Raw genomic sequence first — 57671 nt, 5'->3', positions numbered from 1 at the left:
GAAATTGCTTCGATCGAGGCCTCACCCACCAGCGGGCGACTGCGCATCTACGCGCCCGACCACGCACGCCGGGCTGCATCCACCGGCATACCCGGGCACCGTATTTGGATCAAAGACTCCGATGGCTATGATGGCGGCTCCTTCGAAATCGTCCGTGTCAATAGCTCCAGCTCCACCAATCCGGATGGCTGGTTTGAAATTGAAGGCGAGTTTACGGCCGACAGCACCGGCACCTGGTATTGCCTCAATGAAACCGTCGTCGACTATCAACTGGAAGGCAGCGAGAACGGCAGCGACTGGACTCTCCTCGCAGACATCGACGAAAACTACGAATACAACCGGCAACACAAATTTGAGCCCACGGCGATGCGTTATGTCCGCCTGAAGATCGAGCGCGCTAATCGCATGGATCTCCCGGAATTCGAGCACATCTCCAAGGTCTACGAGTTTAAGGTGCTGGAAACCGTTGAAGCAGTCGATCCGCCGAGCGCCCCCACTTCCCTGCTGGCAACCAATGTAACTTCTGGCGGCGTAGATCTGCAATGGTCAGCCGCAACGGGCGTCGTGAATGATTACCTGATTTACTGGAGCCAGGACAGCACACAACCAGACACGCCTCAAGCCAGTATCAGTGGTTCTGAAACAACCTATACCGCCACTGGGTTATCCTCGAACACGACTTATAATTTCTGGGTCAGCGCGAACAATTCCGGCGGTGAGTCATCTGCAGCGACCACTTCCGCGACTACCTTGGAACTGTTGCCTCCGGCAGCTCCAACGAGCTTAAACGCCAGCGGCATCAGCGCCAACGGGCTCACCCTATCCTGGATCGACGAGGCCGACAACGAGACCGCTTACCATATATTCTGGAGCGAAACCGATACGCAGCCCGGTAGCCCGTCCGCTACCATCGATGCGGATTCAAGCAGTGTTTTTGTCTCCGACTTGAATGCCGAAACGACCTATTACTTTTGGGTCGAAGCCGTTAATTCCGAAGGCGCATCCGCCGCTGCGAGCACCAGCGCAACCACGCTCGAACCCAGCGGAAGCCTCGGTGTTGATTTGCTCTCACATTGGAAGTTCGATGAAACAACTGGTAGCACGGCGTACGACACCGCTGGCTTGAATGACGGTGCCTTGAACGGCGACATCACCCGCCTCGATGATGGCATTTCCGAACACGCCCTCACTTTTGACGGAACCGATGACTGGGTCGAGGCGCCGCATAAAGAAGCATACTCGACAACAGCATTAAGCATCTCCATGTGGGTGAGACCGTCGGCAATAGATTCTCAACCGCGAGGTCTCATTTCGAAGCGCTCCGGCACTGGCTCCTCTCAGCGAGCATTCAGTTTGTTTAGCTATGCTGCTGGCCGCCTCTACATCGATATCGGCGCTGACCGTGTTATGACGAATTACTTCCTCAACGAAGCCGATGCCTGGAAGCACATTGCCGTCGTGTTCGATGGCAATAGCGCGGCGGATAACGTGATCCTCTACATCGACGGAGCCGCTGTTTACACCGGCACGATTGCCGCGACAGCCATTCCCTCCATCAACGCACCAATCACCATCGGCATCCTCAACACCAACTATGGAGATTCCTTCAATGGCGATATCGATGAAGTGCGCATCTATGGTCGCGCGCTGCTAGCTAGCGAAGTTGAATACCTCTACGGCAATGAGCCGACCAATAACAGTGAGCTACCAGCGAGCTTTTCCGAATGGGCCGCAGATAAGTTAACCGACCTTTCGGTCGCCGATCAAAGTGCGGACGCCGACCCCGACGGCGACAGCATAACCAATCTGATGGAATACGCCTTGCAGATGGACCCGCTCCTTCCGGACATGACGGAACTGCCCAGCACCGAAATCGTGGAAGACGGTTTATCCAAGTATCTCCAGTTTCAATTCCGCTGTATTGCTGACGGCACTGGCTCCATTGCAAGCGGCTACACGGCTGGCGGATTGCAATACTTGGTGTTGGTTAGCCAAAGCCTGGCACCAGACAGTTGGACCACCGGCGAAACTCTACTCGAACAAATTGGAGAATCGACAATCAACGAAGACGGGAGCACGAACATCACAGTTCGGGTCATCGCGCCCATTGACGACGCAACGCCTTGCTTCGTCCGGCTACAGGTCAGCGAAGAATAAGCCAACCCATCAAACCATTCAAGAATGTGATCTACTATTGGCTGATGGGAACTTGGCATCTGATAAGCGCCCTCCAAGAGTCAGCGTTCAACACCTGAAAACGCGACTCATAGCAATGAACGAGAAAATTACTTCCTGGGATATCCACCAAACAAGCAACGACTGGAAAACCTATCTGGAGCAAAAGCCTTCAGTCTTGACCAGTGAACGATCGGGATTTTCCGGCGAATCGGTTTTCATCGATCCGAACCAAACCTTCCAGCCCATCCACGGCTTTGGCGGCGCCTTGACCGAAGCTGCGGCCGTGACTTTGGCCCAGCTTCCAGAGGGCGAACAGGATGCCATCCTCAAAGAATATTTCAGCCCTGACGGACATGGATACTCCCTGTGCCGCATCTCGCTGAACAGTTGCGATTTTTCACTCGGCAATTACGCCTGCGTGGAGGAAGCCGGCGACGTTGAACTCAAGTCGTTCAACCTGGACCGCGATAAGCAATTGGTCATACCATTCCTGAAAAAGGCTTACGAGTACAGCGGCGGTAAACTCAAGATCATGGCCTCCCCCTGGAGCCCTCCAGCGTGGATGAAAACGACTGGCCGCATGAACGAAGGCGGGAAGTTAAAAGCCGAGTATCGACAGGCATGGGCAAACTACTACGTGCGCTTCATTCAGGAGTATGCAGAGCTCGGTCTGCCCATCTGGGCGATCACCGTGCAAAACGAACCGGACGCTGTGCAAAGTTGGGACTCCTGCATCTACTCAGCAGAGGAGGAGCGCGATTTCGTCCGCGACCACCTTGGCCCAGCAATGGAGCAAGCCGGTCTAAGTGACGTCAAAATCATCATCTGGGATCACAACCGCGACCAAGTGGTCCACCGCGCCAGCATAGCCTACTCCGACCCCGAAGCAAGCCGCTACATTTGGGGAACCGGCTTCCACTGGTATATGCAGGACAAGTTCGACAACATTCGCCTCCACCATGACACCTGGCCGGACAAGCACCTCATATTCACCGAAGGCTGTCAGGAATACGGCACCCACTTTCGCTCCTATGATCCTGCCGAGCGCTACGCACGCTCGATCATTGCCGACCTCAACAACTGGACCGAAGGTTGGTTCGATTGGAACTTACTCTTGGACGAAACGGGCGGCCCGAACCACGTCAGTAATTTCTGCAGTGCGCCGATCATCATTGATACCCGAACTAAAGAAATCCATAGACAGTTTTCTTGGTATTACCTCGGCCACTTTTCTCGCTTCATTCAACCCGGCGCACAGCGTATTCTTTGCGCAACGACGCACGACGACCTAGAGGCAACTGCAGCCAAAAACCCCGATGGCAGTATCGCTGTCGTGGTGCTGAACCGCACCAGTCGCAAGCGCAGGCTCCAACTTTACACTGCTCAAACAGAGGCAGTGCTGGAGTTGCCGCCACGCTCCATCATTAGCTGCGTAAGCGTCGTCGAAAGGTAGTTTTCGACGCGCCGACTTAGGCGCAAAGTATTGTAATCGCGCAGCAGATACTGAGCGCGCCAAGTAGGCGTAGCCAGAGCACTCGCCCATGCAAGTCGCCTTCGCCAAATTGCGCAAAGCGCGACAAAGCATAGCCGATCACCACCACCCATAAACTGCGCGAAGCGTAGAGCACATTCATCTCCGCCACACGGGTCGAATAATAGATTGCAATGGCGAGCCCCAACGTTTGCAGGATGTTTAAAAGCGCAGCAGACCAAAGCATTGGCTTTGGCTCACGAAATAAATCTGTCAGTTTTTTGAATGGCGATCTCCGTCGATCTTCGACCAACGCACAGGCACCAGTCACCAGGAACAACATCGACAGGAAAGTGTACAGCCCCCAGTCATCGCGAAAATAAACGATCAACGTATCGACCAAAGCCAACAACGCTGTAGCGGCTAATGCCAGAACGATCACTGCAGCGCGAGATTGCCAGGATATTGTCAGGATATGTGCTTGCTTCTCACCGCCTCGGGTCAGCAGGAATATGCCAGTAAAGATCAGCCCTCCGGCCATCAACAGAGTCAACGTGATGCTGCGTCCAAGCATTAAAGCAGCGAGCAATGCAGCAAACAACACCTTACTGCCCAACACAGGCACCACCAACGATGCAGCTCCCTTGGCAATCGCCAGGTTTATGAAGCGCAACGCCAGATAAAATAGAGCACCCGCAAATATCGGTTGCCAGAGGCAGCGATATGGCAAGTTCCCGATTTGCCAAAGCACGACCGGAAGACCGCATAAACTGCTCAGTAAAATAAAAGAACGGCTTACTTCAGTTTGCTGTGCAGGGTCATGCATCAAGGCGTGCTTCAAGCATAGCGCGGACATTGCATGCAGCAGACCACTGAGCAGCGCCAGTCCACTATAAAACCCGATCATCGGTGGAGTCTGCTCTAGATCAAGGATACGCCCCTTGAACCAAGTCCATCAAACGCCGACCATAGTTCAGGAACACTTGATATTTATGCTCCCAAGCAGCTTCACAGTCAGTAACGTCGGCGTGGAAAACATCAGCAATATGCGGCTCGATCGAAACAATCCCATCGTATCCGCGCCGTGCCAAATCATTTAGAATACGCGCCACATCTGCGTCTCCGGCCCCTGGATAGGCATACTGCGTCGCCATGAAATGAAAGTTCGTTGGCAGTTCGCCATAGCAAACTGAATCCTTGATGTGCACATGGCGTACATAATCACGGACCTGCTCCCAAACCTTCCAGGCTTCTTGACGTGGATAGGGCGGCCCAAGCTGTGTCAGGTCCGGCGATAGCAAGGGATTTCCCGTATCAAAGATCAGTCCCAGACCCGGGATCGCTTCCAGTAGCTCAAGCGTCTGCGCGACACCGAGGCCTCCATAATTAAAGCAGTTCTCATGCAACGGCGTGATGCCTGCATCGAGAAAAAGTTGGCAAACGACCTTGAGGTTTTCGATACGTAGCTTCGCATTGAGTGACTCAAGACTCGTTGCATCGCCATCAATTTTGTAACTCATCAGGCGAACATAGGGCGCCTTCAATCGCTGCATTCGGGGAATTAAAACCTCTGCATCCTTTAAATCTTTTTGTAGATCCAAGGCCGCATCACGGGACCAGTTTGCGATACCTGAACCGACTCCACATACTTTGATTTCAGCCCCTTCAAGAACTCGACATACGTGCTCAAAATCCGCATCGCCCAGAGCAGTGATATCCTTTTGATTCACACTGCGCAGCTCAATGTGAGACCAGCCTAACTCGCGAATTGCCTGTATCTGTTTTTCGATAGGATCTCCCGCCTCATCTCCGATTCCAGCAAAATTATATGATGGTTTTTTCAAATAATTCATGGCTTGGTTCAAAATTTTCAAAGAGTTACTTTGAGGCCGTTTTCAGCCGACTCTCTTATTGCGTCGAGCACTATAGCAACCTCCAGAGCCTGCGCCGAATCCATCCGATACGCACTAGATCCATTCAGTTCATCAGCAATTGCATCATAGACGTCTTTCGCATCTCCGTAGGGATCGCCCTTGATGGAGTGGCGACTCGTTTCAATCTCAAAATTCTGCCGGTACTCGTCCTCGCGCTCAGCGCTGGGAGCTTTCAGCTTTCGGACTTCAGCTTCGCGAGCATCGCGTACACAGATTGCTCCTGATTTTCCCTGAAGCATCCAATTCGGGAATGCGATGGGCGACTGCGTCAATTCGACTTCAGCAAGAATGCCGTTCTCAAACTCCAACGTCGCCTTAAAGGCATCTTCCGTGTCGCCAGGATTCCAAAATTGCCGCAAATCCGCATTAACGGATTTCACCGGACTATCGGCTAAAACCATGACTTGGTCCAACAAATGCGGTCCCCAGTTTAGCAGATACCCACCACCATAGCGCTTCCAAATTTGCCAGTCATCCCGCAAAGAGCATGTCGTATGCATACGGCGAATTATCTGTAGCTCTCCGATAACTGCTTTCTCGTTTTTAAGGAATTCCAAATCGGCAGCCCAACGAACAGGAGCCCAAAAAAGAATGCGACGCTTCACTCGATCGGCTGTTTCGATCATTCGACCAATCTCATCTGCATTGATTCCCCATGGCTTGGTCACCAAGGTATGGTATCCTGCTTCAAGAGACTTCAGCGCAATATGACAGTGATCGTTACTGCGCACCATGACTAATACGAAGTCAAAATTTCCAGCCGCCAGCATCGCGTCAGCAGTCACGTACCCCAGACAGTCGAAATAAGAGCGGCCCGCCCTAAGGGCATCAGGATCAGTATCGCAGACTGCTGTGATAGTAAACCGTGGGTGCTTGATCAGACAAGGCGCATGCATCCCCATGAGATTGCGACCAACGCCAATAATTGCCATGCGGATAGGTTGGTCAGACTTCATGAATTCTACGTTTTGATTAACAGGATTCACGAACGAAGGGCACATTCGGCCATTGCCGGTTGAGTCACTTCGATACGGCAGCTCTGGCCAACCTCCATCAACGGGATCAGCCCACTTGAATCAGTGTGCAGCTCACCATCTATTTGGATTTGTCGCGACTCGTATTCGTCCCCCTGCTTAACCGTTATTTCATATTTGACGCCACGATAGGTTTTGCTCACATGGACTTCATCCCATTCCGCAGGCAATTGCGGATCGATAATCAGTCCTTCGTAGTCAGCACGCACCCCAACCAAGTACCTTACAACGACTTGATACATCCACGCGACACTGCCCGTCATCCAGGTAAATTCCATTTGGAATGCACGGTTTCGATGCTCCGGGCCAAAGTAACAATTCGCATAAATGTATGGTGGCGACTCCTCCTTGTAATGATTTTCAGAGTCATAGCCCGGCGTTATTCGCTTGAACAAATCATAGGCTCGCTCTGCCCGTCGATCCAGAAGCAGCGCCCAGATCATGAAGGCATTCACATGGGTGTAAATGGTGCCGTTCTCGCAAATGCCAGGCTCAAGATAACTGATGCGCCCAATGCGGTCATCTGGCTCCGTAAAAGTCGGGTCCAGCAAAAGGTATCCTAGCTCAGTCAAAAGATGATCATCACAGGATTTGAGCAGTTGCTCTGAACGTTGTTCATCCACGATGCCAGAAATTAATGCCCAGCTTTGCGCATTGGCGAAGATGCGCCCTTGCACATCGGCAGCAGAGCCAATTGCGCGACCATCATCATCAAAACAGCGAACATACCATTCACCGTCCCATGCCTCTTGATTGAGCGCTTTCTTCATTGACTCGTAACGTTCCATGTATGCCTGCTCTTTCCGCTCATTGCCAAGGTAGGCATAGAGTTCGGCAACATCCGTCAACGCACGTGCATAGGCCATGCTTAACCAAACACTTTCGCCGTGCCCTTGTTTGCCAACCCCTGTCAGAGAGTCATTCCAATCTCCATATTTGATCAGGCATAGCCCGTGCGCGCCCTTATTGGTTTCGAGAAAATCCAGCACGGCGTCGAAGTGCTCCCAAACAGAACCCTCCCCTTCATCATAAAAGGGTATAGTCTCGTCCATTAGCTTGAAATCGCCCGTCTCTTTCAAGTAAGCGGTGATCGTAAAAATCAGCCAAAGCGCGCTATCCGAATACGATTTTTCATCGATTGGATTCCATCCTCGTATGGCAAGTCCACTTCGATACTGGTAGCGCAAAGCGTCCATGATGATGCAACGTGTACGATCCGAATCAAAAGAGCTAACGCCAAAACCATGCTGAACAATGTCGCGATAACCCATCCAACCCCAACGACACCAAGTTGCGCCATAATGAGTCTGATGCTTAGCCCAATGATTGATTATTCTGTTTAGCTGTTCATCTGGCGTTTGGATACTCTCCTTCAGCAACGGTGCCGAGCGGGCTTCCAACATTTTAGCAAAATGTTCATCAGCGCGACCCAAGTATTTTTCTTTGAGCTCGGCAATGCCGCCAGAGGAATCAGTAACCCCAAGCAATGCATCAAAAGTCAGCTTCTCGCTCGGAGCAAGAGTTCGGTTTATCTGCCCGACCAATACCGTCGAATCTGACGAACCGGGCGTATTGCTACATTGCCCATTTACCACTGCTTGCGGACGATGCAAACCACCATAGACGCCAACAAATGCATCGCGCGTTCCATCAAAGTAATCGAAGGACAGTTCTGACGTGAGGAATCCAGTCTGGTACGAGTGCGGCGACACATGAGGGTGCTTCGTGGCCACCACTGCATTGTTGCCCGCATCAAAATAAGAGTTGCGGAAGATCATATCTCCGTAACTGTTGAACCCCCACTTGTAAGCAAAGCTTATCTGGTTATAGAAAAATATGGATACGTTACGTAGCCGATCTGACTCATTGCGCAAACTGACCGTCCACATTTCGACGGGGTCTTTTCCATCAGGGATAAAAATACGTAACCGTGAGGCAATGCCATGAGTCGAGCTGGTGATATCAGTATAGCCAATACCATGTTCGCACTCATAGCGATCGTAGGCATGACAAACCGGTTCCCAGTTCAAGTTCCAAAATTCACCAGTATCATTGTCGCGAATATAGATAAGTCGGCTCATCATCGCGTCACGTCCGAAGATATCGAAATCGCAGATACGCCCCTCTCCCGTCATCAGCTTGGTCGCTTCTTTGCCATCAACTTGGTAATCGAAATAACCAACGCCGGTCTGTTGCACACAGGCAAACGCCGCGTCATTCCAGAGAAAATTATCAAAAGCGCGCGGGGTATCCGGTCTCGTTGTAATAAAAGTATTATTGGAACTAAAATAGCCGTATGGCGAACGCATATTCATGGTAGGTTTCTGTGCTGTTTAGAATTGTAAATAAATAGCGATCTATCATCCGGATATCCGTTCGCGCAAGCCGCAGTGTAGATGCCTCCGCAGATACTGATATGATTATTACAGGCCTGACTTCCTGATGGCAGGCAGATTTAAAATGTGATCTACTATAGAGCGCTCTTTACTTGGCAGTCATCAGAACCAGAGGCTTAAATAATAGACACAACGAATACCTATGCATACCAAAAATTGCATTTCCGAATTCATGCGCCCCTTTATTACTAGAGACCTATTTCGATGCCTTCTTATTTTGCTAGGGCTCATTATGTATGGTTGCACGAATGACCGACACTCAGACCTCCCCCCAGAGAAACAGTTAGATCGTGGACTCGAGGCGCTCAGCATCTTCAACTTCAACGAAGCCCAAAAGTTTTTGTCCCTAGCCCAACCACAATATGAGGTGGGATCAACTAACTGGCCATTAGCCACCTATAGCCTAGCCCTTGCAACATGGCACAGCACACCGCCAAATGCAGAAAACGTAGCCAAAGCCAAAGCGTTGCTCCTTCAAGTCGTAGAGCAAGCGCCAAGCTCGGAATTTGCGGCAAGCGCCTTGGTCGATTTAGGCCGAATAGAAGAAGCATCCGACTACTTGGGCGACGTTGAAAACATCCCATCGGCGCGCGAATACTACCAACGTGTTCGAATGGATTTTCCACAATCCGAGATGTCCTTTCGCGCAACGTTGTTTCTCGCTCAAACCTACGCCCAAACATTTGACCCTGAACAAGTCGAAATCGGCATTGAATTGCTGGACCAACTCATGGCATCCAACCCGCCAGAGAAATGGAAAGGACTTGCGGCACAATATACCGCGCAACTTTATGCGTTCTACCTAGATCAACCTGAAAAGGCATACGACGCATATCGCATGGCCGTAGACTCAGGCCTACCCCGGCCGGCCGACATAGACGTATCCCTTTGGCAGTTTGGCCTTTTAGCAGAGAAGGCAGGGCACGAACTAGAAGCTGTGGAAATCTACAGCGAAATCTTACGCGAACATCCACGGAGCATCTACGGCACACTTGCATACCAACGAGCCATTGATATCGCCAAACGTCATCCCGATGAAAACATCCACGTACCCGAACAAGTTACCAGTGGCGTCGGTCGCACGGCTTTTAGCCACCCTAATGAAGGAGTTGTTAACGAGGAGCCAGACCAATGAGTGATAGAAAATTTAAGTTCAACACCAGTTGGATAGCCATAGGCATTCTGGTCAGTGCATTTGTCATCAGCGCCGTGCGTTTTGCCATTGTCTCACAAGAGCTTTCTTCCGCTGACAGCGAAGGAGAAGGTAAAATTAACATTCGCATCGCACACTGGCTGCTCGAACCCGGCGTCCGCGAAAGCCTCCAGGCGGCAATCGACGAATATGAATCTCTGCCCCATGTAAAAGCAGCCGACGTTCACGTACTGCAAGTGCCCATCTCCCAGCGATTCTTTGAGCAATTCATGAACGTCCACCTAATCAGCGGCACAGCGCCCGACATTGCGATTAAAGGTGGCACTACTCTGATTAAGGGTAATGCGCTAGCCAAGTTCTATGCGCCGATCAGTTCATACATCAATGAACCAAACCCATACAATGCGCTGGAGTACCAGGCACAAGGCCTCAACCCGGAGCTGTCCGAGTTTCTCGCAGAGGCTTCGTGGAAGAATACCTTCTTCGATGGACTTCAGGGTGGCTATGAGGAGTTACTCAGCGATTACTACGCCATACCGATTTCCACCTGGGGAGGTAGCCGTATCTTTTACAATGTCGATATGCTTCACGACGTTGTCGCGTTTACCTTGGAAGAGACTAAACTCAAACCGGAACCATCATGGCTTCATGAGGTATGGCGAACCTCAGAAAATCCAAACGGTTATTTAGCACGCGCAAGCGGCATCAGATGGCTGGAGGAAGATCGGCTTCCTGAGACCCTGGGGGAGTTTCTTTTTTATTGCCGGGCTGTTCAGGCATACGCCGCCGCCAATGGCTACGAGAACTTAGTCCCGATTGCTGGAAGCCGCTACTATGGAAACAATCTGATGAGGCAGTATCAGCACGACTTCCTCTCATCATATTGGGAGGAACTCGATTTTGAGCCAGGCTCGAAACTCCACGCCATGGAAACGATTTCAGGATATAGCGAGGGTCAGTGGGATTTTGATTCACCTGCACTAAAGGCTTACTTCGAGTTCATGAAAGAGCTAGTCCGGTATTACCCGAATGGATTTCTCGGTATGGATCGCGAACAGGCACAACGCCGCTTCGTTCTCGGACAGGCAGCAATGATGGGATCCGGCGCATGGGATGCTCAAAGCGTCTATTCCGGCGTAAAGAAAAGAGACGATCCCGCCGATCGATTCGAAGTAAAAATTTCCCTACGACCGCTACCCACCGACGATGAGCGTTGGGGCGAATTCCTGACATTCCGCATATCCGAGGCAGATGTAAAAGGACAAGTCCCATTCGCCATCAATAAACAAACGCCACACTTTGACTGGTGCCTGGACTTCCTGAAATTCCTAACATCCCATCGGATCAACGAAGCGTATAACGAGGAAGCTGGCAGGCTTCCGGTCATCATTGGTGCGGAGCCACCAGAAATCGTCCGCGCGTTTACTCCATCAGTACAAGGCATTCCCGAACACCTCGCGCTTGACTTGGGTAAAAGCGAACTGCCTGCCTCGATTAAAACAGTGTGGTCGGCAGCCCAAAAATCTTACGTATCCGGGGACATCGACTACGAAGAAGTGAAGGAGACAATGACCGAAGTGCTCGAGAACCCACAACTCGGTATTAAAAAGGCATGGATCGTTACTCTTCAAAGCGAGGTGGATAAATCGCGCGACAATAACCGTGCGATTTCAGTCGAACGCCTGAACGCCCTAAGGGGTTCGAGCCAGGCAGCCGACCGCGAGATCTCGCTGCTTTATCTAGGCCTAACTGAGGACGAAGGAGTCCACCTGAAACGTTGGTGGAACATCAATCATCCGGACGAGCCCTACCCATCTTACTAGCCCCGTAGCCACATACGAATCGATTCACTCACATGTCTCAAATCAACGAAAATTCGTCGATGCCTTCATCTCTCGATAACCGAAGACGGATGCGCACCAAGTTTATCCAAAAGGGTAAACTACTCCTGGCGCTGTATGGCTTGGTTCTTCCCACCTCGATATCATTATTGATTTTTAGCTACTATCCGAAAATTGACGTATTCCTAATGTCGTTTTTCCGCTGGCAGCCTCCGTCCGTACGCGAATTTATCGGACTGAGAAACTTTGTTGAGGCCTTTAGCGATCCGGTGTTCTGGCAGTCCTTTCAGCTAGTCGGCATCCTACTGGTAGCCAACCTCATCAAGTTGTGGCCTGGGATTTTGGCAGCCATAGCACTGAACAGAATAAAAAGCGATAGACTCAGATACTTCACTCAGGTTTGCTTTGTCGTGCCAATGATCATTCCATCAATGATCTTTCTACTCATTTGGAAGAGCTTCTATGATCCGGATTTTGGTTTGGTAAACCGGTTTCTCAATGCAAGTGGAGGCATGGAATTCTTAAACTGGATGGACACCGCCATGCCAGCGCTTTCCCTAAAGTTAGCCCCACTACAGACTCAATTCGTCGATCCAGTTTTCGGAAGCGTTGGTGGTTTGATTCTACTTGGTGCATTCATTTTTGCCGCCAGTCGCCGCAAAGAACTCGATAGAAACCGTTGGGGAGACTACGCCACACTCATGGCGGGTGCCTTAATCTTACCGCTTGCCCAGTTGATCAATCCTTCGCCAAACACACTATATGTGTTAAGCATTATTGGACTAGTCGTCGCATGGATGCTTTGGTGCGCCAAACGCATGGGTAGCGCTTGGATCGCCTGGCCATTTTTGCTCTTAGCAGGGGTCGCAGTCTTTCACGCGGAGCTCTGGCGACTACCTGTATGCTTACTGGCAACCTTAGTGCTAGTTGAAGTAATCCGCTCGCGAAAAGACGAGTATGAAGCCCGCCCCTACTTCCGCATCCTATCGCTCTTTCTAATTGGAACCGGAATATTTATCATCTTTCTCGGTAACATTTGGACTCAGCCAATCGAACAGTTTAAGGAAGGAACACCAGCTTGGCTTGGCAACAAAGACCTCGTCATTCCTGCAATACTATTTTGGGGCTTCCCGTGGGTGGGCACTGTCGGCGTCCTCATCTACCTGTCCGGCTTGCAAAACATCTCTCAGGATGTTTACGAGGCAGCCAGACTCGATGGCGTCAGCCCTATTGGCATGATCTTCAAGATCGAGTTGCCGTTGATCATGACGCAGGTGCGGATCAACCTCATCTTCATGACCATTGGCACACTGACGATGTATGAGATTTTCCTCATCCTCCTAGGCCCAGATGGTGGCCCAGGGGGCAAAGGGATGGTGCCTGGCTTGTATATGTTTAGCTCTGCATTCAGCGAAGGTCGCTTTGGCTACGCATGCGCCTTGGGCATGGTTCTTTTCGTGATCATTTTGCTCCTCACCATCGTCTACCAGAAATACGTCAAGGTAGATAAATAAACGACTTTTCAGACTCACTCATGCGTACACAAATTCAACATGCACTCGGCGAAGTTGTAAAGCTGGGGTATCTCGCGTTCATTCTTATCTTCGCGTTCTTCCCACTCTATGTCATGCTCGTCGTTAGTTTCAAAAGCAATGAGCAGTTCCTCGCAAATCCATGGTTCTTCGACAGTCTCGCGGATTGGCGCTGGGAAAACTGGGCAGTAGGCTGGAACAATGTTAGCGGCTATATTTGCAATTCGATTTTCGTCTCCTTCCTGGGAACCGGGATCACACTGATCATTGTGCTGATGTGCGCTTACGCCATAGCACGCTACAATTTCCCGGGGAAGAACATCATCTTCTACTTGGTGATGGCCACAATGTTTCTTCCCGGCACCGTAGCGGCACTCGTCACTCTCTTTGACTTACTGCGCAGGATGGGACTAGTGAACAGCCTTTGGGCACTGGTCCTGATGGCGTCAGTGAGTGGACAAGTCGCCGGAGTCTTCATTCTGCGAAATTTCATCGAAGACATCCCTAAAGAACTGTTTGAATCCGCTCAGTTAGACGGTGCCGGCCATCTACAGCAAATTCGACACATCATCCTGCCGCTGTCTGCGTCAATCATATCGGTGACCTGTATTATGGATTTTCTACATTCGTGGAATAACACCATCCTTCCCCTTCTGCTCTTACGTGATGACCAGCTACTGACGATTCCAGTGGGCTTGTTCCGTTTGGACGGCGAGTATGTAAAGCAATATGGACAACTGATGGCTGGCTACGCAATCAGTTCGGTCCCACTGCTGATTATCTTTGTTTTCTCGATGAAATTTTTCGTCAAAGGCCTCTCTGCCGGGGCTGTGAAAGGTTAACTAATTTTGTGAACGCATCAATTGCCCCTACCATCATGGAAATAAATCAAAAACGACAAGGGAGCCATCAACCGTCACCATCGGCTCAACCATCCGGCTATCATGGCATCTGGTTCGATCTCGGGCAACGCAACGAGTACGGCTCTAAATATTCGGGAGGGTTGGCAACATACACGATGAAGCACCGACCACTTGCCGTCTATTGCCGAAATGCCAACAAAACCTTTTTCGTTTATGGCGGAACACGGGCTCCAAATGAGCGCCATTTGCTCTGTATGATTGGTGCCTACGATCATGATTCTCGTCAATTGCTTACACCAAAAGTAGTCCACGATAAAGATGGCGTCGACGACCCCCATGACAACCCATCGATATCATTGGATGAATCTGGGCACATCTGGGTCTTCATATCAGGCCGTGGCGCTGGTGGACGGTTAGGTCAAATTTATCGCAGTACAATACCAGAGTCGATCGATGACTTTGAGCACATCCACACCTCAGAGTTCACCTATCCACAGCCCTGGTGGATCGAGGGAAAGGGATTCCTTCATCTTTACACCATGTATACCGGCCTGAGGGAACTTTACTTCAGTACCAGCCGTAATGGCCGCGAATGGACCCCACCAACAAAACTGGCTGGCATAGGCGGCCATTACCAAATCAGTGAACAGCGAGGCTCTCGGATCGCGACGGCGTTCAATCGCCACCCGGGCGGAGATTGTGATCTGCGCACCGATTTATACTACATCGAAAGCCACGACTTTGGTGCCACTTGGCAAACGGTGGATGGGAAGAATATTGAATTGCCGATTACCGCAGAGGACCACCCAAGCAGAATAAAAAACTTCAGTGCTGAAGGTCGGCTAGTTTATGTCAAAGACATTAATTTCGACCACTTGGGTAACCCAATCATCCTATGCCTAACGAGTGCGCATTGCCACGCCGGTCCCAAAGGTGACCCTCGACAATGGGAAATAGCACACTGGGATGGCGAAGAATGGCAGTTTAATCTCATTACCCAATCTTCTCATAACTATGACTCAGGCTCCCTCTATGTGGAGGGCCAACTATGGCGAGTGATCGGCCCTACCGAGGCCGGGCCACAGCATTGGGGACAAGGCGGAGAAATCGCCGTCTGGGAAAGCATATTCCCCGGAAATTCGTGGGTGAAAACAGCCCAATTGACTCAGAACAGTGTCCACAATCAGTCCTATGTGCGCCGACCATCAAACTCTAACGAAGACTTTTACGCCTTCTGGTGTAGCGGCAACACCGACTCGTTCAGTCAAGTTGACCTATATTTCACGGATCGCAACTTTCAAAATATCAGCAAAATGCCGTAGTCCATAGATTGCGCGAAAATTAACGCCCAAGCAGACAATCATTATCATATCGGTTAAAACGGTCCTCAATCAGATGATGGTTGCTCAATTATTCGCTGATAGCTAGCCTCGCGAAAAAGCTCTGCGCTGTAACCAGCAAAAGTCTATATACCCCCATGTTAATAAAGAAAAGCAGGCCACCCTCAAATAATACGCCCTCCTCATGCTCACACTCCAGTGGGTTTGCACTGGTTATCGCCCTATCTTTCATGGGGCTCATCGTTCTCCTTTTGCTCTCGATGGCTACCGTGGTTCGCATCGAAACCCAAACCGCCATAAACCATACGCAACTCACGAAAGCCCGGCAGAACGCACTATTTGGCTTCCAAGTCGCCTTGGGCAGTCTTCAGAAAGAGATGGGGCCCGACCAACGAGTGAGCGCACCGGCCTCAGTGTTTAAGAAGGAAAACGATAGCACTACCCTACAACTCGCAGACGACGATCCTCGGCGCTTTTGGATTGGTGTTTGGGACACAGAAAACCTGAATGCAACCGATCCGAGTGATCCACTCTGGCAGGATAAAATGACATGGATGAATAATCCAAATGAGCGCCACCTTTCTTGGCTCGTATCTGGTTTGGATAGCGACGCACAGCAGGTGCCAGATATCAACCTCAACCTTGCCCAAGGTGAACCAATTGATGAAGATGTCGCGCTTCTAGTTGGCGGTAATTCGGTCGGCGCAGATCACGAAGACCGGTTTGTCATGGCACCGAAAGTGCCCATCATTGCAGATGGACAGTCGGGAACGACCTCCAATGGAAACTACGCGTATTGGATCGCAGATGAAGGGCAAAAGGCACCGCTAAACCTAGTAGACGACAGGTATAGCGATCCAACACAAGCGGATCCCTCTGACTCAATGACCTCACGTTATTCCCTTACGGCACCCGAGCGCGTTGGCGTCAACGCATTAGATAATTGGCAAGGATACGATCTCACCGTCCCCGATCTCGCAAAAGACTTTGCACGCCTAATGTCCTATCAAGACATCAGCCATGTCGATGGTGAATATTTACCCAACACTCCCGATGCATGGCATGATTTGCTCCAGGAAAATTTCCACGACCTGAACATGGGCTCTATCATTCTGCAAACGGATGTGCTCAATGGCGGACTGAAAAAGGATTTGAACCTTTTGTTTGAGCTTGATGACGACGACTTTGAGACCACCCCTTATGGCGGCGATGAGTCAACCCGTGAAGATAAGCCGCCCACAGACGGTTCCAGCTACATCGATGCGTTCACCGGCACTCAGGTAAGCTATCTCTTCAAACACCCTGCCCCGGCAGTCGCTAGCAATGCCTTCATCCGGGGTCCTACTTGGCATTTCCTGAGGAGCTATTACAACCTTTACAAAAAAGTCGATGACGTGGAAGAAAATCCTACGATTCCGGCGCAACCTTACCGCCCCAACACCGTGGATTTCAATGCAGTGAACGAAGAAGGCAAAGAAGGTCGCTTCTCAGGCCTGGTCAATGTTATGAACTATCGCTACAACGGGGACGTCAAAAGTGGTAATAACAACGTAAACACCCGCGTCGATCCGCCTGATGAAGATGAAGTCGACGTACCTAGATTAACTCAACACGAAGTAGCCCCCATAGCGGTGAGATTATTTCTGGTTTTCGGTTTTGCTCAGACAACACCGAGTGAACAGGTGAGAATAAAACGTGATAAATACGGCAATCCCGTGACCGCAAACTCATGGAACTACGAATTGGATGTTACTGGACCGGAAGAGATAAATGCCTTAATTATTCAACCTATCGCCGTTGTATGGAATCCATACAACACCAGCATCTCGTTTAATGCATACAAGGTTTCCTGGGAAAAGCCTACCATGTCCTTTGAACTATCTTGGCCTGAGCCTCTCCCCAATGGAAGCGCCTATCGAAGTTTTTTGGCTCCGCTCGAATTCATGTTGGGGGCCAGCAACCCGGCCTATGACAATCACGGCAACCAAGTAAACGACTTCTACAGTTATTTGGAATTTCTCATCGGTAATGGTCCAGACGGCTCCGAGCCAACGGTTTTAAAACCAGGCGAGTTAAAAATCTTCAGCCCTCAAGACCAGCATCATCTTGGCTATGTAATGAAGCAGGGGGGAGCACTGTTTCTCGAGGAAGGTTGGCACGAAAGTGGTGGGCTTCTGATCTACCGAACCGCAGAAACTACTCGGGCTGATAAATACAAAAATCCGGATACCGGAGTGGATCAGTATAGCCAAATCGACAACATTCCCTCCAGCTACCCAATCACCATCGAGCGTGTCTACTGGACCAATCAAAATGGCGCTAAGCTAAACAATAGCACCAAAACAATGAACTTTAGCAGCAGCATTGAGAACATTGGCTTCGGCGACTACTTACTTACCGATACCGAGAGCATTGCTGAAGGTGGCAATCGCGAAAACGACGACTACGAGCTACGCTCAATTGGGGCATCATTCAGTGACCCAGATGGCGTTCAGGAGGTTTTTGATTCCGGAATCAATGGTCTTCAAATTTCGCCAACTGCCATAGCATTTTCCGGCGGGGTCTACCCTTTTATGGCGGTGGAAGTGCGGCTCAATCCCGCTAACTCCACTGATGGCTCACCAATGGAAATGCTGGGAAACACCAATCCATTCGCCCCACTCGGGCCTGCGTTCCAAGGAGGAAGCCTGACGCCGGACCGCAACCAGGTATTTGTTCATCCGATGTCCGGAAGCCCGTCGTATAATACCATACGTCCGGAATCGACACTTAACAGCGACGGTAATGTATACTTCGGCTACAATTACTCTGCAAGCGATGGATCAACTCGCGCAGTACTGCAGGAAATTCCCACCACGCCGTTATGGTCACTCGGCAGCCTGCAACACGCCAATATCAGCCTGAGTGCTTACCTGCCACGCAACGCAATTGGCAATTCACAGGCCTCACCATATTTTGAAACATCCGACACCACGCTACAAAAGCAGATTGGCACTTCAGGGTTCACTCCATCGCTCTATGACATTTCCTTCCTGAGTAACGAATCGCTGTTTGACTCGTTCTTTTTCTCAAGCATAGCGCCCGATACAGATCAGGACACTGTGCCGGAACACCTACAGCTTGAATACAACGAAGCTATCAGCGAAAGCCGCCCACCGCGAACGCCAAATGAGCGCTTCACATACATCGATTCGCTGAAAGACTACGGTGGTATGGTTCAGGATTTATCGAAGACTGACGGCTACCTTAAAACCGCTGCCTACTTTGCGCCCAAGGGTGGCTTCAATGTTAATTCGACCTCAGTCGATGCCTGGAAGGCGTTTCTATCCTCAAATCTAGATCGTGAATTCAGCTATTACGACGGTGATGACATTATAACAGAAACCGCTGTCGGCGCACTGTACTCAAGATTTGCGCTCCCGATCAGCAAGGGGGGCGATGATTCATCCGGGCCGGACGATTGGAGCGAACCACTACAACTAGACGACCAAGCGATAGATGCGCTCGCAAATGCAATCGTTACGGAAGTGAAGAACCGGGGGCCGTTTTTAAGCATCGGCGATTTCATCAATCGTCGTCCGGGATCCACCCAAGCGGAACACCAGCTTAACGGCGCTCTAAGCAGAGCGATTGAGCAATCTGGCATCAATGACACGATCCGCGCGCAAGGCGATGACGCCTACACCGGCTCTGACGTTAATAGTGCTTATAAAGGTGCGAATACGCTGGGCAATACGGCGGCCGGCATACCTGGTTGGCTAACCCAAGCGGATCTCTTGACCCCCTTGGCACCCTACATGTCAGTGCGCTCAGATACCTTTACCGTTCGCTCCTATGGCGAAGTAACCAATCCGCTGACCAATGAGATTACCGCGCGTGCCTGGTGTGAAGCAACGGTTCAACGATTGCCAGAATTTGTGGAAGACACGAATGACCCTTGGGATAGTCCCAACGAGTATTCAGAACAAAACAAGAACTTTGGGCGACGCTTCGTCGTGGTTAGTTTTAGATGGTTAGACCAAGATGATATTTAGAAAAAACAGCGACTCACTCCTACACAGCAACGTTATATTCAATGCATTTATCACGCTGATTTGGTTAATACTCAGCCCTGCTCTTCTAAACGCGCAAAATGCCGAACACGGTCGGAGCATCCAGACAGAGTTCACTTGTGTCAGTTGGAATAAACCGATCTCCAGCGCCCTGTATGTACGTAACGGAGAAGAGATGGTGCCACTTCGCATACACAACATGCAGCGTTCTCAATCCATGGAATATTCTGGTCTCAACCCAGTCGTCTTCCACACCAAAACCAAAAATGATCACGGAGAAACCATCTACAAGCCAATCGCAGAAGCAAGCATTCCCATCGGCATCGAAAAGCCATTGCTTTTCTTCGTAGAGAATGAAGACCAATATCAAATCATCGCCCTCGAAGACAGTTTTGCCCAGTACCCCAACGGCAGTTACCGCTTTTATAATTTTACGGAAAAAGACCTTCTGGCTAAATTCGGTGAACAGACCATCAACCTGAAGCCAAAGAAAACCATTTTTTTGGAGCAGCCTTTCAACACCAGTAAGGAGTATCCCGTAGCCTTTGTCCTTCGAGACCCAGATGGCGTTAAACCGCTATACACAAACAAGTGGCGCCATTCGGAAAATTTCCGATACCTGATTTTTGTCTCAGAATCCGGTTCCCGAGACGTCAGTCCAATACAGTTCAAGGTATTGGCTGACTACCCGATAAGCAATTAGCACCATTCGAGTGCTTGTTAAATCGATGCTTTCTCAATTTCAGAAACGGGAACATTCCCAATCTTTTTATGAATAGACTTCCACACTTACTCAAATTCTTAGTTCTCTGTCTTGCGGCAGCGGCATGTAAATACGCAGTCGCCGACATCAGTGAACACGCAAGCAAGCTCTCGACCAAGAAAATTGTACAATTCGCCCCACAGAACTGGAAGACTGGCCGTGATACTCGCGTCACTGCGGATTTGAAACCAGCCGAAAATGGCATGGGCGTGCACATCCCCTATTCCGGCAAAGGTTTTGAATACTACCGCATGGAGCCGATCAAACCGATCGGCATCCCTGGTGAAGTGAAGACGGTAACTATCCGCTTATTCATGAGTGATCCTGGAGCCGGGATGAAGCTGGCCTACGAAGACGGTCATGGCCAATGGAAAGAAATCGACATTCCACGCTTCCCGGCTGAATCCTGGGAAGACGTGACCCTCAAGATTCCGGCTGAAACCGTGTTCCCAATTTCACTGAGAGGTTTCCTTTTTCACAACTATGGCACACGTACGAAAAAGACCGATGTGCTTGTTGCCATGGACAACATTTCGGCAACAACCGACTTAGCCAACGTTGATTCCCAAACCGGCGAATACTTATTATGGAAACCTGCTGCAAAGCCCAAAGACGGCTACAAGGAGGTGCCGCAGACTCCATTATTCGAGGCGAACTTTGGCTCAAGCGCCATCGGTCATTTCTTCGCGGGGACCGAGCCTGAACTCATTCTCACACTACGCAATTGGTATCCGCAAACAGCAACCGTAAAAGCTCACGTTACTGTAATCGATGAATCCGGCAACCAACTCTTCGAGGAGACTAAGCAAACAGAAGTTGTTTCCTCTACCGAGCTTAGATGGCGCCCAACAATAGACTCGTATGGTCCATACCGGGCCCAACTTCACCTTGATCGCACCAACGGCGAACCAATGGACCTTGACCTTCGATTCGCGCTCGCACCCAAGCCACGAAAGCTAAGCCCGGAGGAAAAGCTCATGTCCCCCTACGGCATGAACTACCACGCGGGTCATGGCTTGTTTCTGACACCTTTTCGTGAAGCTGGCATTGTTTGGTTTCGCGACTATGCTTTCACTTGGAGCTGGCTAAAGAGAGCCAAAGGGAAAAACCATAATTTTACTGGATGGCCAGGCTATCCAGGCATCATTGATACCTATAATGGCGTTGGCGCCCTGGTGATGCCGGTTCTGGTTCGCTCAATCCCCAAAACAGCAATCGTCAATGGGGAGGTCACAGGCGCCACGCCTCCTGACCGCGAGTGGACTGCTCACCTTGCAGATGTCCTAAGCGGTTTTCCACATCTAACCCACTGGGAATTAGATAATGAATATGCGCTCAAACCAGAAGTGAAACACGCTGAAGATAAAATCAAATGGGCGCACTATCAGAAATATCATCAGACCTTTGGCGACGGCATAGCCTACCTTGGCCACGGCGAATTAAAGGCCGTTGAAAACGGGCGCCACGGCGTACGGCCCGATTTGGTTGAGGACGCTATCGACAATGGCTCGTTCGCAAATATCGATGTTATCAATTTCCATCACTATTGTGGTGTTGAAGCACCAGAACTAAACGTGCGCAACTACAACACCGGTGGCGGCGGCCGCAAAGCCGGACTCTTCGGTGACAAGGTTCGCGATCTCGTCAAGGTCGCCAACAAAGATGGCAAGGAGCGCGAGGTTTTCATCACCGAATTCGGCTGGGATACTCTAGCGGGCTATATTGTGTCGGAGGATGAACAAGCCGCATATCTGGCGCGCGCCTACATGATGCTGGCCTCCTGCGGCGTTGATCGCGCCTTCTGGTATTGGCACTTTGACAGCCCCACCCCAAGCCTCTTCTTCGATGGCTGCGGCCTCATGACAGATCGCCGGGAACCCAAACCATCTCTCTGCGCAATGGCCGGTCTAACCCACATATTACCCGACCTCGATTATGTCGGCGAATTTAATTTCGGTCCCAACACTCAAGGCTACGTTTTCCAGCAGAACGGTAAATACATTGCCTCAGCATGGAACCTGAAGGTGAGCGATGAGGCTCAACGAGTTGACTTTGGCTCGGGTGCCAAACTCCAGGATCTTTACGGGAACGCCATACAAGGATCATCCGCGGAACTAAATATTGCACCAATCTATGCAAAGGGCATTGCCGCAGACTCTCCCATCATGCTGCAAACCGCCTACGCGATTGATTCCCATCACTATCAATCAGTCACCGCTGGAGAACCCGCCTCCACAGTCTTGAAAGTTTGCAATAACCGGGCCAAACCTATCAGCGCCTCGATTGAGCTAAAGCTGCCTGATAGCTGGACTGCCGAAGCGGGCAACCCCGTTCAGGTCAACATTCCAACAGGCTCGGAGAAAAAATTCACTTTGAAATTCCAGCCTCCCGAAAGCGAGCCTACCGGAGTGCGCCCCATCGAAATCGTGATCAAAGAAGATGGTGAAGTCATCAAAACATTACGCATGCAAGCGAACGTTCTTGAGCCCTACTACCTGGAAGTTGGATCACTACAAGCGACGGAGAAAACGACCCGAATTAGCGCCACGGTCACGAACTTAGGATCCGTAACGCACAATCCAATCGTAAGTCTTAAACTGCCAGAAACATGGAAAGCAATTTCTCAGCCAGTGCAGATTCAAAACTTGGAGCCTGAAGCACAAGAAACGGTGAGTCTCGACTTGGTCTGGAGTGAAAACATTCCGGAGGGCCAAAGCGCAAACGTGGTCGTCAGCTCGCCAGGGGTATCAATTCAGGCACCCATTCCACCGCCCGTGATCGCTATCCATCAAGTCCCGGGCAAAGGTTGGTTTGGAGGTCAATCCTCCCAATGGCCAAAGTCTAATCACCTACCAAATTGGATACTCGGCTCCACTCATGGACAAGCGGATGCCGATGTATGGCTTGGCTGGACGCCAGATGGTCTATGGTGCGCACTTGAAGTCAATGACTGTAAAGTCCGCGTAACCGACCCCACCTACTTTTGGCGTATGGATGCACTGGAGCTATTCATTGACACTCAAAATGACAAAAATGCGGACAGCTATGGGAAGGGTGATCACCAGTTCTGGCTCGTTCCCCAGCCTGACAGTAACGAAGTCTACCTTGGCCAATGGAAGCGCGGCGAGGAAATCGACGAGACCCGACAAGACATTCCACTCAAGCACAGCAGCTCTTCACTAACTGAGAACGGCTACAGGATGGAATTCGTCATTCCTTGGGAGGAAATCCAAGGCGCCAAACCAACGACCGATACGGTTTGGGGACTTAACTTCAACCTCAATGTAAAGGGCCTTAACGGGGATCGAGAAGTCTTCTGGCCAAGTGTGAAGAGTGACCAGCTCACCCGGCAACCACGCTATTGGGGCGCAGTCAAGTTCCTCCGATAATCGGTCCGAACAATCCACTATCTTTAATGGCCTTCCCCTCGCAGGAAGGCCATTTTGTGTCTACCAACTCAAAAAAATGGCAATATTCTCAAAATCAACTACGCACTCAAAACGAATTTTTTGCGACAAAAGAGCCATAAACGCCTCATTCACACCATCTCCGATCGCATCAGCTCAATATATTTGTGAATATTGAATTTGACACCGATAGGGAGCACGCCATTTTATTGGTAACGTTCCCATTTTGGATTTTGCCCATAAAAACCCCACCTCAATCAACAGATTCCCCATGGCCCGCACACGCAGCAACCGCATCAAGAACATTCTCGCCGACTTAAAAGAACGCCTCAACGGTGGTTTCTGTCGACCAGGCAACCACTTTGTCTCCAACCGAGAACTTGCCATGCGCTATGGCGTCTCCTACCAGACCGCTCATCGGCTCATTAGCGAACTCGTCGCCGAAGGGTATCTCCATCGCGTCCCCTCATCTGGAACCTACATTGCAGGCGCTGTCCCCCCTCCGACCAGCGTAGCCCTCGTCTTCCACCCCAACTGCAGTAAAAACAATTTTGGGGGCATATTGCTCAAGCAGCTCGAAACGAGACTTGCCCAAGAGCAAATCGATTTCGAGGTGGTTCAAAGCGTTTCCTTCGACCACTACATCGAAGGCAAATACAACATTCTCTGGGGCCAGGACTATGACCTGCGAAAGATCCCACAGTATCTCCAGTATAGCCTAATGATCGATGGTGAGCCAAAGGATGGCGTGAATGCCACCTTCACCGACTCGATCTCTGTCGATAACCACATGGCCGGGCAAACCTGCGCAAACATCCTGCGTCGGCAGCACCAAGCTCAAAACGTCGTCGTCTTGGCCGGCCAAGAAAACAATGGGCATTACCAACAACAGCTAGAGGGTTTCCGCAGCATACTCCCAGACTGCAAAGTCTTCCACCAGTCCGATTGGTCACTCACTGCCGCTCTTGACTCTATTCGTGAGTTGGAAACAGACGAAATAGACGCAGCATTCAGCGTAAACAACGTAGGTGTAAACGCCTTACAAACCAAGTTTGGTGCTAGCTTGCCGATTGTAGCCTTCGGCGACGGCCAGTCGCTGGCTCAAGCTGGTATTAATGGCATCGGTATCCCTTGGGATGGAATTGCCGACGAAGCTATCCGACTTTTCCGATTGCGTAGCGAAGGCAATACTGAACCAGGGCGCCATTGCTTAATAAATCCAGAGCCTCTCACGCCCTACGCCCCCCAATGGTTCAAAGCCATGGCCTAGGCGCACTTACAGAAAACACTGCAAATGATCCTCCCGTATCTTAATCCCAGCCTCCCCACCCAACAGCGCATCGATGACTTGGTGGAGCGCATGACGCTAGATGAAAAGATCGGCCAGTTGAATCAAATCTTCGCTACGCCAGAAAGCGAAGAACGCGACAAAGAAATGATACGACAGGGCCAAGTCGGTTCACGTATTCTGGCCTTTTCCGCACACGCAGGAAACGACGAGACAGAGGCCGACGCCTACACTCCGCTATGGGAGTTTCAGCGCATTGCAGTTGAAGAATCCCGACTAGGCATCCCACTCATTTTCGGACGCGACGTCATTCATGGGCACTTGACGGTTTATCCCATACCACTCGCCCAAGCAGCCAGTTGGGATATTGAATTAGTTGAAGCAGCAGCAAAAGCTACAGCCAGCGAAGCGGTGTCGGATTTTGTTCACTGGACGTTTGCACCAATGCTCGACATCGCGCGCGACCCCAGATGGGGCCGAGTCATCGAAGGCTCCGGCGAAGACCCGTATCTCTGCTCCCAAATGGCCAAGGCCCAAATCCGCGGATTTCAAGGCGAAGACACAAGCGCTCCCGGCAGCATGGTCGCCTGCGCCAAACATTTCGTTGGCTATGGTGCCGTTGAAGGCGGACGCGATTACAACACGATTGAGGTCACGGAAAACACGCTGCGCAACACCTATCTGCCTCCGTTCAAAGCAGCAGTTGATGCAGGCGTAGGCACAATCATGTGCGCTTTCAACGACTGGAACGGCATCCCCTGCTCTGCCAATGGCTACTTACTAAACACCATTCTGCGCAACGAATGGGGGTTTGATGGCTATGTTATCAGCGACTGGGACTCTATCAAAGGCATGGTCGAGCATGGCTCGGTAGAAGATGCAGCTGTAGCTGGCCAACATGCGATTCAAGCCGGCGTTGACATGGAAATGCCAGGGCACTGCTTCGCCACTCACCTCCGCCAACAGGTCGCTGAAGGCACGGTCAGTGAAGCAACGGTAGATCAAGCAGTTCGTCGAATTTTACGCATCAAATTCATGGCTGGGCTTTTCGAAGAGCCTTTCGTCAAAGTGCGCAAGCAGCAACCCAAAGGCCTGAAGTCAGAGCATCGTCAACTTGCTCGAAAGTTGGCCGCCGAAAGCATGGTGTTATTGAAAAATAATGAGGATGCTCTACCACTTGCCAATGATGACAATTGCACCATATGCCTCATCGGCCCTCTAATCCATGCGCGTCGTGAATTGCTGGGAAATTGGACGCTCGACGGCCGCCCGGAAGACACGGTCACCATCGCCGAAGGGCTAGCGCAGCTCCGGCCTGACTTGAAAATAGCGCCCGCAGATGCCGCAGTCGACGCGCAGATTCGCTTGGCACGTAAGTCCGACCAAGTCATTCTAGTCGTTGGTGAAGATCATTTTCGCAATGGCGAAAACGCCAATATCGCCGACATCACTCTGCCTGCTGGCCAAGCTCAGCTAATCGACGCCATTCACGCCATCGGTAAGCCAATCATTCTAGTCGTTTGCTCTGGTCGACCACTTGTCCTCACCGACATTGAGCCCAAAGTCGACGCAATTCTCTGGGCATGGCACCCAGGCTCCGAAGGTGGCAACGCAATCGCGGACATCCTATCCGGAAACGTCAACCCCAGCGGGAAACTACCAATCACCTTCCCCCGCGCCACCGGCCAAATCCCCATATACTATAACTACAAAAACACCTGCCGCCCAGTGGACGATTATTACGGCGAAGACTCCCGCTATCAGGACCAGGTCGGTAAGCCAATGTACCGCTTTGGCTTTGGTCTGAGCTACACACATTTTGAATATTCCAACTTCACTTTGGACCGCTCGCAAATGCTGACTGATGAATGCATCACTGCCAGCATTCAAATCAAGAACACCGGCAAAGCCTCGGGATTCGAGGTGGTGCAATGCTACTTGCGCGATGTTGTCGCAAGTACAATTCGCCCGGTCCGTGAGCTAAAAGGGTTTCAACGTATTCATTTAAAATCAGGTGAATCGAAGACCGTTCAATTTTCGTTCTCGGAAAGTGATCTTGCATTTTACGGTGCCGATAACCAACAGCGAACCGAACCAGGTGAATTCCAATTATGGATTGGCCCCGATTCATCCGCAACTATCGGCGGAAAATTTTATTTTAAACAATCTAAAGATTCAAACATCGCAACTGAACGACAAGCATGTCTAAACCCAGATCCATCTTTCTGCTAAGCGAGAGCGCATTTCAGAAAATTTACAGCAAGGCATCCATAAACGAAGTCTGCGCAATAACTCACAATAAGGGGAGACTCTATAGCGAGAAGGAAATCCTACAGACTCCATCCGAATTCGAGGATGTTGAAATTATTTTTGGCGGCTGGGGCACGCCGGTGCTCAATGAGACATTGATGGAAAAGCTTCCCGCCCTTAAAGCACTCTTCTACGGCGCGGGCTCAATCAATTACATTGTTACAGAAGCATTCTGGAAACGGAATATTCTGATCACGAGCGCCTATCGACAAAACGCAGTCCCGGTGGCGCAATATACATTGGCTAGCATTATCTACGCCCTCAAGAAGGCCTGGAAGTTCCACCAACAGCTCAAAAAAGGCGTCAATGGTTTCAACATCGATGCAGCGCCAGGTGCCTACAAGGGATCCAAAGTTGGCATCGTTTCGCTGGGTGCCATCGGGCAGCTAGTCTGCCGCACGCTCACTCAACTGGAAGTCGATATACTAGCCTACGATCCATACGTCCACGACAGTGTCTTTGAAAAGTGCGGCGCTACTTGCGTCCCCTCCATCGAAGAACTCTTCGAAACCTGCAATGTCGTCAGCATCCATACGCCATTACTCAAAGAAACACGCGGCATGATTAACCGCAATCTACTGGAGCGCATGCCAGAGGACGCCTGCTTCATCAACACATCGCGAGGCGCCGTCGTCAACGAATCCGACTTATTGGAATTACTAACCAAGCGCTCCGACCTGTATGCAATTATCGATGTGCTCACGGATGAAAAGAGCTACCACCAGTCGCCTTTTAACCAACTACCAAATGTATTTATCACTCCTCACATTGCTGGCTCAACGGGCAATGAGTGCCTGCGCATGGGCGAAGCGGCAGTTGAAGAGTGCCACAGATTCCTCAATGGCGATGTCCCCCATGTGGCGATAAGCCGCGAACAAAGCCTCGTCATGGCCTAACTTTAAGCAACGACCTTTACGAAAATGGCAACTGTAACCCTGAACCAATTCGATAAAACCTACAACCCCGAGAAGAAAGATTCATTCCACGCGGTCAAAGGAATCAACCTGGAAATTCGCGATAAAGAATTCATGGTCTTTGTCGGCCCTTCTGGCTGTGGTAAATCCACTACCTTGCGCATGATTGCAGGATTAGAGGATATTACCGGGGGCGCTCTCAAGATCGGCGAACAAATCATGAATGACGTAGAGCCTAAAAGTCGGGGGATCGCCATGGTTTTCCAAAATTACGCGCTTTATCCACACATGACGGTGTTCGACAACATGGCCTTCGGCTTAAAGCTCAACAAAACACCGCGTGACGAGATTAAGCGCCGTGTTGACGAAGCAGCGGATATCCTGGGCCTAACCACGATGCTCGAACGCAAACCCAAGGCTCTTTCGGGCGGGCAACGCCAACGTGTGGCCGTGGGGCGCGCCATCGTACGCAAACCAGATGTCTTCTTGTTCGATGAGCCTCTCTCGAATCTTGACGCCAAAATGCGCGTTCAAATGCGCACGGAAATTTCGAGGCTGCACAATCGCTTAAACGCGACCATGATCTATGTCACTCATGACCAAGTAGAGGCCATGACAATGGGAGATCGAATCTGTGTCATGAAAGATGGCAATATCATGCAGGTCGACGAGCCCTTAAAACTTTACAATGATCCTCAGAACATGTTCGTAGCCAGCTTCATTGGCTCACCTCCCATGAACTTCTTTAGTGGTCATTGTATTGAGGAAAACAGTGCGCACTACTTCGTGGAATCAGGTTCGAAGCAGGGGGCCCCATTTAAAGTTCGTTTGATACATCGGCTAGCCCAAGCCGCACGCAAGCAAAACAATCGGCCAACCGTATTTGGCGTTCGCCCGGAAAACATTCAGATATCCGAGGTTGCCGGCGATGAAACCATTGAAGCGACGATTGATGTCGCCGAACCAATGGGCGCCGAATCCTATTTGTATTTAAATACGCCTACTGGAAAATCCTTCATTGCAAAAGTCGAGGCAAACCATGTGTTCAACATCGGCCAAAGCGTCCATTTACGATTCAATCAGGAACGTGCGGCGCTTTTTGACGAAGAAACCGAGGCCGTCGTCAAATGACCAGCAGTGACTATGCAAGCTGAGCCAAGACACGCTTAACCGCCTTGTCTTTCATGCGCGTAACACGCCTCGTTCCCGACCATCCCAGGCATCCAGCCTGGGCCAATATGAGCGCCGATCATCCAGCGGAGCAAGCGGCTTGGGTTTGGATTACTGACGATTTAACCAGCCCTTGGGCACTGGTTTCTTTTCAGTTAGAGTTCACACTCGATCAACCGGAATCATTGCGTTTCCATGTCACTGCGGATCAACGTTTTCAGCTCAAATTAAATGAACAACACGTTGCGCTGGGGCCAGACAGATCAGACATTCATCATTGGGCAGTAGCCTGCTATCAAGCAGATCTGGAAGCGGGAAACCATTGCTTTGAAGCCTTAGTCTGGTGGCTCAATCCTAAGCTATCCCCGATGGCTCAGGAAAGCCATCGCCCAGCTTTTTTGCTCGCGGGAGAAGGCAATTGGTCTACCAAATTGAGCACCGGCTTGGCGTCATGGCGGGCCTATAATCTAAGCCCAGCCCTTCACTGTCAGCCACCTAAAGTGCCGGGATATCATGTGGTCGGCCCTGAATTCCATTTTGATCTAAATCAATGGAGCCTGAAGCACTCGTTGCCGACCCAAATCATACGGGCCCCGCTGCAAGCAGAAAGATATGGTACGCGCGCGCCCGGTTGGCGCTTACAGCCTAATACGCTGCCCGAACAAGACTTCAAATTGATCAGAGGAGGTCGACTTGTCGCGATTCGAAACGAAATCAGCGACTGTCCCTTCAGCACTAGCAATACAAACACTAAACAAGCAACGGACGAATGGAATGACCTACTAAATAATCAGGCGTCTCTAGAGATACCTAAAGCGTCAAACTACGAAGCGATAATCGATCTCGGCAATTATCGCTGCGGCTACCCGGATATCGCAATTCAAGGTGGCGCCGACGCTCAGATCGAATTGCACTGGGCGGAAAGCCTATTCGAGGAATCTCACGCCTCCCACATCAACGAGCATTCCCCTAAAGGCAATCGCAGCAATATTTCTGGTAAAAGCTTTGTTGGTATCGGTGACCGCTGGATTCTCGATGGCCACGAGTGGCGACTACCGACCCTCTGGTGGCGCTCAGGACGCTACCTCCGCCTACGCATTAAAACCAAGGACACGCCCGTTCGCATTTGCCACCTCGCCATACGTAGAACAGGCATTCCCTACCAAAGAGACAGCCAATTCGACTGCGACAACGAAGCCTTCCTCAATGTCTGGCCAACCCTTGAGGCAGGCCTTTTAAATTGCGCTCATGAACAGTGGGTAGATTGCCCCTACTATGAGCAGCTTTCCTATGTGGGTGACAGCATTTCGGAACTGTCATTCTATTGCCTAACCAAGGACGCTTCACTGAGTCGTCGTTGCCTTGAGCTGTTCGATTGGTCGCGTCAGGATGGGGGCTGGGTAGCTGAGCGATACCCTTCAAAGCATCGCCAAGATTCTTTCACCTATGCCCTCCTCTACCCACGCCTGCTGCGCGAACATGCCTACTGGCGAGACGACGCCAATTTCATTCAAGAGCGGCTTCCCGGCCTGCGATCGCTGATCAGTGAATGTTTGCACTGGCGTCAACCGAACGGGCTTCTTGGTCGCGTTCCCGGCTGGTCCTTCATCGATTGGGTAGATACTTGGGATGAAGGCTGCGGACCCGGTGTTCGTGATGGCGACTCTTCACTCGTGAATCTCCACTTGGTCTTTGCCCTTCGCTTTTATGCAGATATCGAAAATGCCTTTGGCGAACGTTCGCTGGCGCGCCACGCTCAGAAGCTGGCGCATGAATTGGGTCGGCAAACAAAGGCTAAGTATTGGCGAACGTCATTAAGCCTCTTAGCCGACGATACCTTATCCGAACACTTTAGCGAGCATGCGCAAGCTTTGGCGATCTTATCAGGCATACTCACAACAACTGAAAAGAAGAGCTGCCTTCAATCTTGGCTAGAGCGGAAAGATCAACTGGCGGCCATGTCGATTTACTTCTCCTATTACGGACTAGACGCGCTCTATCATATGGGTGCCAGTGACACCTTTTACGAGCGGCTCACATTCTGGGAGCAGCTGCCTTCACTAGGATTCTGTACCACCCCGGAAAGACCGGAACCCTCCCGATCCGACTGTCACGGCTGGGGAGCCCACCCGATCCATCACGCCTTCGCGAGTATGGCTGGTATTCGCCCTGGCGCCGTAGGCTTCAAGCACATCCACATCGCCCCCATGCCCGGAAAGCTAAACCGTATCAAGCTAACGATGCCACATCCAAGGGGAGAGATTTGCTTTGATTGGTCCCGCCAGGGGCATGAAGAAATCTACAACATACAAATCCCAGATGAAGTCACCGCGACATGGGAACGCAATGGAAGACAGGTAAACTTCGCGCAGCGACTATCCAACCATTAGAGATAACATGAAGTTGCCGAGTCCAACCCTTGCTCAAGTTGGCCACTTCATGGAATCGCCCTACAAAGTCTACCCCGCGACCAGAAGTCGAACGCAATCGCCTCAAGCCTAAATCAACCCACGCAGAAACTCCGCGATGCGCAATGTAACTTGGCACTCCTGGGCGGTGTTGTCGCCCACGATGCCGTGGCCGATGTTGTCGAAGGTGGACAACTCCGCATGACTCCCCACACTCTGCCAAGCAGCTAGGCCAAGCTCGCCCTGGCGCTTGTGGACAACGGGGTCCTGATTGCCGTAAATAAACACCGCTGGCGGCAGCCCTGATTTCACGTGGGTCAGCGCGCTGGCCTCGTGATAAAGCGTTGGGTTGAGCGGGTAATTCGAGCCAAACAGCACGCCTTCGGCGCCAGGCGCCCCACCATTGTCAAACCAGCGGGCAATGAAGTCAATCGGTCCCCAGCATTCGACTAGTCCCTGGCAATTGGGCAAGAGACCCTTCGTCAACGCCATGGCGGTCAAAGCGCCACCAGCCGACGTACCGCCGACAAAGACTTTATCCGCATCGACGCCCCACTGGGCAGCGTTGTCGCGCACCCAGTTCCAGGCAAAGGCGATGTCTTCCACTGGCTTCGGGTAGGTCGGCGAGCCGGGTGAAGCTAGTCGGTAATTCGGTGAGAAAACCGCCATCCCCAGCTCAAGCGCCAGATAGCGTGCGATGCAAAAATTGCTCGCCGCGTCGCCCTCTTGAAAACCGCCACCGTGCACCAACATCAGCGCGGGCAACAGACTGGCTGGCTTCTTCGCTGGCTGGTAAACATACAAATGCTGCGACCAGCCATCGATTTCGCGAACTGCAACCTCGCGCGTTAAAACAACGCCCGGACACTCGGCGCTTTGATTAATCGTGTAAACATCTTGCACTGTCATAGCGGGGAAACTCCAAACAGTTTTTTTGCGATTACTTAAAGCGCGGCGCGAGCTTTTCGTAAGCGGCGCGCAGGGCCTCTTCGGTGTCTTCCCAGCCCAAGCAAGGGTCGGTGATGGACACGCCATATTCGAGGTCTTCAATCGGCTGCGGGAACTTCTGGCTGCCGTGCTTGAGGTTGCTCTCGACCATAGCGCCGATCATCGCGGTGTTGCCATCGAGGATCTGCTGGACGGCTTCGTCAAGGATCTCAGGGCTCTTGGCCGGGTCCTTGCCGCTGTTGTCGTGCGCACAGTCCACCATCACCGCTGGGATCAGGCCCTTGCCCTTAAGTTGGGCAGCGTAGTCCTTGACTTGGTCAGCGGAGTAATTCGGGCCCGCCTTGCCGCCACGCAGGACGAGGTGGCAGTTCGGGTTGCCGCGGGTGGTCACGGCCGATGCGCGGCCATTGGCCCCGATACCGAGGAAAGTTTGTTGCTGGCTCGCTGCCTTGATTGCGTTGATCGCGGCGTCGATCGTGCCATCGGTGCTGTTCTTGAAGCCGAGGGGCATGGAGAGGCCCGACGCCATCTGGCGGTGGGTTTGGCTCTCGGTCGTACGTGCGCCAATAGCGGTCCAGCAAATAAGGTCTGCGATGTATTGCGGGGTGATCGGGTCGAGCAGTTCCGTGGCGGTCGGCAAGCCGAGGTCCACGACTTCGCGCAGGAAGTTACGGGCAACCTTGAGGCCCTCAGGGATGTCGCACTGGCCGTCGAGCTGCGGGTCCATGATCAGCCCCTTCCAGCCCACCGTGGTGCGCGGCTTCTCAAAATACACACGCATGACGATGTAAACGCGGTCCTCCAGCTCTTTGGCGAGCTTGACCAAACGGCGTGCGTATTCGCGACCGGCTTCCAAATCGTGAATCGAGCACGGGCCCACCACCACGAGCAGGCGTGGATCATCGCCGAAAATAATGCGGTGGATGGTCTGGCGCGCCTCGGTGATGAACTCTGCCTCCGCGTCGGTCTTGGGGATGGACGCGAGCAGCTCTTCCGGGGTTGGCAACTCACGGAAAGATTCGATATTGATGTCGGTCGTGTTAATCACTGGCTGAACTTGCATGTTGACGAGGGCCGAAATTGGGCTTGGAAAAAACGTTCAATAACGCGCAACCAAGCCCCCGACACAAGCCAAAAACCGGATAACCTTGTATATCGAAGCTCAGCCAATAGGGCTCGAAACCTACTTGAATACTGATTTTAACCCACAATCTCCCATCGCACCGCTTTAAGAATGGCAAGGCTGGGTGTTTAAGCGGATTGCGGGTGCTTATGTAAACGTCCGGCGCTTGGCCCTATTGACGTGGAGTGTAGTCTGGCAGGTATGACCCTATTGGGCAATGACGTGACTTCACATGGATCCATGACGTGACGTCATTTACCCATGATTGATGCCGTGAGGTCACGTGGTTGGTAACGACCATTTGGATGGAGCCAGTGGGCTGATGTCGTCCTGGTTGGTCATATTGGGTAGGCGGGTCAGGACATCCCGGAGGTAATCGAAGGGGTTGACGCCGTGGCGCTGGCAGGAGACCACGATGGAGTAAATGATGGCGGATCGTTGACCGGCATCGGGATGTCCGATAAAGAGGAAGTTCTTTTTGCCCAGAGCCGAGGGGCGTATGGCGTTTTCCTGGAGGTTGTTGTCGATTTCGGCAACGCCGTGTTCGAGGTAGGCGATTAGCTTGGACCACTGTCCGAGCGCATAGGCGCAAGCTTTGCCCAGGGCAGATTGAGGCAATGAACGAGTCTGGCAAATGCGGATCGTCACCTTGAGCCACTTGAGGATGCGGGCTTGCTCGTCCTGACGGCGGGCTTGGCGGTCATCGGGATCGAGTCCTTCTTTGCGGTAGTCGGCTTCGCAGGCGTAGAGCTTGCCGATGAGCTTAAGGACCAGTTCGGCTTCACGACGATGGGATTTAAGGGCCTCGTAAAACTTGCGGCGAGCATGGGCCATGCAGCCGAGTAGCGTCACGTTGGTTTGCTCTGCCGTATTACTTTGCGATGCAAAGCTTTCATAGGCCCCATAGGCGTCGGATTGCAGCAGGCCCTGATAACCGTCGAGCAGGCTAGTCAGCTCGCCATAGCGCCGCGACAGCCGCCAGTCGAACACGACATCGCCTCCCGGGCGACTGATCGCCCAGAGCCAGCCTTGCTCGGTTTTGCCTTTCTTCTGATCGGGGTCGCAGTAACGCACTGGCGTCTCGTCGGCCTGCACATAACCGCCGCTAAGCAGGTCGGCGCGCATGTAATGATAGATCGGCTTAAGCCATTCGGCGACGGTTTCGACCCAGTCGGCCATCGTTTTGCGCGAGATCGTCGCGCCCCACATCGCCGAAGCTTTTTCCTGACGGTAAAGCGGCATGTGCTGGACGTATTTGCCAAGAGTGACCCACGCCAGCAGCCCCGCCGAAGCGTAACCGCCCTCGATGACCCGTGATGGAGCCGGGGCGATCACCGGCGGCTGCGAGCGATTTGCCTTACGGCGATACTTGAGCCGCACGATACGGCGCTTAAAGAGCTTGGGCGGATGGATATCTACCTCGAAGGTTTCCTCCTCGGCGATCTTTTCAAAAGACTCCGGTTCAGCGGCAACTTCCTCGGGTTCGATCACCACGGTTTCTTCCACCGGGAGATCCTTGAAGCGCTCGGCGGGTAATTCGTGCTTACCCGCTTTGGAGGCCCGACGTTCGTAAGCGATGCTTTGCGATGCAGAGCCATCCAACTGGCGCTCCACATCTTCCAGCTTCAACCGTAGTTGAGCCGCATCGAGCTTTTCACTCTGACCCGAGCCAAACAGACGCTGCTTGAGCCAGGCGATCTGTTCCTTCAGAAGATTGTTTTCCAACTTCAGTTGCTGATTTTCTTCCCATATGACCTCGGCGGCAGGCATGCAGCCCATGGCAATCATTGACGAAGCTATGTCAACTCACTTTGCAGGGCAAAGTTAACTCAACCCTCATACCACGCTTTTTGCATGCCGTCCTTCAGATCAATCCCGTTCATCAGCATCATCAGAGCTGTCGGCTTGATCGACAGCTTCTTCCCATCGCTGCCCAGCGGCCACGATAGTTTTCCTTGCTCGATCCGTTTGGCAAAAATCCACACGCCTGAACCATCCCAGTAAAGCAGCTTCAGGCGAGTCCGCGCCTTGTTACTGAAGGCGAAGATCGCCCCTTCTTTCGGGTTTTCTTTCAAGCGGTCACGAGCCACCGCCCACAGTCCATCGAACTGCTTGCGCATGTCCACCGGCTCCACCGCCACAAACACCCGAACCTGATTGGGCAACGTCAGCATCGCAGCGCCTTGGCCAAGGCCGATAACTCCGCTGCGGTGTCGCCACGCAGCAGCGTGCCATCGGGAAGATAGACTTCCAGCTTGCTCGAAGGAACTGGCAAGCGAAACTCGGCAAACTGCAACGACTCAGATTTAGCTGCCTTACTGCGTGGCTCCGGTGATTCAGCACGGCGCTTGAGATCATAACGCCAGCCGATCAGCGTATGGTAGTTCAAGCCCTCACGACGGGCGAACTCCACCAAGCTCAGGCTCGTTTCAAAACTCTCACGAGCCAGCCGTTCACGCTCAGATTTCGGACGATGACGACGACCACGGCTGTCGCGCACTACTCCGTCTGCGACCACTTCTACTTCGGGAATTTCCATCGACTACCAATATAGCACCGTCAACTGATCTACGGAAGGAGGACGCTCGGCAGGCGCTTACGTGCTTATTGTCTGATGTCAGTTAAAGGATTTAGATGCTTCGGGTGTTATTGGCCATGTGCTGTCCCATCGCAGGGGGGGGGCCTCCAGGGCAAAGCGATCCCAGAGCACGCCTCGGATCAGTATGAACAGCCTCGTGAGGTTGTGTGGCCAGCGGCTTACCCATGCCTGAAAGCGCAGCAGCATATAGAGCAACAGTGCGGTCCAAAGCTACCAACGGATGTTCGCCGAGGCCGGTTTGGTCGTACGGCAAGCTTCGTCGACGCTCTAGCCTTCACTTCCCCTCTATTGGCTTGCGGACTTAATCGGCCCGGAAACATTGCCTGATTTCTCAACGTAGACCACATTCGATGAAGTAACAATTGGCCTATCGGTGGCGGGAAGATCTTGAAATTGATTGCCGACGAGCTGAGCGCCGTTGACGCAGTTGAGGTAAATGGCGGCATAGGCCCCAGCGCCATTTTCGGTTCGTAGATCCGAATCCTTCCTCAAAGTGGATCGCAACTCTGCATCTTCGATCGGATTCAGGAACAGGTTATCTGCTATAAAAACATTTCTTGCGTTTCGAACGGAGATCCCCATGCCCCGCCATTGCTTGAAGGTGTTGCCAATAATTTTGATGTGGTTATTAGAATATTGATCGTTAACAGTGAAGGCGCGGAAATCGTTGCCCGCAGATACGTCCTTTAGCCGACGCGTATAGATACTGATATTTGCGGGATCGACGATCAGATGCTCGCGGTTCCGAGTGCAGTAATCAAAATTGTTATGGATGAAAGTGTTACCTTGAATCCATAGATGATTGGCGGGTGGACCTTCGGGCCAGGACGGCTCGTTAGCAGCGAAAATTGGCGACGAAGCGAGCCCCTCAAAGTGGTTGTTAAAAATCACACCGCCCTGCGCTTTGATATAGATTCCAAAGCGCATGCTGTCGGCAAAGTAAGAATCGCGAACGAAAAAACGCGCGGCCAGATCTTGATTGTAGACTACGGTTGATGTTGCGTCATCGCCTTTCTCCCAAGTGTCGATTCCATCAATCGGCCGAGAAAGCGTGGCGCGTCCTCTCTGGTAGCTTTTGACGATTGCATCACCGAGGATTGCACCAGTCTTTGGATTGAAAAACACGAGACGGTCTCCTGCTTTGATATAATCTTGCGGCGGAATTGCACTCGGTTGAAATTTTCTGTCTTTCTGGCGCTTGCCCAATCTGATCGCGAATGTATTGTCGTCGTTGTCTTTGTCTGGTATAACGAGCATCGTTAATCCGTAGGTATTCATGATGTCCTCACAAACTCCGACCAGCCTGGTGTCTTCGATCCAGACGCCTTCACGCCCCCGGCCATGAACGGCATCTGAGGTTGCGCCAAGCCATTCCCTGTCTTTGGGCTCAAAGCGACAGTTGAGGATATTAATCGCAGAGGTATTCCAGTTGCGTAATGCACCGCCACCGCAGGCAAGCGCGTTTATACCGCTCAGGGTAATGTTTTCCGACGAGCCTCTCGTGATTAAATAGATGACGCCCGCCAGCTTGTTCTTCACTAGCCATTTGTTGCCAGCTTTGATTGAGTTATTGGTACGGGTAACCGTATGTTCGAATACTTTTGGATCATCGGTTGCTCTGAGCTGCGGGGAACTGCTCCTTGCGCCAGGGTAATGTGGCCAAGAGCCTTCCGCCAGTCGACCTGGAATCTGGGGATTATAGGAGTAGCCATTTGCTTTGCCGTTCGGCCGAATGTCGTTAAGAGGATGCGCTGAGTTTTCATCCATCCGAAAAGTGACTGTCTGATTGCCATTGGTTTGCGGACCCACATGGCTGATTTCTCCAATGGCGTAAGGAGGGGCTACATCATCAACGGTCAAATCGGCGAAAACGATATTCTGGCAATCGTTAGTAGAGAAAAGAATCGTATCTTGTCGCTGCTGCTCGGGAAATTCTGTGAGCATGGTAGCTCCGTTCCCATCGAAGATTATACGTTTGGCGTTGACTAGCTTGAATGCTTCAGAATCCCGGCCGTCAGTTTCGGAGCCAATCTTATAAGTCGCGCCCGCTTTCAACCGCACGCCAACGTAATCCTCTCCGCTTTGCATCAGTTGGGCAGTTTTGAATGATTGCCGAATTGCGCTTAAGGAATCGCCGTCTGTCACTGGAACATCGACCCAATTTTCCACTGGAACGTCCACAACCTGCAACGGATTCTCAGGCTCAATGACATCAAGGTAACCGTCAGCCCCTCGATGAACCCGTAACGGAGCGCGGCGCGGAGCCCACTCAATGACAGTAAAGCCTAAGTCCGGAGGCGAGGCTTCTTCGCCAAGATTGAAGGAAATATTGATCGATGATCCTTTGGCCACGTAACCAAGATTAGTCGACAGGCTCGCACGGCCCTCTGGTTGATCAGCCAATCGGATGAGACGAAGCGGCTCATTATCATCAATGGATATGGCCACGTCCATAGGCTCTCCGATGCTATTGACCCAGCCGTCATGCAATGCGTAATAGCCGCTGTTCGGCACTTGGAATGATAGTTTCGAATGGCGATCTACGGTCCAGTTTTCGATCACGTTCACTGTGTTTTCAGCAGTTTCGTTGAATGGAAATACAGAAACTGGAATCTGCGTAGTGGTCCGTACGTTATAGTCGATTTGTAGGACATTGGGAGTGACTTGGCCGCTCTTCGTGATGAGCAATAAGTCAATATGATCGCCGCTGTCGAGATAGCCAAGAAAGACGTCGAACTCAATCTCATCGCCGCGATCAAGCTGAGTCATCACTACGGTATCCTGGCTTCTTGCATAACCGCCTTTTCGATGGACGATTAGTTCAAAGTCAATCGGTGCAGCAATGGCCTGCTCGACCCCCAAAACACTGTCAACAATCTCATAAAAGCCGCCTTGACCTTCAGGAACCGTGAAGCTCGAAATAATCTGTGGAACAGTCGGTGTTCGGACTTGGTTCGCAATCTCGTCGCTAGCTTGGACCTCAGGCACCAATCCAGCCAGCAGCAAGATTACCATAGCTGTTGAGGTTGCAATATCCCTTACATGTTTGCCTAACTGAAAATAAGGAAGCCTGAAAAAGAAAAGCACTCGGAAGTGTTGAGAAAAAGGCATGATCATTTCTGAAATCTGAGGGGCTAATGGCATCTATGGTCGTTGTACACCCAATGCTGCCGACTAAGGGATTATTCGTTTCGCGATTGATCTGCGGCCAACGCGAAGCGTAATCATTGGCTTGAAATTAAAAAAACTCTCTGGCCAAAACCGGCCACTTATTCTGAGGTCACCACGATTTCGTCGAAGTATCCTGTCTTGTTGCCTTGAATGCATATGAGATCAAACTGATCAAAGTCCTTATCTATAGCACTCGTCAAAAGTTCTCCGTTAACATATGCCGACAGCTCACCAGATGACTTTTTCCATCGAAATTCAACTTTGGCAAACCCCAACCACTCACTAGTGTCATACCTCGCATCGTCCTGATTTCTATTTTCTGCGACAACCGCATAGCCAGTTACAGGATGCCCGGACTCATCAGATCGCGATAATTTCTCACCTTGCTGATAATCGCTCCATTTGGGATCGGTGACATCTGAAATATCCAGTTTCTGAATCAAAACGAGACCCTCACCGCCAAACTGATTGACCAATGCCGCGTTTATATTGATTCCATAGCCCTTATTAGCGTCGGAATTTAAAAGGAAAATAGTTTGCCCCCGAGAATACTCCGTTGAGAGAACATTAAACGTTAAGGTCCACCCTTTATTGGGAGAGCGCTTAAGCTCACGTGTTATAACGCTGTTGTTCAATGCCATAAAGGGCGCGTGATCGTAATCAGGTCGGATATCTTCCAATGGTGCTGGTGTAAGGAGTATCTCTTCTTGAACCATAGGCCGCCCTCCAATTTCTTGATGCCAAGCATCCCGGATTTCGAGGTCGTCCGCGTAGTCCATAGAATCTTCAAAAATAATTCTATTTGCGCTGAGCAAGCATGTGCTGAGCGCAGCAAAACAAATTATATAATTTCTTGAGTGCATTGATATTCGATTAGAGGGATAAACTTTATAAATGGAAATGACATTAGTCTACGCTTACCGCGCGCCAACGATTGGGAGTTCCGTTTACTTCCCAGGGTTCGAGCGATTCAACGTGTCCATCTGCGAAGCAGAAATTCATAACTTGCCCGTGATAGGCATCGCCATTCTCGAATCTTGGCCAGTTCTGAGCGTCGACACCACCATACCACCCAGTGATCCATGCATAGCTTGGCTTAAATTGTTGCTGCCCAAGAATCGTCTCTCCGCTTTTAGTCGTAAACCACTCAGTGAATAGAACTGTGTTAGTGGGATTACTCAACTCGTTCAACCGGCGAGAAAAATCGTTACGAATCATCCCTCGCCCGTCTAGCTCCCCGTTTGCTCCATCTCGGTGCGGCGCACTTGCAGCGTATGAACGAGCAAAACTATTTTCACCTAACTTAAGATCGCGTGGGTCAGCGGGGCACTTCAGGCATGCTGCTGGTGTTTCTTTGCCTTGATGATCCAAAAAAGGAATCAACCTTGCATCCCAAGACGCCTCATCATTGCTCAGAGGGTAAGCACCGCCGTTACCTTGCACGTATGACATCGTGGCTAGGCCAAGTTGACGCATGTTACTCGTGCACTGTGCAGTATGAGCATACTGTCTCACCCTCGTGACAACAGTCATAAGAATGGCACCTAAGATTGCAACGATCGTAATCACCGCAAGAAGTTCAATTAAAGTGAATCCATGTAGTGCTTTCCTGCTCTTGTTCAGTCTGGAATTAAGGGGTGTTTTCATGTTTTCTCTCGGTGGAGGGTCAAGAGTGCATCATGAGGCGATAGTGAGCCAAAATTGATTGCAAAAAGACAAAGGGGGTTGGGATATAAAAACTATATTTATAGATTCAATATGTCTCATTTCGGAATGTTGACAATTAAATCAGTATGCAGCAAGCTGCGTGCATGTCTAAAATACCTAGCATTCGAGAAATTGCGGTCGCTTGCGGTTACCATAATACAACAGTGTCTCGCGCACTAAGAAATAAGCCAAACATCCCTGAGGCAACGAAGATTCAAATCCTGAAAGTAGCAAAAGAAATGGGGTGGCGGCCAAATCCAATGGCTTCAGCTTACCTAGCTCATCGATATGCAACCCGTGAACCTTCGTTTCGGGCTATAATTGCCTGGATTATACCTTATGAACACACATCCGACATGAACCGGTTTCACGAGCTTGGAATACATGGAGCTACGAAGCGCGCCTCTGCGTTGGGTTATTCGCTTGAGAAAATATGGCTACGAGATATAGACTTTAATGGTAAACGACTGCATCAGGTGCTAAAAGCGCGGGGAATTCCAGGGCTGATTTTCAATAACCGGGGTGGAGCCGAAAAGACATTTGCTACCTTTGACTGGGAAGCATTTGCGATTGCGACCTGGGCCGTCAAAATGCATCAGCCACATTTACACCTCGCATCATATCATCATGCTCATGGCATCCGGCTGGCGCTTGAGAAATTGTTTGAATTCGGCTACAAGCGAATTGCGATGATGCTCTCCGAGGAAACAGATCGGTGGGCGGAGAACGCATTCTACCAGACTTTTTTCTACGTGGAGAAGCACAGTCCCCCAGATATATGGATGCGGTCCTATCGCTATTCCTCGACCAGCATCGACAACGCTCCCCAGCGTAAGCGCATTGCAGAATGGATTTTACGCAATAAACCAGAGGTCATCCTCGGACAGGGCATCGTCTGGGAAGCACTACAGGATCTGGGTTGGCGCATTCCCGAGGATGTCGCGTTTGTCTCGCCATACTGGTCGAAGGAGTGGCCGGAAATTGGAGGGGTTAATCAGCAGCCGGACGTCATCGGCGCAAATGCAGTCGATCTCGTCGCGACACAGCTGCTACAGAATGAACGCGGAGTTCCTGAAGTCCCTAAGATGCTATTAAATGAGGGTGCCTGGGTCGATGCAAAGAGCATACCGCCACGCAGTGATCAAAAAAAGGAACGGCCTGGTTCAGCAAGAACCAGGCGCGCCCGATCGCAAAAAAGCGAGTTACTGTTTAAGGATGAGAAAGGACTCAGGTCTTAACAACCAGCTTAGCCGCGGCGTTTTTTCCAGTTGACCAATCCAAGGAGGCCGATGCAGGAGATGCCGACAATCAAAGCTGTTGTCGAAGGCTCAGGGACCGTGGTTACGCTGATGCTGTCGAAGTAAGCCGAAGTATTGCCCCGAATGTAGATCCGACTAAAGCTATTGAAGTCGGTGTCTGTGATCGTCGTCTGTTCCACTCCATCAGCAAATGCTGTGAGTGCGCCGCTGGAGCTATCCCAAGTGAGTGTCACTTCTAACATATCTTGCCAATTGGCGGTGTCGTAGGTGGCATTGTTTTGATTGTTGTCTGGCGCATTTGTGACCTCATATCCAGTAACAGGATTTCCGCTATTTCCTCCGCTGGCAAGTTGAGTGCCATTTCCAAAAGAACTCCAATTGGTCGCTGAGTTGTTGTCGAATTTCCTAATGGAAACGAAGCCCTCGCCTCCAAACTGATTAACAAGAGCGGTTTGATAGCCGACTCCATATCCCTCAGTGCCTGAAGCGTTAAGTAAGAAGATGGACTGACCTCGAGAGTAGCTGGTGGAGAGCACCAAAAAACTTAATGTCCAGTCGCCAGTCACCGTTTGGCTCAAGTCGCGATATCTAACGCCATTGCCTAAAGACATAGAACTTCCGCTCGCTGGCGTCGGAGTGAATCCTGACAAAGGAGTGGGACTAAACGTTAGTTGAGTCGCGAGGGTTGGTGTAGCATCAAAGCCATTGGAATAGGCAGACTGTAGGGCAGCTGTATCCACGTAGTCCATATTATCGCTGAATACCGTAAGCTGAGCATCAAGCTGCGGAGCAAGAAGCAACGTCACGAGGCAAAAAGCACTAGTCGCCGGTAGCAACTTCTCTGGTAGGTTATTATTCACATTAATCGATAGTTTTGATGAAACGAACTTTTTCATGGGGGTGTTTATTGGTTAACAGATTACGTGTTTCGGCGCATGTTTTATTTAAAAGTTGAGCACTCTACAACCATTTAGCCATGCAGCGAGCTGCACACTCGCCACCAAGGCCGTTTTCATGGATTAATCAGTCACTGCCCTTCGCACCTGCTGGCTCGCTGCTCAATATTGCATTACCCGGTAATTATCCGCTGGGAAATGAATTTCAATATATTGTTCAACGGTCGAAGAACTTGGATGATCGAAATGGTATTCGGCTATCGTTAAGCTAGACCACTGCTCCAAGTTTAATGAGAAACGCACCCACTCAACTTTCAGATTCGATGCCCGCATAAGTGCTCAATTGACTATCTCTGAGTCGTTTTGTCCCGAATATGGAAGGTTGGAGAGCGGAGAAGCTGTTCATGGCGTATTCTACTTTGGCCCGACAGGCAATTGGCATGCCGTAGTCTATCGTTGGCCTGTAGGCCACTTCGATTAACAGACTGTTTCCCGCACAGCAGATCATCTTTGTTGTTTTTCGATGTTCGCAGAGCGCGCGTATAGGACTGTGAGGGCTCCGCGATGATGCTTTTGAGTCATTTAGTGGTATTGAGGTAGGCTCATGCTGGGCGATGAAACATCGCGAAGCGGTCGAGGTTGTAGGTGAGGTTGGTGAGCGCGGTTTCGAATCGACATCGTTGTTTACCGATGCGCCTGAAGCGGTCGCCGCCGAGCTGAGCGATGCGCCCAAAGGTGTGTTCGACACGGGCGCGGATGCGGCTCTTTTTCTTGTTGTTGCCTTTCTGAGTCTGTGTCAGTGGATAGTCTGCGTTGCCTTTTTCGCAGATACTGGCGAGCATGGCGAAGCGCTTCAGGATGGCGCGGATAGCTGGTCCAACGTAAGCGCTGTCAGCCCACAATACCGCGTCGCGGTCGCTTTCGCGCAGCAGTTCTTCAACGGGCTGCGAGTCGTGCACGGCGGCATCGGTCACGGTGAAGGTCTCGATAAACTTACTGGCTGCATCGACCTTCACGTGGTTCTTGTAGCCGTAATAGGACTGGTTGTTCTTCTTAGTCCAACGCGCGTCGAGGTCTTTCTGACACTGGCGTCGCGGATTCTTGGCAATACGCTCAGGCACCTCACCGCGCTTGATCTGTTCGTTCTCGTGACGGCCGTTGCGCTGCTTCGGAGCTTCGACGAAACTGGCATCGATGATCTTGCCGCAGCTGGCAATCAGCCCCAACTCGCGAAGCTTTGCATTGAAGAGTTCGAACACCGCCAGCATGCCGTCGGCACCCAAGCGTTCCTTGAATGACCAGATCGTCGCGTGGTCGGGCGCGCCGTCGCCGGGACGCAAACCCAGGAAGCGCAAAAAGCTGAAACGATCTATGATCTGGAACTCCGTTTCCTCGTCGGACAGGTCGAAAAAGCGTTGCAAGACAAGCACCTTGAGCATCAACACCGGACACCACGGCGGCCTCCCGCCCTTCTTCTGATCCCCGTAAGCCAAATGCTCTTCGAGCACCGGACGAAACAAATCCCAGTCGATCACCGCCAACCGATCCAAGCTGCTCTTACGCTGCGAAGCGGTGTCCACATGCGACAAAATATCGAACAAATTACTTTGAACACTCCCAGTTTTTACACGCATATCCAAAAATATTAGGACACAGTAGAGGAGTCGAGGTTAATCGAAGTGGCCTGTAGGTTCATTTTTCGAACTGATCGACGTAATGGGTATTGTCTCTCCATGCCTATACAGGTAAAGTGCCAGTGGTTTTGATCACTGGTCAATAAAACGACATGATAACCTAAATGAAATTACCCCCCATGACTCCTTACCTCAAAGAATGGTCTCGAAAAGGATTTAGTCTCATCGAGCTTCTGGTCTGCGTAGCAATTTCGGGCATACTCCTTTCCCTTCTCGTGCTAGCGGTTGGGAGCGTTCGCACCTCAGCGAAAAATAGCGCATGTGTATCAAATTTACGGCAGATTGGCGTCGGCATATCTCTCTACATGTCGGATAACGAAAATGAGCTTCCTGGCCCTCTTTGGTCGGGCCAGGGGCCTTGGTTTAATTCCTATGACGCTCGCTATTTACCAGTCCTGCTACAGTCGTATTTGGACGTGCAAACGCAGCCGCTAGGCTGGAATTACGCGGAAATCTTCAGCTGCCCGGCTTGCATGGAAGCTCTACCCGACCCAGAATCCCGCGATGGCAAAAACTACTGGATGAACCAGAAAATCATCATTGATGGAATACATGTTAACCCGTGGGGATACCGTAATTCCAGCGGCTCAATTGATAAAACGCCATCGACTGCCTTCAGGCTGACAAACGCCCCAGCCGACACATACCTTATGGTGGATCTGGATGCTGATTTCTTCGCAGATGTGGTTACAACTGGATGGAGGAGTGAGATAGCAACAGAACCTGTCCACAAGAGCCATCGAAACGCCTTATTCCTAGATATGCACGTTGGCCCAATGAGCCTGGATCAAAAAGAAAAGTAATCACGAGCAGTCCAAGCACTTTTCCATGAAACACGAATCAGATAATGTGTAGTAGCCACTATCTGATCTGACAGATCGTGCCGCCTAGTCGATTAAATTGTCAGGCTATTTTTGTTTGCTTGTCCTTTTTGTTGAGGTCATCGACTTTATGTTTCCACAAGGGGATTGCATCGATCCATGTCCGCCAAGGCGTTCGACCTCAACACATTTTGCCTTGGTGGGTGCGTTCGTGATCGTAGAAGCGCAAACTCGCTGCTCGCGTTACTTAGCAGCGCCTTCTCCACTCAGTCACCTGAGTCGGGTGGATCGGATAGCGCTTCGCGATCTCATGCAAAGGCTCCTGTTCACGCAGCGTCTCAAGCGCTACTATGCTCTTAAACTCCGAGGTAAATTTACGTCTCTTCTTCATGGGTTGCTAGACTTTAACTGGTGATAGCAACCTGTCCAACATAGCGGGACCAGCTCAAAATCAAGGTCGAAACCTAAGCGTTCCGGTGCTGGATCTAAGCGTTTCATCACCAGACCGCAACGGTCCAGCTCCGAACCTAAGCGTTCCAGGACAAAACTTGAGCGATCCAGCGAGAAACCTGCTTGGTCCAGAAGAAAACCAAAGCTGACTAGGTAGAGTTAGGGTCAAATTTTTAGCAGCCGCCTTGAAGTTGAGCCGATTGAGCGAAAAACCAACGCCGCTGGTGCGGAAAAGCACTCGGCTCGACGAAACTCATTTAGCCTCGATTCAGAAGCCAAAATTTAACCTCTCGAATACGTATCGCCAACTTGATCAGCCTTTTTTAGGCGCCTCATTAGAACGGGATAGGTCACACCGTTTATATCGAACACCTCCCCAATGCAAAATACCCGCAACAACAAAGATAAATAGACTGATGTAGAAGATCGCGAGGTGCCCAGCCAAACTGTTGGGCAACAGGAGCAACAGAAGCGCACCAACCCCAATAGCTGCGATAAACCTGGAAAGTATCACATACTGCCTGTAATCAATGTCGGATCGACCAACCTCCTGCTCAAAGTCGACGGGCTTTTTCATGAGTTTAAAAAACGCATCGATCTCCTGCTGCTCGCCTGAAGAAACATAGCGAGAAAACAGCAAACTGACTATCGTGCCTAATAGGCCAAACAGGAAGATCCACAACGCGCGGTCTTGAATTAACCACACGTTATCCCAGATGCGCTCATCGAGAACTGACCAGATCGACGGAGCAACAGAGAATCCAAATATAACAAAATACGACCACTTGGGAAGACGCTTAAACCAGAGCCCCATAAGCATCGGCAATCCTAGCGGAATACCGATGATCGAGCCGATGATTAAATATGCGTCAAACAAAGGGAAATCTCTTTGCCACGAAAATAGCAGCGAATAGCCAACGATGAGTAGACCAAATAGAATCGATAGCAGGTGACACATTCGCATTTCGGTCTGATCAGATAGTGGAGCGGTGTGCCCCAGAAGCTTCCGCAATCGTGGAATTAAATTATTTGCGACAATGCCCACCTGGCCATTCAAACCAGTGTCCATACTGCTCATGGTTGCGGCAAACATTCCAGCCAACATAATGCCCATTAGACCATTCGGCAATAATCGCTGAGCGATGAAGGCATAACTACTATCGGCCCCATAGCCACTTCCATCGCCCATAATTTCCTGACCATACAAGATTCGCGCCGCCATTGGTGGCAAAAACCAAATACAGCTACCAAGCGCCATGAGCCAAAAACTAAACCATGCAGAGCGCCTTGCCTCCCTCCCATCTTTAGCAACGATAAAACGACCCGCAGCAGACAAGCTCAATTGGACGTAAATCTGCATGAAAAAAATAGCAACGGCCCATTTGATCGTGAATCGATTGTTCTCGAAATGCCCAATGGGATTGAATAACGCGAAATCTGCCTTGATCTGAGGATCTTGTAACCCTTCCCTAAAGCCATCAATGCCGCCTAACTCCCTCCAGGATAAAAACGCCACCAGTGACGTGATTGCAAGCATCATAACGCCCTGGACGAAGTCTGTCGCCATGACCGCCCACTTCCCTCCAGTCGTAGAGTAAAACATGACGATCATCCCGATGACCACGATCGTTGGCGTTAGCGGAAAGCCAAATACCGTACTCGTAAATATAGCCAGTGCCCATAGCTGGATTGCCGCAGCTATGGGATTTAGGAAGACCCCTGAGTAAACGGTAAATTGTTCCACTGCGACTCCGAAACGTTGACGAATGACGTCCGCCACGGTGCGTGCTCGCGTTTGCCGAAACCAGGCTGCCAGAAATAAACCGCAAATGAGATAAGCTACGCAGTTCGATGCGTAAATCACCAGCAGAGAAGGACCGCCAAGAAAGGCCGCCGAGGCATTCCCAGTAAAGGTAAACGCGCTGATGCCGGACATCAGCGTGCTCATACCCACCAGCCACCACGTCCCCTTCGCCCCGCTGACAACGAAGTCACTCAAGTTGCGATTGTACTTGGCAAACACACCGCCAAGACAAAGCAAAGCCAGCATATATGCACCCAGTGATACGTATTCGATGTCCATAAGACACCCTCCCAGAATTGTGAATTATTCGGGTAATACTCAGGAGCCAATAACGGCTAGACCGCTACGGCATGTATTACAGTCCTACTTCTGGTAGAACTCAAACTCGTCAAAGTCTGCAACGACCTCCACAGCATTCCACGAATGCACCCACAAGCGTACGAAGGCCGTATTTTCTGGGGCGATTGCGGATAAATCATACTGCTCCCAAGAACCGATTGTGCCCTTCACCACAGCAACGAAAGTCAATCCAGTTTCGCGGGTAGTAAGCAAAGTACCGTAATCGTCGAGATATTGAATATATACGCCGACACTTTCACGTGGCCCATCAACAATACTCGCCCAAAACGATACATAAAATTCGTCACCTTGCTTCGCCGGAAACTCTTGCGAGTAGAGAGAAGAGCCAGTATCCTTCGTGTTATCAGTAACTCTAATCCCATTTTTTCCTGCATACGCAGCCTCCTTGCTAATTTTGCTTAGACCATCATCCTTTTCTGTCCAAAAAGACATGCCATCTTCAAAACCAGGGTTTTGAAGCAAGTTTGTTTCTGCGGACAAGGTGAGCGCGAGTGAAAATGCAGCAATAAGCGAGAGAGTTAACTTTGATATGAACATAGTCATCTGGAGTTAGGGGTTAACGCGTGATTTAAAAAGTATACGGAATAAGAAAATTTGCGGTTTGAGAAGCCACCAAGGCATTTACCAGTAAAGTGAAAGGGCTAACTTACCGTGACTTTACTGGTAAGGCTATGCACACCTTTTACCATGCCAATCCATCGCTTAAAACTCGAGAACACTTCGAAAAACCTCCCATGAGCGAGACGAGAACGCTTTTTAGCATTAGGCGTAATCGGGCAACCCTATACCTCCATTAAAACCATGAAATCCATATTCGTATGCCTACCGCTATCGGTATTATGCCTATCCCTAACCTCAATCAACGCACAAGAATACTCAGACCTTTGGGGAGTCGATGGCGAGAAATGGGCCACGCATGACCGACTGCCAGACTTCTCTTATGCCGGCTATGCATTCGGCGAAGCGCCAATTCCTGATTTCGAAGTCGTAGCCAACGTAAAAGACTTTGGCGCGACTGGTGATGGCCAAACCGACGACACCAAGGCTTTTATCGACGCCATTGAATCCACTGAAAACGGCGCACTATTCGTACCTGAAGGACGCTATGTAATCTCAGATATTCTTTGGATCAAAAAGCCTAACTTCGTAATGCGTGGTGAAGGTCCGGACAAAACTACTCTTTTCTTAAACAAGCCTCTACAAGAAATAAAACCCCATGCCAGCAAACGGGCAAATGGAGAACCCGTTTCCGAATACTCCTGGTCGGGGGGCTTTTTGTGGATGAAAGGTCGCTATTTGGAAACTTTCATCACCAATATTTCCCAGTCCTCAAAACGAGGCGAGCGTACCCTAACAGTCGAAAATGGCAACGCCCTAAAGCCAGGGCAGGTCATCATGATCGAGCAGCGTGAATTGAATCCATCTTCCCTGCTCAAGCATGTATACTCAGGAGACACCGGTAATGTGAAGGCGATTAAAAAAGTCAGAGTTCCAATGCTGGCAAGAATCGCTTCAATTGACGGCAATCAAGTAACGCTCGACCGCAATCTTCGCTACGACATTCAGCCTCAATGGTCTCCCCGTATCCTCATCTTTTCCTCATCATTATACAACAGCGGCATTGAATCACTCACCTGCGAGTTTCCCAACACTCCATACCTTGGCCACTTCTCTGAACAAGGCTGGAACGCAATTGAAATCGCCGCGGCGATGAACTGTTGGGTAAAGGACGTAGCAATTATAAACGCCGATAGTGGAATTTTCATAGGTGGGTATAATGTGACCATTGAAGGCGTGCTTTTTACATCTGATCGAGACAGTCACCTTGGTTTCACGGGCCATCACGCAATAACCGTTGGCAGAGATTGCTTAGTGCAAAACTTCGATATCCAAACACGCTTTATACATGACATCACGATGAGTGCATTTGCTGCGGGCAACGTAATAAAAGGTGGCAAGGGCATCGACCTGACGCTCGACCACCATCGCCGTGGCCCAAACCACAATTTGTTTACGAATCTAGATCTCGGAGCAGGAACCAACCCATGGCTGTCAGGAGGCGGCTTGGGCTTGGGCAAACACACCGCTGGCAATAGCGTCTTCTGGAATTTGAAGTCAGATTTCCCAGTCAATATGCCCGCCCCTGGCTTTGGCCCTGCCACCCTTGCCTTCGTGGGTTTTCATTCATCAGACCCCACACAAAAAGACCCCGGCAGTCGTTGGGTTGAAACAATATGGCCAGACAATTTACAACCAGTAGATTTGCACCAAGCGCAATTGGAAAAGCGCCTTAGCCAGGAAGCGCCAGAAAAGTAGAAGTTCGAGCGCTAAGACCGCCAAAGCTTTACTGATAAAAAGGCACACGCCTTGTTGATCGAGTTCCAAAATAATAGAAAAAGCGCACCCCCGAGTTCTATGATCTGTAACCCTATCAACCTCAAAATCCCGTGCTTAAAAAATACCTCATCGCAGTGCATATCATTGCGCTATGCGCAAATCAAACTATAGCCGCGCAAAAGAACGATTCTTTCGAGAATTATAGCGTTGGAGAATTTGTTAGCCAAGGCTCCTGGATTGTTCAATACATCAACCAGTCCTCCACCGCCAGTATCTCAACAGCGGAATCGCGTACTGGCTCACAGTCACTTCATCTCTATGACGGCAGCACCGATGATCGCCCTGTTGCCTTTTTCGACTCAGCACATTCACCTCAGAGTGGACGATTAGATTTCTCGGTTAAAGCTGCGAGCAATGTACTGTGGCGCTTAGACGTTTCAAATAAGAGCTCCTCTACATTTAACTTCTCATTAACTGGGCAAGGTGGCTCAAGTGGATTAATCAAAATCCTTGATGGAAATAGCAACCTGCTGACGTCAATCAACAACAATACCGCTGGCTATAGCGACATCACCTGGAACGACTTCAGCGTTGTATTTGATAATGCAGCAAAGAAGATCGCCGTCTATCTCAACGGGGCATCGACGCCAATACTGACAAGCAGCGACAATAGCGTCGATTGGGTCATTGGACGAGTAAATTTCTCCGTAGGCTACAATAGCGGAACTGGCCAATCTGTCTATTATGATGACGTTTCTCTCAACTTCAGCGAAGATGGTGAATTACTCGAAAGCTTTGAAACGTTGGACATTGGTGCATTGGATGGACAAGGAAACTGGAGCACCCAACAAACAAATGGCTCCTCAGCAGCCGACGTATCTAGCGACACAGCAGACTTAGGGCAACAGTCACTTCAACTCTACGATGGAAGCAAAACAAATCGGCCGATAGCCAGCATAGACGCCGGCTACAACATCTACCAAGGCGTGCTGCAATTTTCGGTTCAGCCAACTGGCTCAGACCTGTGGCGGGTTGACTGCATGGACAGTAACTCAAGTTCATTCAACTTCAGCATAATTGGCCAAGGCAATCCCACACTGGGAATACAAATAAACGATGGCAACGGTCAAACACTAGATTCAATCAGCACATCGACAGCAGGCTATGACCCTTACAATTGGAATCGTTTCACTTTACACTTCGACCAGGTTTCGGGTGACGCTTCACTATACTTGAATGATTCGCCAACTGCCTTGCTGAGTCTAAGCAACTCCACCGCAAATCTCTCCATTGGAAAATTAATTTGCTCGGTCGGCTATAACAGCGGAAAAGGACAGGAAGTCTACTTCGATGACATCAGCATTCAATCCACAGAAGAACTCACGAGCGAGGGCATGGGACAGTCGCTCTTTCCAGAGGAGTTGAAAAATTATCTACTAGACTTCAGCTCAGGCAACTGGAGCTACTATGATTTGGACAGTGGATCAACAGCAACCATCACCCCTTCCCCCAACTCATCAGGTATCAACTTACAAATTGAAGACAATAGTTCAAGCACCCGCCCCCGCGCCTTGTATGACTTTGGAACCACGATTGCGAATGGCCGACTCTCTTTCGCTGTAACCGAATCCAGCAGCAGCTCCTTCAGTGACGTGTGGCGCATAGATTTCCATCCCCCTTCCAGCGGCTCGTTTAACTTTAGCCTCATTGGCCAAGGAAATGGCGCGATGACTATATCCACCCCTAGTCTTGGGACGCTCGATAGCATCAACGCTTTGGAAAATACCGGCTACTACGTCAATGGCACAAATTATATCGACGTTACCGTAAACGAAGTTAGCGGCACAATCGCAATATATTTGAATGGCAATCCACAGCCCATTCTTCAATCGACCAATGCTTCGGCAAACTGGAGTTTTGGCGAGGCAACGTTCTCCACTGGCTACGGATCAGGCATGGGCCACGGCGCAACTTGGGACAGCATCTGGGTGCTCAATTATGATTACCAAGTGGATTTTGAATCACAGACGCTCGGCAATTACACGCTGACCAATGTCAGTGAGGACTTCCCCAACACAACCTTTACCAATCTCAATGGTCTAGCCCCCTCAGAAAGCGTTGCTTCCCGTGCGTCGATAGTCGACCAGGGAGACAGTCGAGTGCTCGAGGTTTCGCATCCCACCGACGGTGTCGGCTTAAACGGAAACGCAGGCATCAGTTTCGAGGTAGCCCTACCTGAAAGAATGGAATACTACTTTGCATACAATATCGAATTTAAAGACAACGGCATGGGGTTCTTTGATTGGATAAAGGGCGGCAAGCTGCCCGGCTTCGCTGGAGGCTCCCATCCAAGCGGCGGCAACTATAGCGAGGATGGCTTCTCGTCACGCTACATGTGGACCTACGGTGGGAGCATGATCTTATACGCATATTGGATCGATCAGAATGGAACGCAAATAGATGGAATGCATTATGGTGAAAACATCGACATGGACTTCGCCTTTGAAGCAGACAAACGCTATGAGATTGTTCAGCGCGTCAAGATGAATACACCTGGCCTATATGATGGCGCCATACAGACGTGGATAAATGGTAAGCTCTGCCACGAAAATCTAGCCATGCGCTTTCGCAAAAGTGGAGCCACTTGGATGATTGATCAGTTCTACTTTGTTATGTTTTACGGAGGCAACAATTCGACTTGGGCACCACCAAACGACAATACTACGTTTTTTGACAACATACGTATTTGGCATCCATAGGATCCGGGGGCACAAGCCAGTCAACCTGAGTTCTGGGTTGACTGGCCATGTTCAATAAATCAGAATATAATCTATGCAGAAGCGTGCTACCATGCAAGACATTGCCGACATGGCAGGAGTCTCCCGCATGACGGTTTCACTTGCCCTTCGCAATCAATCCGGCGTATCCGAAGAAACACGCAAGCGCATCCGAAAAATAGCGCTGAAGCTAGATTATCATCCAGACGCGATGCTGGCGTCACTATCAGCTTACAGACGCGTCATTAAGCCACCAGCATACACTGGCACCCTAGGCTGGATTACCATGGAGTCCAACAAGGACGAGTGGAAACATGGCTGGTCTGGAAAACTCCGGATGCACCAAGGCGCCTACGAACGAGCCAATAAACTCGGCTATAAACTGGATGAGTTTTGGTTTAACAAAGATGAGATGACCGCCCAACGATTCAGTTCGATTCTAAAGGCGCGCAACATAAGAGGCCTAATCTTTCTTAGCACACCGGGACCGGGCAAGAAGCTCGACATGAACTGGAGTCAATTCTCATGCGTTGGTTTGGGCTACACGCTCTCTGAACCGCAATTTCATGCGATCAATGATGACTCGGGATTCGCAGTTAATATCGCCTTGCGTAAACTAAAGGAGAGCGGCCATAAAAAAATCGGCATGACACTCTCCGCCGTCGCGCACGAAAAAGTTATGGAAGATTGGATCGGTAGTTACTACCAATCCATGCACCGGATGTTTCCAGGAACCAAGTTTCGCATACTCACTAAGGATCGAATTTACAAAGAGGACTTCCTTAAATGGTTAGATAAGAACCAACCAGATTCACTGATATCGCACGCACCTGAGCTGGTAGTCCGCTGGCTAAATGAAGAGGGCTACAAGGTTCCCGGCGACATCAGCCTGACTGGAGTCGGCGTCGAGCCGGATCAGAGATTTGCGGGTGTTACTCAGAACAGCTTAGGCATAGGTCAAAGTGCTGTCGACGCGCTGGTTGGCATGATTCATCGAGACGAAGTTGGCGTGCCAGAATCCCCATTAAGAATTTTGCTGGAGGGGCACTGGATGGATGGCAACACTATCGCACGTCGGCAGTAGCCCATCAAAGACCTTTACTGGTAAATCCCGCAGGGCGTTGATTCAACAGTGTTAATTAACAATATTAGCATACTCACAGTACCAATACCTCCAAACCCAATATACTCATGAAATCACATCTATTCCTCCTATCCTTGAGCTGCTTCTTCACCAGCTCACTCGGTCTGCAAGCAGCAATCGTCTACTCAGAAAATTTCGATTCGCTGTCACTGGGGAGTATTGACGGACAAGACGGCTGGAGCGTCATTAATTTAAACGGAACCTCTGCCGCCGACGTCTCAAATACCGAAGCGCAGAGTGGCTCACAATCTCTCTTCATGTTGGATGATGACGCCACCAATCGCCCCTCTGCCATCAGTGATTTTGGCACTGATGTAAACAATGGCTCCTTCGACTTCTACGTTTTCCCTACCAGCAATAACCTTTGGCGCATTGATTTCACTAACTCAGGCGGCGGATCATTTAACTTCAGCATCCTTGCTCAAGGCGGCAGTGGAAACATCCGAATACAGCGCCAAGACACATCAGAGGCAGGATCCATTGCAGCTTCCTCCACTAGCTATGCCACCAATACCTGGAACCACTTCAATATTCAAGTCGACGATGCCAGTGGCTCGGGAATTGTCACACTGAATGGCACTGAGATCCTAAACATTTCCGACCCTACCGTCACCTGGTCTATCGGACGTGGACTTTTCTCACTTGGATATAATGGTGGCACTGGAATCAGCACCTATTACGATACCCTAACACTAGCGACCGTTCCCGAACCGGGCCAGTATGCCATGATCGTTTCGCTCTTCAGCTTCGCAGTTGTGGGCATCATCCGACGAAAGAATACACGGAAATAGCGGTACCGATATCCGATTCACAACGAAGCCTCAGAAAAACAACTGAGGCTTTTTTACTGCCTGAAATAGCCAAAGCAAATCCACAACGGCCATCGTTCTGTGCTGCCAAGTAGTGGTGTCGTGATGCGAGCGAACTCGCCCCAGAGATCACATGAAGTTGCCGGGTCCAGCCTTTGCTCAACTCGGTAACTTCATATTATCTTTAGAAGTTCATTGGTAAGGCCTCTTCAAGCCCAACACAGTATGGCAGAAAGAAGTCCCGCTGTCTCTCGCACCAATTTTGCATGCGTTGACGCGCTTCATACAATTCTCTGAGTGAAGAACTATCGAATGCCAAATTGTTCATTTCTCCAGGATCAAGATCGAGGTCAAAGAGCTGTTCCCTCGCATCGCCGTGAGAATAGACTATGTACTTGTAATTCCTAAATCGGCACATTCTTCCATAGACTCCATCGCTCTGCCCATATTTAGAATGTAAGTCCGTTTGCGAAAAAATGGCATCGCGATCAACTTCACCCAGATAAAGATCACGAAGGCTCAATCCATCATGACAATCTGAAAGTGGAACTTCTGCATAATCGGCAATCGTGGCAAAAACATCTGTCGCAGTTTGCGCCAGTTGACTGCATACTTGCGATGCTTTAAGCTCTGGATCAACTAGAATTAGTGGCACTTTGGCCGTCTCTTCGTAATGAAGCGTCTTCTGATTCCACTGATGCGAAGCACGGCCATCTCCGTGGTCGCTGGTAAAAATAATGACTGTTCTGCGTGCGTTATCAACACCAGACAAAGCTTCCAGTAGCTTCGCCATTTCACGATCAACCAATTCCACCAAACGATCATATCCCCAGAGATACTGACGCCAACGCTCCTCAGTCCAATTCTCGCTCGGATATGTACCTCGCATCGAACGCTTGTGCTTGCGCACTATAGCTGGCTCGTGAGGCTCAATTGAGAAATTCACAGGCACATCTGGGCATTTCCTCGAACTCGGTGGATCGAGTATCAGACCGTTCCAAAGATCGATGGCTTCCCCCTCAAAACCACCATCCAACTTTCTAGCCCACTCACAGATATCATGAGGGTTATTGTAGGAAGCCACAAGGAAATACGGCTTCGTAGAGGGTTGGCGTAAAAATGCGAGACAAACCTCACTAACCTTTTCATCCTGAAACACACGATCGCTCTCCGCCATAAAGTCAAAGCCATGCCAATCAGCATCCTCTGTCGACCTGGGTATATGCCACTTACCCACATAGCCAGTTCGGTAGCCACCTTGCTTTAGGAGGCTGCCAATGCTGTCCCCGTAGAATTCTGCATCATCCACGTTATAGGTAATGCCTGTTTGGTGAGAGTGCAGACCAGTAATCATCGAAGTGCGGGAAGGAACGCAAATTGGATTTCCACAGTAAGCCTGATCGAAGCGAATGCCAGACTCAACCAAATGGTCCATTGTCGGCGTGTGTAACGAGCACCCATGCAAACAACCAATGTGATCTGCGCATTGCTGGTCCGTCATTATCCAGACGATATTAGGTAGGCTATCTATATCTCTCAAAACGTAAATTTATAGTAGATACAATTGAGCTAACTGACGAACGGATGAAGCCTTTTGATATTTTACCAGTAAAGAGCACTTCGATTAACCTCGACAGGCTGCTAGTGTCCCGCGAGTTAAATTCGCTAAATAATTGGCTTCCTTCCTGCTTATCTTCGCTCATGCCAAAAGGACGACC

40 protein-coding genes (1 of these 40 running past the window's edge) are annotated in these 57671 nt (G+C 50.6%); 21 read left to right on the top strand and 19 right to left on the bottom strand.

Annotated elements, in window-relative coordinates; translation table 11 throughout:
* Positions 1-2157: the 3' portion of a LamG-like jellyroll fold domain-containing protein gene (locus RBB62_RS06560; RefSeq protein WP_309397940.1), read on the top strand. The gene continues 1065 nt to the left of window position 1, outside the view; 2157 of the gene's 3222 nt are visible here — the last part of the coding sequence; its start codon lies beyond the left edge, outside the window; its stop codon occupies positions 2155-2157.
* 115 nt (positions 2158-2272) lie between these two features.
* Positions 2273-3631, top strand: a complete 1359-nt coding sequence (locus tag RBB62_RS06555; RefSeq protein ID WP_309397938.1) for a glycoside hydrolase family 30 protein — start codon at positions 2273-2275, stop codon at positions 3629-3631.
* 16 nt (positions 3632-3647) lie between these two features.
* Here the strand turns inward: RBB62_RS06555 and RBB62_RS06550 are convergent, their stop codons facing one another.
* Genes RBB62_RS06550 through RBB62_RS06535 form a run of 4 tightly spaced genes read right to left on the bottom strand, consistent with a single transcriptional unit; the run spans position 3648 to position 8932 of the window.
* Entirely contained in the window at positions 3648-4556 is a 909-nt protein-coding gene (locus RBB62_RS06550; RefSeq protein ID WP_309397937.1) for an EamA family transporter, read from the bottom strand.
* A gap of 19 nt (positions 4557-4575) precedes the next feature.
* Positions 4576-5502, bottom strand: a complete 927-nt coding sequence (locus RBB62_RS06545) for a sugar phosphate isomerase/epimerase family protein (RefSeq protein WP_309397936.1) — start codon at positions 5500-5502, stop codon at positions 4576-4578.
* A gap of 17 nt (positions 5503-5519) precedes the next feature.
* A complete protein-coding gene (locus RBB62_RS06540; RefSeq protein ID WP_309397935.1) occupies positions 5520-6539 on the bottom strand; it encodes a Gfo/Idh/MocA family protein in 1020 nt (339 codons plus the stop codon).
* A 26-nt stretch (positions 6540-6565) separates the two neighbouring features.
* Positions 6566-8932, bottom strand: a complete 2367-nt coding sequence (locus RBB62_RS06535) for a GH36-type glycosyl hydrolase domain-containing protein (protein ID WP_309397934.1) — start codon at positions 8930-8932, stop codon at positions 6566-6568.
* 223 nt (positions 8933-9155) lie between these two features.
* On the opposite strand from RBB62_RS06535, the gene RBB62_RS06530 reads away from it, so the two are divergent.
* The 13 genes from RBB62_RS06530 (at position 9156) to RBB62_RS06470 (ending at position 32036) form a co-directional block, all read left to right on the top strand.
* Positions 9156-10148 carry a tetratricopeptide repeat protein gene (locus RBB62_RS06530; RefSeq protein WP_309397933.1) on the top strand — a complete coding sequence of 331 codons (993 nt, stop codon included), beginning with the start codon at positions 9156-9158 and terminating at the stop codon, positions 10146-10148.
* A complete protein-coding gene (locus RBB62_RS06525; RefSeq protein ID WP_309397932.1) occupies positions 10145-11989 on the top strand; it encodes an ABC transporter substrate-binding protein in 1845 nt (614 codons plus the stop codon). Before RBB62_RS06530 ends, RBB62_RS06525 begins: the two co-directional genes overlap by 4 nt.
* Before the next feature lie 32 nt (positions 11990-12021).
* Positions 12022-13521 carry a carbohydrate ABC transporter permease gene (locus tag RBB62_RS06520; protein WP_309397931.1) on the top strand — a complete coding sequence of 500 codons (1500 nt, stop codon included), beginning with the start codon at positions 12022-12024 and terminating at the stop codon, positions 13519-13521.
* 20 nt (positions 13522-13541) lie between these two features.
* Positions 13542-14381, top strand: coding sequence for a carbohydrate ABC transporter permease (locus RBB62_RS06515; RefSeq protein WP_309397930.1), 840 nt, complete (start codon positions 13542-13544; stop codon positions 14379-14381).
* Positions 14382-14416: 35 nt separating this feature from the next.
* Positions 14417-15724, top strand: a complete 1308-nt coding sequence (locus tag RBB62_RS06510; RefSeq protein WP_309397929.1) for a BNR-4 repeat-containing protein — start codon at positions 14417-14419, stop codon at positions 15722-15724.
* A gap of 248 nt (positions 15725-15972) precedes the next feature.
* Complete coding sequence (locus RBB62_RS06505) at positions 15973-19776, top strand: hypothetical protein (protein ID WP_309397928.1); 3804 nt, start codon at positions 15973-15975, stop codon at positions 19774-19776.
* The gene (locus RBB62_RS06500) at positions 19766-20497 is read left to right on the top strand and encodes a hypothetical protein (RefSeq protein WP_309397927.1); all 732 of its coding nucleotides are present in this window, start codon (positions 19766-19768) and stop codon (positions 20495-20497) included. The genes RBB62_RS06505 and RBB62_RS06500 overlap by 11 nt, the downstream gene beginning before the upstream one ends.
* 14 nt (positions 20498-20511) lie before the next feature.
* Positions 20512-23946 (top strand): sugar-binding protein, encoded by a 3435-nt coding sequence (locus RBB62_RS06495; protein ID WP_309397926.1) that lies wholly within the window; start codon positions 20512-20514, stop codon positions 23944-23946.
* Between the two features lie 289 nt (positions 23947-24235).
* Positions 24236-25234: a GntR family transcriptional regulator gene (locus tag RBB62_RS06490; protein WP_309397925.1), complete on the top strand. Its 999-nt coding sequence runs from the start codon at positions 24236-24238 to the stop codon at positions 25232-25234.
* Between the two features lie 24 nt (positions 25235-25258).
* Entirely contained in the window at positions 25259-27484 is a 2226-nt protein-coding gene (locus tag RBB62_RS06485; protein ID WP_309397924.1) for a glycoside hydrolase family 3 N-terminal domain-containing protein, read from the top strand.
* Positions 27454-28458, top strand: coding sequence for a hydroxyacid dehydrogenase (locus RBB62_RS06480; RefSeq protein WP_309397923.1), 1005 nt, complete (start codon positions 27454-27456; stop codon positions 28456-28458). Before RBB62_RS06485 ends, RBB62_RS06480 begins: the two co-directional genes overlap by 31 nt.
* 24 nt (positions 28459-28482) lie before the next feature.
* Complete coding sequence (locus RBB62_RS06475) at positions 28483-29607, top strand: ABC transporter ATP-binding protein (RefSeq protein WP_309397922.1); 1125 nt, start codon at positions 28483-28485, stop codon at positions 29605-29607.
* Between the two features lie 53 nt (positions 29608-29660).
* A complete protein-coding gene (locus RBB62_RS06470; RefSeq protein ID WP_309397921.1) occupies positions 29661-32036 on the top strand; it encodes an alpha-L-rhamnosidase-related protein in 2376 nt (791 codons plus the stop codon).
* 108 nt (positions 32037-32144) lie between these two features.
* Here the strand turns inward: RBB62_RS06470 and RBB62_RS06465 are convergent, their stop codons facing one another.
* The 8 genes from RBB62_RS06465 to RBB62_RS06425 all read right to left on the bottom strand — a co-directional run bounded on the left by RBB62_RS06465 (position 32145) and on the right by RBB62_RS06425 (position 41542).
* Positions 32145-32963: an alpha/beta hydrolase gene (locus RBB62_RS06465; RefSeq protein ID WP_309397920.1), complete on the bottom strand. Its 819-nt coding sequence runs from the start codon at positions 32961-32963 to the stop codon at positions 32145-32147.
* Positions 32964-32994: 31 nt separating this feature from the next.
* Positions 32995-34050, bottom strand: coding sequence for a 3-deoxy-7-phosphoheptulonate synthase (locus tag RBB62_RS06460; protein ID WP_425499885.1), 1056 nt, complete (start codon positions 34048-34050; stop codon positions 32995-32997).
* A 354-nt stretch (positions 34051-34404) separates the two neighbouring features.
* The gene (gene tnpC / locus RBB62_RS06455) at positions 34405-35895 is read right to left on the bottom strand and encodes an IS66 family transposase (protein WP_309397918.1); all 1491 of its coding nucleotides are present in this window, start codon (positions 35893-35895) and stop codon (positions 34405-34407) included.
* Positions 35896-35954: 59 nt separating this feature from the next.
* A complete protein-coding gene (tnpB, locus tag RBB62_RS06450; RefSeq protein ID WP_309397917.1) occupies positions 35955-36299 on the bottom strand; it encodes an IS66 family insertion sequence element accessory protein TnpB in 345 nt (114 codons plus the stop codon).
* On the bottom strand, positions 36293-36664 hold the full coding sequence (locus tag RBB62_RS06445; protein ID WP_309397916.1) for a transposase: 372 nt from the start codon (positions 36662-36664) through the stop codon (positions 36293-36295). Before RBB62_RS06445 ends, tnpB begins: the two co-directional genes overlap by 7 nt.
* 345 nt (positions 36665-37009) lie before the next feature.
* On the bottom strand, positions 37010-39841 hold the full coding sequence (locus RBB62_RS06435) for a right-handed parallel beta-helix repeat-containing protein (RefSeq protein ID WP_309397915.1): 2832 nt from the start codon (positions 39839-39841) through the stop codon (positions 37010-37012).
* Between the two features lie 152 nt (positions 39842-39993).
* Complete coding sequence (locus tag RBB62_RS06430) at positions 39994-40674, bottom strand: hypothetical protein (RefSeq protein WP_309397914.1); 681 nt, start codon at positions 40672-40674, stop codon at positions 39994-39996.
* 127 nt (positions 40675-40801) lie between these two features.
* The gene (locus tag RBB62_RS06425; protein WP_309397913.1) at positions 40802-41542 is read right to left on the bottom strand and encodes a DUF1559 family PulG-like putative transporter; all 741 of its coding nucleotides are present in this window, start codon (positions 41540-41542) and stop codon (positions 40802-40804) included.
* Positions 41543-41706: 164 nt separating this feature from the next.
* Here RBB62_RS06425 and RBB62_RS06420 point away from each other — a divergent pair, with 164 nt between their 5' ends.
* Positions 41707-42840, top strand: a complete 1134-nt coding sequence (locus tag RBB62_RS06420) for a LacI family DNA-binding transcriptional regulator (protein WP_309397912.1) — start codon at positions 41707-41709, stop codon at positions 42838-42840.
* An 8-nt stretch (positions 42841-42848) separates the two neighbouring features.
* Here RBB62_RS06420 and RBB62_RS06415 read toward each other — a convergent pair whose 3' ends face one another.
* Complete coding sequence (locus RBB62_RS06415) at positions 42849-43757, bottom strand: PEP-CTERM sorting domain-containing protein (RefSeq protein WP_309397911.1); 909 nt, start codon at positions 43755-43757, stop codon at positions 42849-42851.
* A gap of 602 nt (positions 43758-44359) precedes the next feature.
* Positions 44360-45391: an IS5 family transposase gene (locus tag RBB62_RS06410; protein WP_309397910.1), complete on the bottom strand. Its 1032-nt coding sequence runs from the start codon at positions 45389-45391 to the stop codon at positions 44360-44362.
* Positions 45392-45555: 164 nt separating this feature from the next.
* Between RBB62_RS06410 and RBB62_RS06405 the strand changes: the two genes are divergently transcribed.
* Positions 45556-46254, top strand: a complete 699-nt coding sequence (locus tag RBB62_RS06405) for a type II secretion system protein (RefSeq protein ID WP_309397909.1) — start codon at positions 45556-45558, stop codon at positions 46252-46254.
* A 265-nt stretch (positions 46255-46519) separates the two neighbouring features.
* On the opposite strand, the gene RBB62_RS06400 is transcribed toward RBB62_RS06405, so the two are convergent.
* The 3 genes from RBB62_RS06400 to RBB62_RS06390 form a co-directional block, all read right to left on the bottom strand.
* Positions 46520-46663: a transposase gene (locus RBB62_RS06400; protein WP_309397908.1), complete on the bottom strand. Its 144-nt coding sequence runs from the start codon at positions 46661-46663 to the stop codon at positions 46520-46522.
* A gap of 372 nt (positions 46664-47035) precedes the next feature.
* Positions 47036-48805 (bottom strand): sodium:solute symporter family protein, encoded by a 1770-nt coding sequence (locus tag RBB62_RS06395; protein WP_309397907.1) that lies wholly within the window; start codon positions 48803-48805, stop codon positions 47036-47038.
* Positions 48806-48889: 84 nt separating this feature from the next.
* Positions 48890-49423 (bottom strand): carbohydrate binding domain-containing protein, encoded by a 534-nt coding sequence (locus RBB62_RS06390; protein WP_309397906.1) that lies wholly within the window; start codon positions 49421-49423, stop codon positions 48890-48892.
* 264 nt (positions 49424-49687) lie between these two features.
* Here RBB62_RS06390 and RBB62_RS06385 point away from each other — a divergent pair, with 264 nt between their 5' ends.
* From RBB62_RS06385 to RBB62_RS06370, 4 genes are all read left to right on the top strand, one after another.
* On the top strand, positions 49688-51202 hold the full coding sequence (locus RBB62_RS06385; RefSeq protein ID WP_309397905.1) for a glycosyl hydrolase family 28-related protein: 1515 nt from the start codon (positions 49688-49690) through the stop codon (positions 51200-51202).
* Positions 51203-51333: 131 nt separating this feature from the next.
* The gene (locus tag RBB62_RS06380) at positions 51334-53982 is read left to right on the top strand and encodes a polysaccharide lyase (RefSeq protein WP_309397904.1); all 2649 of its coding nucleotides are present in this window, start codon (positions 51334-51336) and stop codon (positions 53980-53982) included.
* Between the two features lie 91 nt (positions 53983-54073).
* The gene (locus tag RBB62_RS06375) at positions 54074-55084 is read left to right on the top strand and encodes a LacI family DNA-binding transcriptional regulator (RefSeq protein WP_309397903.1); all 1011 of its coding nucleotides are present in this window, start codon (positions 54074-54076) and stop codon (positions 55082-55084) included.
* Between the two features lie 107 nt (positions 55085-55191).
* The gene (locus RBB62_RS06370; RefSeq protein ID WP_309397902.1) at positions 55192-55935 is read left to right on the top strand and encodes a LamG-like jellyroll fold domain-containing protein; all 744 of its coding nucleotides are present in this window, start codon (positions 55192-55194) and stop codon (positions 55933-55935) included.
* A 202-nt stretch (positions 55936-56137) separates the two neighbouring features.
* On the opposite strand, the gene RBB62_RS06365 is transcribed toward RBB62_RS06370, so the two are convergent.
* The gene (locus tag RBB62_RS06365) at positions 56138-57493 is read right to left on the bottom strand and encodes a sulfatase family protein (RefSeq protein WP_309397901.1); all 1356 of its coding nucleotides are present in this window, start codon (positions 57491-57493) and stop codon (positions 56138-56140) included.
* A partial coding sequence (locus RBB62_RS06360; RefSeq protein ID WP_309397900.1) for a hypothetical protein occupies positions 57477-57671 on the bottom strand: 195 nt, incomplete at its 5' end. The genes RBB62_RS06360 and RBB62_RS06365, both read right to left, overlap by 17 nt.

This window comes from Cerasicoccus maritimus (assembly GCA_031296935.1).
Lineage (GTDB): Bacteria > Verrucomicrobiota > Verrucomicrobiia > Opitutales > Cerasicoccaceae > Cerasicoccus > Cerasicoccus maritimus.
This window is presented reverse-complemented; position numbering and strand designations above follow the sequence as displayed.

Bases quoted from the DNA above. Each gene is read 5' to 3' on its own strand.
- RBB62_RS06555 (WP_309397938.1), top strand. From the start codon at position 2,273: ATGAACGAGAAAATTACTTCCTGGGATATCCACCAAACAAGCAACGAC.
- RBB62_RS06550 (WP_309397937.1), bottom strand. From the start codon at position 4,556: ATGATCGGGTTTTATAGTGGACTGGCGCTGCTCAGTGGTCTGCTGCAT.
- RBB62_RS06545 (WP_309397936.1), bottom strand. From the start codon at position 5,502: ATGAATTATTTGAAAAAACCATCATATAATTTTGCTGGAATCGGAGAT.
- RBB62_RS06540 (WP_309397935.1), bottom strand. From the start codon at position 6,539: ATGAAGTCTGACCAACCTATCCGCATGGCAATTATTGGCGTTGGTCGC.
- RBB62_RS06535 (WP_309397934.1), bottom strand. From the start codon at position 8,932: ATGAATATGCGTTCGCCATACGGCTATTTTAGTTCCAATAATACTTTT.
- RBB62_RS06530 (WP_309397933.1), top strand. From the start codon at position 9,156: ATGCATACCAAAAATTGCATTTCCGAATTCATGCGCCCCTTTATTACT.
- RBB62_RS06525 (WP_309397932.1), top strand. From the start codon at position 10,145: ATGAGTGATAGAAAATTTAAGTTCAACACCAGTTGGATAGCCATAGGC.
- RBB62_RS06520 (WP_309397931.1), top strand. From the start codon at position 12,022: ATGTCTCAAATCAACGAAAATTCGTCGATGCCTTCATCTCTCGATAAC.
- RBB62_RS06515 (WP_309397930.1), top strand. From the start codon at position 13,542: ATGCGTACACAAATTCAACATGCACTCGGCGAAGTTGTAAAGCTGGGG.
- RBB62_RS06510 (WP_309397929.1), top strand. From the start codon at position 14,417: ATGGAAATAAATCAAAAACGACAAGGGAGCCATCAACCGTCACCATCG.
- RBB62_RS06505 (WP_309397928.1), top strand. From the start codon at position 15,973: ATGGGGCTCATCGTTCTCCTTTTGCTCTCGATGGCTACCGTGGTTCGC.
- RBB62_RS06500 (WP_309397927.1), top strand. From the start codon at position 19,766: ATGATATTTAGAAAAAACAGCGACTCACTCCTACACAGCAACGTTATA.
- RBB62_RS06490 (WP_309397925.1), top strand. From the start codon at position 24,236: ATGGCCCGCACACGCAGCAACCGCATCAAGAACATTCTCGCCGACTTA.
- RBB62_RS06485 (WP_309397924.1), top strand. From the start codon at position 25,259: ATGATCCTCCCGTATCTTAATCCCAGCCTCCCCACCCAACAGCGCATC.
- RBB62_RS06480 (WP_309397923.1), top strand. From the start codon at position 27,454: ATGTCTAAACCCAGATCCATCTTTCTGCTAAGCGAGAGCGCATTTCAG.
- RBB62_RS06475 (WP_309397922.1), top strand. From the start codon at position 28,483: ATGGCAACTGTAACCCTGAACCAATTCGATAAAACCTACAACCCCGAG.
- RBB62_RS06470 (WP_309397921.1), top strand. From the start codon at position 29,661: ATGCGCGTAACACGCCTCGTTCCCGACCATCCCAGGCATCCAGCCTGG.
- RBB62_RS06465 (WP_309397920.1), bottom strand. From the start codon at position 32,963: ATGACAGTGCAAGATGTTTACACGATTAATCAAAGCGCCGAGTGTCCG.
- tnpC (WP_309397918.1), bottom strand. From the start codon at position 35,895: ATGCCTGCCGCCGAGGTCATATGGGAAGAAAATCAGCAACTGAAGTTG.
- tnpB (WP_309397917.1), bottom strand. From the start codon at position 36,299: ATGCTGACGTTGCCCAATCAGGTTCGGGTGTTTGTGGCGGTGGAGCCG.
- RBB62_RS06445 (WP_309397916.1), bottom strand. From the start codon at position 36,664: ATGGAAATTCCCGAAGTAGAAGTGGTCGCAGACGGAGTAGTGCGCGAC.
- RBB62_RS06435 (WP_309397915.1), bottom strand. From the start codon at position 39,841: ATGATCATGCCTTTTTCTCAACACTTCCGAGTGCTTTTCTTTTTCAGG.
- RBB62_RS06430 (WP_309397914.1), bottom strand. From the start codon at position 40,674: ATGGACTACGCGGACGACCTCGAAATCCGGGATGCTTGGCATCAAGAA.
- RBB62_RS06425 (WP_309397913.1), bottom strand. From the start codon at position 41,542: ATGAAAACACCCCTTAATTCCAGACTGAACAAGAGCAGGAAAGCACTA.
- RBB62_RS06420 (WP_309397912.1), top strand. From the start codon at position 41,707: ATGTCTAAAATACCTAGCATTCGAGAAATTGCGGTCGCTTGCGGTTAC.
- RBB62_RS06415 (WP_309397911.1), bottom strand. From the start codon at position 43,757: ATGAAAAAGTTCGTTTCATCAAAACTATCGATTAATGTGAATAATAAC.
- RBB62_RS06410 (WP_309397910.1), bottom strand. From the start codon at position 45,391: ATGCGTGTAAAAACTGGGAGTGTTCAAAGTAATTTGTTCGATATTTTG.
- RBB62_RS06405 (WP_309397909.1), top strand. From the start codon at position 45,556: ATGAAATTACCCCCCATGACTCCTTACCTCAAAGAATGGTCTCGAAAA.
- RBB62_RS06400 (WP_309397908.1), bottom strand. From the start codon at position 46,663: ATGAAGAAGAGACGTAAATTTACCTCGGAGTTTAAGAGCATAGTAGCG.
- RBB62_RS06395 (WP_309397907.1), bottom strand. From the start codon at position 48,805: ATGGACATCGAATACGTATCACTGGGTGCATATATGCTGGCTTTGCTT.
- RBB62_RS06390 (WP_309397906.1), bottom strand. From the start codon at position 49,423: ATGTTCATATCAAAGTTAACTCTCTCGCTTATTGCTGCATTTTCACTC.
- RBB62_RS06385 (WP_309397905.1), top strand. From the start codon at position 49,688: ATGAAATCCATATTCGTATGCCTACCGCTATCGGTATTATGCCTATCC.
- RBB62_RS06375 (WP_309397903.1), top strand. From the start codon at position 54,074: ATGCAAGACATTGCCGACATGGCAGGAGTCTCCCGCATGACGGTTTCA.
- RBB62_RS06370 (WP_309397902.1), top strand. From the start codon at position 55,192: ATGAAATCACATCTATTCCTCCTATCCTTGAGCTGCTTCTTCACCAGC.